A 49,872-nucleotide genomic window follows, 5' to 3' on the forward strand; every position below is an offset into this window, starting at 1 on the left:
AGCGTGCAGCGCGCCTTCGCCAGCAGCCTGTCCGGCGGCGTGCCCCCGGACCAGACGCTGCCGGAGTTGTGGGTCGATGACGAGGCCGACCATGCGCGCGCCGTCGTGCGGCTGCACGAGCTGCAACACCCGCGGCGCCAGCTGTGGGCCTGCCCGCAATGCCATGAAGTGATCGACGGGCCGTTCGAGCAGTGCTGGAACTGCGGCGCCGCGATGCCGACGGCATGACGGCGCTGCAACCGCGCATCGTCCTGATGCTCACGCTGCCGCCCCTGCTGTGGGCCGGCAACGCCGTCGTCGGCCGGCTGATGGTGGGCAGCGTGCCGCCGCTCGCGCTCAACGCCTTGCGCTGGGCGCTGGCCTTCGCACTGCTGTTGCCGCTGGGCTGGCGACTCTTCCGTCGGCCGGGCGACCTGGCCGAGCGCTGGCGCTACCTGGCGCCGCTCAGCCTGGTCGGCGTCGGCAGCTACAACGCGCTGCAGTACATGGCGGTGCGCACGTCGACGCCGATCAACGTGACGCTGATCGCGGCCAGCTCGCCGCTGTTCATGCTGGCCACCGGCGCGCTGTTCTACGGCGAGCCGCCGACACGGCGCCAGGGTGCCGGCGCGGTGCTGTCGCTGCTGGGCGTCGCGCTGGTGCTGTCGCACGGCCGGCCGTCCAGCCTGCTGCAATTGCACCTGGTGCCGGGCGACCTGCTGATGCTGCTGGCCACCGCGCTGTGGGCGGTCTACAGCTGGATGCTGGCGCGCCCGCCGGCCTCGATGCGCGACCCCGGGCGCCCGTCGTGGAGCGGCGCCGAGTTCCTGCTGGCGCAGGTGGGCTTCGGCGCGCTGTGGGCAGGGGCCGGCGCCGGCGCCGAGTTCGCGCTGACCGGCCAGCCGGTGCTGTGGTCGGGCGCGGTGTTCGCGGCGCTGGCCTACGTCGCCATCGGCCCGTCGATCGTCGCGTATTTCTGCTGGGGTGCGGGCGTCGCCGCGGTCGGGCCGGCCATCGCCGCCTTCTTCGCCAACCTGACGCCGGTGTTTGCCGCGCTGATGTCGGCGGCGATGCTGGGCGAAGGCCCGCAGTGGTACCACGTGGCCGCCTTCGCGCTGATCGCCGCGGGGATCGTCGTAACATCCCGCGCAGCGCCACGCCGGACACCATGACCCCAGCCGCCCCCGACGCAGTCCCCACCGCTCGCCGGAGCCCGTGGCAACTGCTGTACGGCGCGGCGGCGGTGCTGATCCTGCTGGTGGTCGGGCTCGACCAGTTCCTGGGCCTGCGGGTCAACGAGCGCTTTGCCGATTCGCTGGCCGCCGACCGCGGCTGGGCGGTGCGCTTCGACGCGCTGTCGGAACTGCGGCGCCTGGCCGGCGAGGTCGATGCGCCGGCGAACGACATCTTCGCGTCCGGCGACGTCGAGCGCGAACGCGTGCGGCTGCATGCGGCGCATGCCCGGTTCACCGAGGCGCTGGCCACCGCGCTGCAGCGCTTCCAGGGCCACCTGGAAGAGTCGGAGCGCGAGCTGATGCTGCAGGGCCTGCAGGGGGCCGGTGCGTCGGTGCAGCGCATGGTGGAGCAATCCGAGTTCACGCTGCAGCGCTATGCCGAGAAGCGCTTCGAGCCGGCGTCGCGCGCGATGGTCGAGGTGGACCGCAGCTATGCGCAGATGCAGGAAGAGCTGCGCGGCGTCGGCCGCGTGTCGCGCGCGGTGCAGAAGGCGCAGTTCGACGCGCTGGCGCGGTCGGTCACGCGCTACCGCTGGCTCGAGTTCGCCAGCGCCGTCGTCATCGCCGCCATCACGCTGGGCATGCTGGTGTACGGCTACCGCATCCGCCGGCGCATGGAGCATGCATCGGCCGACAAGGCGCAGCACCTGCGCGAGCTGCAGGCCGCGAAGGACGCGGCCGAGGCGGCCAGCCAGGCCAAGTCGCAGTTCCTGGCCAACATGAGCCACGAGATCCGCACGCCGATGAACGGCGTGCTGGGCATGACCGAGCTGCTGATGGGCACGACGCTGAACGACCAGCAGCGCCGCTTCGCCGACAGCGCGCACCGCTCGGGCCAGGCGCTGCTGGGCGTCATCAACGACATCCTCGATTTCTCGAAGATCGAGGCCGGCAAGTTCGAGGTCGAGTCGCTGCCGTTCAACCCTTGCGAGGTGGCCTACGACGTGGCCGAGCTGCTGGCGGTGCAGGCGCACGCGAAGGGGCTGGAGGTGATCTGCCAGATGGGTGCCGACCTGCCGCTGCGCGCGTACGGCGATGCGGCGCGGCTGCGCCAGGTGTTGATGAACCTGATGGGCAACGCGGTCAAGTTCACCGAGCGCGGCCACGTGATGATCTCGGTGACGCGGCTGCCGGCCAGCAGTGCGGCGCACAACCATGCGGCGCTGGTGGAGTTTGCGGTGTCGGATTCGGGGCCGGGCATCTCGACGGCCGACCAGGCGCGGGTGTTCGATGCCTTCACGCAGGCCGACAGCTCGCGCACGCGGCGCCACGGCGGAACCGGGCTGGGCCTCACGATCTCGAGCCAGCTGGTGGCGATGATGGGCGGCAAGCTGCAGCTGCACAGCGCGCCGGGCGAAGGCTCGCGCTTCTGGTTCTCGCTGCCGATGCGGCTGGTGCCCGACAACGCGGGCGCGCTGACCGACCGCGAGGCGGTGGCGCTGCACGGGCTGCAGGTGCTGATCGTCGACGACAACACGACCAACCTGGACATCCTGCGCCACCAGCTGAGCGCCTGGGGCCTGCGCGTGGACACCGCCGACAGCGGCGAGCAGGCGCTCGAAATGATGCGCAAGCGGCCGGTGGTGCACGACCTGGCGATCCTGGACGTGCACATGCCCGACATGGACGGGTTGTCGCTGACGCAGCGCATCCGGGCCAACCGGCAGCTCGACGGGCTGAAGATCGTGATGCTCAGCTCGCAGGGGCTGGACATGCCGGCGGTGAGCCTGACGCGGCTGGGCGTCGAGCGCTGGCTGTCGAAGCCGGTGCGCAAGCAGGAGCTGCGGCACGCGCTGATCGACCTGCTGGCGCACGAGCTGGTGCCCAGCGCCGCGGCGGTGACCGCGCCGGCCCCGGCGGCGGTGCCGATGCGCAGCGCGCGCATCCTGCTGGCCGAGGACCACCTGGTGAACCAGGAGGTGGCGGCGCAGATGCTGCGCATGGCCGGCTACGACGTGCAGGTGGTGGCCGACGGCCAGGCGGCGATCGACGCGGCGAGCAGCCACGCCTTCGACGTGGTGCTGATGGACTGCCTGATGCCGGTGATGGACGGCTTCGAGGCGACGGCGCGGCTGCGCGAGATCGAGCGGGTTGAAGGGGTCAGCGGCAGCGCGCGGTTGCCGATCGTCGCCCTCACCGCGAACGCGATGAAGGGCGACGTCGAGGCCTGCCTGGCGGCGGGGATGGATGACTACGTGGCCAAGCCGTTCACGAAGGAGCAGTTGGTGGCGGCGATCGAGCGGAGGTTGAAGGCGCGCTCGACCGCGCGCTCCAGCTGATGCCCGCGCATTTCGCGCATCACACCCGATGCCGCACCGGCGCCACGCTCCACGACACCGTCGGCTGGTCGATCATCGCGTGCACCCGCGAATGCCCCATCTCGTTCATCAGCCGCGCCATCGCGACGCGCCCGTGCGCGGCCGAATCCCAGATCAGCATGTCGACGACCGTGCCGTCGTTCCATTGGGCCAGCCGGCGCGAGCGGAACCCGGCCTGGCGCTTGAGCCACTCGTCGATCTCGACGTTGGCATCGATGAAGTCGTCGCAGGTGCAGTTGCTGAGCTTGAAGGTCGTGATCTCGATGGCTTCGGTCATGGGCTTCCTCCGGTGAACGGGTCGCATCATCCTGCAGCCCGGCGGGGGTGCGTTAGCCGAATCCTCCTGAGTTCATGCACGATCCTGCAAATCATGCACTCCCCCTGCAGGGCCTTGCAGCATCCTGGGGCAAGATCCAGGGCATGGTGTCACTCCCCGACCGCTACGCCGAGATCGCCTCGCTGATCGCCCGCCACGCCCCGGCCGACGGCCAGGCGAGCACCGCCATCGGCAACCTGTTCTTCGGCCGCTGCTCCACCCCCACGCAACCCCACCATGCCGCGCAATGGCCCTGCTTCGCGCTGCTGGCCCAGGGCGAGAAGATCCTGACGCTGGGCAGCGACGACTACACCTACGGCGTCGGCGACTACCTGGTGACCTCGGTGGACCTGCCGGTCGTCTCACGCGTCACCGTCGCGAGCGAGGCCGCGCCCAGCCTGGGCCTGGGCATGGCGATCGACGGCGTGCGGCTCACCGAGCTGCTGCGCCGCGTGCCCGCGCCGCCAGCCCAGGCCGCGGGCGACGGCCTGCGCGGCCTCACGGTGAACCGCGCCTCGGCGGAGCTGCTCGACGCGGTGATCCGCCTGCTGCGCCTGCTCGACCGCCCGCAGGACATCCCGGCCCTCGCCCCGCTGGTCGAGGAAGAGATCCTTTACCGCCTGCTCAGCGGCCCCGATGGCGGCCGCCTGCTGGCCATCGTGTCGGCCGACAGCCGCAGCCACCGCGTCGGCAAGGCGGTCGACTGGCTGCGCCACCACTTCGCCGAACCACTGCGCATCGAGGACCTGGCCTCGCACGTCGGCATGAGCGAATCCTCGCTGCACCACAACTTCAAGGCCGTCACCGCGCTGACGCCGATGCAGTACCAGAAGCAGTTGCGCCTGCACGAGGCGCGGCGGCTGATGATGGTCGAGCGCATCGGCGTCGCGACCGCCGGCCACCGCGTCGGCTACCAGAGCCCGTCGCAGTTCAGCCGCGAGTACGCGCGCTTGTACGGCCGGCCGCCGGCCCGCGACCTGGGCGCCCTGGCCGACCTGCAGCCTCAGGGCTTGTAGGGCAGCGACAGGTAGTAGCTGCCAAGCTCGGTGAGCCTGCCATCGGCCGCGAGCAGGCTGGTGAAGTGCACGTCATTGCTCCAGCGCCCGGTGAACCAGGCGTAGCGGAAGACGTCGGCCCGGTTCTCCAGCGTGGCCACCATGTCGGCCATCTGCGCCTTCTGCTTGGCCACCGTGTCGATCTGCGCGGAGCCGTCGCCGTTGTGCCAGTTGGCGAACTCGGTCACCCAGAACGGCTTGCCGTATTTCACCAGCCGATCGAGCTGGCCGGCCAGGCCGTAGTCGTACCAGTGGAAGGCGAGGTAGTCGATGCGCGGGTCGCGCTGGCCGTTGGCGGCACGGTAGGCGGTGTAGAACGCATCCATCCACACGACGGGATCGCCATAGTTGGGCATCGTGCCCCAGGTGATCGCGGGGCCGACGATCTTCACGCCGGTCTTGGCGGCCAGCGCCTCGATGCGGGGCCACAGCGCGGCGGCCGCGGATGGCGTCAGGTTGGACTGGTCGGTGAGGTTGGGCTCGTTGAGCACCAGCAGGTACCTGTACTGTGGGTTGGCCTTCAGCAGCGCCTCGATCTCGGCGTCGTTGAAGTTGCCGTTCCACAGCATCGGCACGAAATCCGTGCCGGCCGGCGGCGTCAGCTTCGGCCGCGGCGACCAGTTGTACCACCACGACACGCCGGGCGACAGCGCGTTCAGGTCGGCGGTCGTGGCCAAGTCGTACGCGATGCCGCGCTTGGCGCTCTTGCCACCGGGGTTGGCCGGCGGCGCATTGCCATCGGGCACCAGGCGCCATTGCTGGTTGTCGTTGCGCGTGCAATCCCACTGGTGCACGATGCCGCCGACCGCGGCGCTGAAGTCCGCGACGTCCAGGCACTTGCCGCTGTGGCGTGCCTTCAGTTCGAAGGCATCGCCGATGGCGCTCGCGGTGTAGCGCTGGTTCGCGCCGGCGTTGTCGGTGAACTGCTGCACGGCCGCGCCATTGGCGGTGGACGATGCGGCCACGCTGACCGACTTGCCGCTGCGCACGTTGGTCAGGCGCCAGGCACCGTCGCCCGAGGAGGCAACGTCGAAGCGCTGCGCATCGTCGGCCGCGCACACGGCCTGCAGCGGGCGCGCCCCGTCGGCGGTGCTCGCGCCTTCGATGCCCAGGCACAGCTGCGAACGCACCGAGCGTACGCTGTAGCGGCCCACCGCCGGGCCGGCCTTGCCGCCGCTTGCGACCGGATGCAACTGGAACAGCTGTGTCGCATCGTCCTTGCAGGTCAGTTGCTGCAGGCCGGTGCTGGCCGACGGCGTGATGCACTTGCCGCTGGCGGCGCTGACGAAGCTGAAGCGGTTGCCCTGCTGGCGCTTGATCGCGAAGCGCTGCGCGGGCGTGCCGTTGTCCTGCCATTGCTGAACCACCGCGCCATCGGCGCCCGAGGCGCCGGCCACGTCGACCGCACGGCCGCTGCTGGCCAGCAGCTTGTAACGACCGCTCGCATCCACGCTGACGCCGAAGGACTGTGCCGCGCCGGTGTTGCAATCGGCAAAGCGCAAGCGCGCGCCGTTCACGTTGTCGGCCGCGGCCTCGATGCACTGCCCGCTGGCCGCGTTGGCGATCACGTAGCGCTCGGCCGGCAGGGGCAGCGTGGTGTCGGACGACGGGGCGAAGGCCGCGGCATTCTCCGAAGGCATGCTCGCTGTCGGTGCTTCCGTCGTGCCGCCCTCCCCGCCGCCGCACGCCGCCAAGGTGCCGATCAGGCCGATCGCCGCGGCCACGCCGGCGGCTTTCCACGTCCAGTGAATCCCGCGCATCGTCCGTCCCCTTTTTCGCAGTTCGTCGCCTGCGTGGCGCAGTGTATGGAACTGGTTCCAGTTGGCAACGGCGGGGATGTGAGCAGGTGTGTAGCTGTCAGCCGCAGCGAAGATGCGATGATGGCCGGGATGTTTTCGAAAGGCAGTCGATGGAAACCTTGGACGACATGCGGCGCCGGCACCTGCTGACGATCGAGCAACATGCCGAGATCGGCGCCTGGGTCGCCAGCGCCAAGTCCCCGGAGGCCATCATGGCGATGCCGCCGCACCTGTGGCGGGCACTGTCGCTCGCCAGCGTGCTGATGAACGTCGATGCCGACCTGACGCAGGCGCCCACCCTGGGCGACGGCTGAGCCGCCGCGATCTCATTTACTTTGCCAGCGGCTCGCGCGCCTTGACGTCCCCCACCGCGTCGTAGACCAGGCGCGTGTCGAGCTTGCCGTCCATCTCCGAAAGCGAACCCGGCGGTGGCAAAAAACCGCTCGCCCTGAGCTTGTCGAAGGGTCGGACTGAGCTTGTCGAAGGCCCGTCGGGCGTGCGCAGGCACTCTCGGAGCGCTGCGGCCACAACCCTTCGACACGGGCCTTCGACAAGCTCAGTCCCTGCTCAGGGCGAACGGCTCGATCAGAACGTGCCGGGGTAGGCGCCGCCATCCAGCAGGATGTTCTGGCCCGTCAGGTAGCCGGCGTGCTGGCTGCACAGGAAGGCGCAGACCGCACCGAACTCCTCGGCGGTGCCGAAGCGCTGCGCCGGAATCGCCTTGCGGCGCAGATCCCAGGCGGCCTCCGCGTCCTGGCCGGCCTTCTGCGCGCCGGCGCGCACCGTGGTGCGCAAGCGGTCGGTGTCGAAGGCACCCGGCAGCAGGCCGTTGATCGTCACGTTCTTCGCCACCAGGTTGCTGCGCGCCAGCCCGGCAACGAAGCCGGTCAGGCCGCTGCGCGCGCCGTTCGACAGGCCCAGCACGTTGATCGGCGCCTTCACCGCGCCCGAGGTGATGTTGACCACGCGGCCGTAGCCGCGCCCGGCCATCGCGTCCACCGTCACCTTCATCAGCTCGATCGGCGTCAGCATGTTGGCGTCAAGCGCCTTGATCCACGCCTCGCGGTCCCAATCGCGAAAATCCCCCGGCGGCGGCCCGCCGGCGTTGTTGACCAGGATGTCGACCTGCGGGCACGCGGCCAGCGCGGCCTCGCGGCCGGACTGCGTCGTGATGTCGCCGGCCACGGTGCGCACCTGGCCGCGCTTGAGCGCGCGCAGCTCGGTGGCCGTCGCCTCCAGCGCCTCGGCGCCGCGCGCGGTGATCACCAGGTTCACGCCCTCGCGCGCCAGCGCCAGTGCGCAGCCCTTGCCCAGGCCCTTGCTGGCGGCACACACCAGCGCCCACTTGCCTTCGATTCCGAGATCCATCGCATTCCTTTCGAGGGTGACGACGGATTCTCGGCGAAGCCGCTATTTCAAGGCTTCGACCCGGTCATACAGCTCCTTCGGCCACGGCGCATCCGGCGCCGTCACGGCCTTCTGCACCGCTTGCATGAACGGCTTGCGGTCGACCTTCACGATGGTGCGCCCGGCCTTCTCGAAATCCGTCACCAGCCGGTTCTCGGATTCGAGGATGTCGCTGCTGGCGCGCGTCGACGCCTCCCACAGCACCTGCTCGAACAGCTTGCGGTCGTCCGCCGGCAGCTTGGCCCAGGTCGAGCCCGACACGATGGTCACCAGCGACTCTGTGATGTGCCCGGTCAGCATCGTGTACTTCTGCACTTCGTAGAACTTCTTCGCCTCGATGGTCGGCAGCGGGTTCTCCTGCGCGTCCACCGTGCCGTTCTGCAGCGCCAGGTACACCTCGGCAAAGGCGATCGGCGTCGGGTTCGCACCCACCGCGCGCGGGAACATCATGAACAGCGGCGCATCCGGCACGCGCAGCTTCATGCCCTTCATGTCCTCCGGCTTCAGCACCTGCTTGTTCGCGGTGAGGTGGCGCTGGCCATAGTAGGTGTAGCCGACGATGTGGTTGCCGCCGCTCTTGCTTTCGTAGCCGGCGGCCAGCTCCTTGAAGATCGCGCTGTTGCGGAAGCTCTGCCAGTGCGCGTAGTCGCGGAAGATGAACGGCCCCGACGCGATCGACAGCGGCGGATAGGCCCTTCCTGCGAACGCCATGCCGGTGTAGATGATGTCCACCGTGCCCAGCGTCAGCCCCTGGTTGATGTCGGTCTCCTTGCCCAGCGTCGAGGCCGGGAAGACGTCGATGGCGTACTTGCCGCCGCTGCGCTTCTTGATCTCGTCGGCCGCCCACAGCGCCTGCTTGTGGTACGGCTCGCTCGTCTCGTAGACATGGGCCCATTTCAACTGCGTCTGGGCCCAGGCCGCGCTGCCGCACAGCGAGGCCGCTGCCAGGGCTGCCAGGGCCGCCATCCGCTTCAGGGTGCTGCGCTTCATCGTCATCTCCTCATGGCTTGTTCAGGTTCAGCTTCGGGATCAGCGTCTTGAAGGTCTCGTGGTCGCGCGCGACCACGCTCTTGAATGCCGCCGCGTCGGCATAGGCATAGCCGAGGTTGAGCTTGTCCATCGCCTCGCGCAGCGCCGGCTCGGCCACCGTCTTCTGCGTCGCGGCGCGCAGCACGTCCACCACCTCGGGTGGCGTGCCCTTGGCCACGCCCAGGCCGCGCCAGGTGCCGATGCTCAGGTCGACGCCGCGCTCCTTCAGCGTCGGCACCTTCTCGAAGCCCTTCACGCGCTGGTCGGCCATCACCGCCAGCACCTTCAGCTTGCCGGCCTGCACATAGGTCGACACCTCGGCCGGGCTGACCGACACCGCGTCGATCTGCGAGCCCATCAGCGCCAGCACCGCCGGCCCCGCGCCCTGGTAGGGAACGTGCAGGAACTTCGCGCCGGTGCGGTCTTCGAGGGCGGCCGCCGCCAGGTGCCAGATCGAGCCGACGCCCGAGTTGCCGATGCGCAGGTCGCCCTTCTTCGCCGCGGCGATGAACTCCTCGTAGGTGTTCCACGGCGCATCGGCGCGCACCGTGATCGCGGCCGGGTCGGCATTGAGCTGCGCGATCGGGATGAAGTCCTCGTAGGTGAACTTGGCCAGGCCCAGGTGAGGCAGCGTCGCGATCTCCACCGTCATCACCGCAATGGTGTAGCCGTCGGGCTTGCCGTTGATCACGTAGCCCCAGCCGATGGCACCGCTCGCACCGGGCTTGTTGCTGACGTACATCGAGGCCGGCAGGTGCTTGCGCGAGGCTTCGGCGAAGGCACGCGCCAGCGCATCGGTGCCGCCGCCCGGCTGGTAGGGCACCAGCAGCTCGATCGGGTGGGTCGGGTAGTCGGCCGCACGCGCCGTCGAGGCGGTGAAGGCCGAGAAGCCGGCCAGCGGCAACAGGCAGGCGGCGGCCAGCATCAGCGCATGGCGCGCAGCATCGAAGCGAATCATCGTCGTTGTCTCCGTTGTAGAAATTCAGTCAGGACAGCAGCCGCGGCAGCCACAGCGAGATCGCCGGCACGAAGGTGACCAGCACCAGCGAGCCCAGCAAGGGCACCAGCCATGGCAGGATGGCCATCGTCGTGCGCTCGACCGACAGCTTGGCCACGCGCGCCAGCACGAACAGCACCAAGCCCATCGGCGGGTGCAGCAGGCCGATCATCAGGTTCAGCACCATCACCAGCCCGAAGTGCACCGGGTCGATGCCCAGGTGCTGCACGATGGGCAGCAGGATCGGCACGAGGATGGTGATGGCGGCCRTCGGCTCCAGGAAACAGCCGACGAACAGCATCAGCAGGTTGGCCAACAGCAGGAACTGCCACGGCTCGGTCGCGAAGGTCAGCACCCATTGCGCGATCAGCTCGGTGGTGCGCGTGGCGGTCAGCATCCAGCCGAAGATCGAGGCCGCGGCCACGATGAAGAGCACCGTCGACGAGGTCTCCACCGTGTCCATGCATGACTTGACCAGCGTCTTCAGGCTCAGCGTGCGGTACCACACCAGACCGAGGAACAACGCCCACACGCAGGCGGCGATGGCGCCCTCGGTGGCGGTGAACAGGCCCGTGGTCATGCCGCCGATCAGCAACACCGGCGTCATGATCGGCAGCACCGCATCGAAGCGGAAGACCTTGTCGGCCACCAGCAGCGCCGCCAGCGCCAGCACGGTGGCCAGCTGCATGTTCACGCCGGTGCCGGCCAGGCCCCACAGCACCAGCGGGAAGGCAATCACCACCGCCAGCTCGGCCAGCGCCTTCACGATGCGGCGCAGCTCGGGCTTCGTGTCGCGGCCCCAGCCGTTGCGGTGCGCGAACCAGGCCACCGTCAGCATCATCAGGAGCGCCATCACCGCGCCCGGCAGGATGCCGGCCAGGAACAGCTTGCCCACCGACACGTTGGCGAACATCGCGTAGATCACGAAGGGCAGCGACGGCGGGATGATCGGCCCGAGCGTGGCCGACGCCGCCGTCACGCCGACCGCGAACTCGGTGCTGTAGCCGTGGTCCTTCATGGCCTTGATCTCGATCGTGCCCAGCCCGGCCGCATCGGCGATGGCCGTGCCGCTCATGCCGGCGAAGATCACCGAACCGACGATGTTGACGTGCGCCAGCCCGCCCTTCAGCCAGCCCACCAGCGCCAGCGAGAAGTTGTAGATGCGCGTCGTGATGCCGCCCACGTTCATCAGGTTGCCGGCCAGGATGAAGAACGGCACGGCCAGCAGCGGGAAGCTGTCGATGCCGCCCACCATGCGGTGGATCACGACGAAGGGCGGCGGGTTGCCGCTGGCCAGCACGAACAGCAGCGCGGCGCCGGCCATCGCGATGGCGACCGGCACGCCGGCGCCCATGAAGAGCAGGAACACCAGCTTGAAGGCGGCCGTCATGGCGACGGGCCCTCGCCGGCCGCTTCGTCAGCGATCTCGGGCCTTTCGAGCACCGAGGCGCCGCGCTTCCAGTTGGCGCGGGCCACGCCGATCGCGCGCCAGGTCATCAAGGCGAAGCCCAGCAGCACCGCGCCGTAGACCAGTCCCATCGGCAAATCCACCACCGCCATGCGGCTGGCGCCGATGCGCCCGATCAGTTGCCAGGTCAGCACTGCGCAGCCGGCCAGGAAGACGATGCGCAGTGCATCGACGATCGTCGCCACCACCCGCATCGGCTTGTGCGGCAGCACGCGGTACAGGAAGTCGACCTGGATGTGGTTGTTCTTGCGCACGCCGATGGCCGCGCCGATGAAGACGGTGGCGACCAGGAAGTAGCGCGCGATCTCCTCGGTCCACGAGGCCGAGTCGTTCAGCGCGTAGCGCGTGAAGAACTGGTAGAAGACCGTCGCGCCCAGCAGCGCGAACAGCGTGAAGGCCAGCCAGTCCTCGACGCGGTAGGCGCGCAGGTCGACCTCGGCATCGTGCACCTCGAAGTGCGCGGCCTCGGCGGCCACGCTGGGCGGGTTGTCGGTGGCGGCAGGCAGCATCTAGTCCCCCGGCTTCCAGCCCGAGGCGAAGCGCACCTCGGCGTTCTTCATGTGCTTGCGCATCGCATCGCGCGCGGCGCGCGGGTCGCGCCCGGCCACGGCCTGCAGCAGCTCGCCGTGCTCCTCGACGGCCTGCTTCCACACCGCCTCGCCGGAGAAGTGCGACTCGAGCTGCGTGTACAGCGGCCCGGTGCGCGCCTCCCACAGCTGCTGCACCACCATCAGCAGCGCGCTGTTGCCGGACGCCTCGGCCAGGCACAGGTGGAAGCGCTCGTCGGCAGCCACGCCCTCGGGCGTGTGCGTGCTGTGGCGCTGCATGTCGTGCAGCGCGCTCTTCAGGCGCTGCAGGTGCTCGGGCGTCGCATGCGTCGCGGCCAGCGCCGCGGTCTCGGATTCGATGATCCAGCGCGCGCGGATCAGGTCGAACGGGCCCGGCGGCGTCGCATCGGCGCGATGCGGCACCGCGGCCGTCTTGCGCGCACAGACGAACACGCCGGCCCCGCCGCGCACCTCGACCAGGCCTTCGACCTCGAGCGCGATCAGCGCCTCGCGCACCGACGGCCGGCTCACGCCCAGCTGCTCCGACAGGTCGCGCTCCGACGGCAGCCGCGCGCCGACGCGGAACTCGCCCTTGTCGATCAGGCGGCTCAGCTGGTCGGCGATCTGCCGGTACAGCCGGCGGCTCTCGATGGTCTGGATGGGCATGAGGGTCGGCTGGCCGGAATTGGTCAGACCACTTGATCTTCTGTGAGCCCTCCCCGCGATCCAAGAGGGTTGGCCCTGTCAGGGAACTCCCTGACGCCAGTGCGGTTGTCAATTGGCCTGACCACTTGTCCAATGCAGCGATGGACTTGTTTCGGCTCGACGGCAAGGTGGCGCTGGTGACCGGCGCGAGCCGTGGCATCGGCCAGGCGATGGCCATCGCGCTGGCGCAGGCCGGGGCCGACGTGGCCGGTGCGGCGCAGGGCGACCAGGCCGACACGCAGGCCGCTGTCGAAGCCTGCGGGCGACGCTATCGCGCGCTGCGGGTCGACGTGTCGCAGCTCGCGGCACTGGCGCCGCTGGTCGGCGACGTGGTGCGCGAACTGGGCGCGCTGGACATCGTCGTCAACAACGCCGGCATCATCCGCCGCGGCCGCGCCATCGACTTCAGCGAGGCCGACTGGGACGCGGTGATGGACGTCAACCTGAAGGCCGCGTTCTTCCTCGCGCAGGCCGCGGCGCGGCAGTTCATCGCGCAGGGGCGCGGCGGCAAGGTGATCAACGTCGCGTCGATGCTGTCGTTCCAGGGCGGCGTGCGGGTCGCGTCGTACACGGCGGCCAAGAGCGGGTTGATGGGGCTGACGAAGCTGCTGGCCAACGAATGGGCGCCCCACGGCATCGGCGTGAACGCGATCGCGCCCGGCTACATCGCGACCGACAACACGCTGGTGCTGCGCCAGGACGCGCAGCGCAACGGCGAGATCCTGGCACGCATCCCGGCCGGGCGATGGGGACGGCCGGACGACCTGGCGGGTGCGACGGTGTTCCTCGCCGCGCCGGCGTCCGACTACATGCATGGCCACACGCTGGCGGTCGATGGCGGGTGGCTGGCACGCTGAAGAAGAAGCTCGACACGACGACGACAACAACGACGGAGACGACATGACACCGAGATCGATACTCGCGGCCGCCGCTTGCGCGCTGGCCGTGCACGGCGCTGCGCGCGCCGAGGATGCGCTGGACCTGAAGATCCGCAACGGCTGGGCCGTCGCGGTGCAGCAGGACGGCGTGGTCGCGCAGCGCAGCAACAAGAACTCGTTCCCCAAGGTGACCACCAGCGATGCGGCGCAGGCCTGGACCTATGCCGGCCCGGGCGAATGGACCAGCGGCTTCTTCGCGGCCAACCTGTGGCTGCTGCACGGCCAGTTCGCGGCCGACGGCTGGAACGGGCAGGCACAGGCCTGGCAGAACGGCATGGAGGGCCAGGACACCAACACCGGCACGCACGACGTCGGCTTCATGGTGTTCACGCCTTTCGGCAATGCGCACCGGCTGACCGGCGTCGACAGCTACCGGCAGGTGGCGCTGACCGCCGCCAACTCGCTGGGCCAGCGCTACAACGGCACGGTGGGCGCGGTGCGCTCGTGGGGCTCGATCGGCGACAACGCGAACTTCCAGGTGATCATGGACAACATGATGAACCTGGAGCTGCTGTTCTGGGCCAGCCAGCATGGCGGCTCGGCGGCGCAGTACGACCAGGCACGCAGCCATGCGCTGAAGACACGCGACAACCACGTGCGCGCCGACGGCAGCAGCTTCCACCTGGTCACCTACGACCCGGTGACGGGCGGCGTGAAGTCGCGCACCACGGTGCAGGGCTACAGCGACAGCTCCACCTGGGCGCGCGGCCAGGCCTGGGGCATCTACGGCTTCACGATGACGTACCGCTACACCGGCGAGACCACCTTCCGCGACACCGCGCGCAAGATGGCCGACTGGTACCTGGCGCACCTGCCGGCGGACAAGGTGCCTTACTGGGACTTCAACGACCCGGCGATCCCGAACGCGCCGCGCGACAGCTCGGCCGCAGCGATCGCGGCGGCGGGGCTGATCGAGCTGTCCCTGCTGGAGACCGACAGCGCGCGCGCCACGACCTACCGCAACGGGGCGCGCGCGGCGTTGAACGCGCTGCTGTCGGCGCCCTACCTCGCGACGCTGGCCTCGCCGTCGAACAGCCAGGCGGTGCTGCTGCAAAGCGCCTACAACCACCACAACGGCAACACGCTCTACAACCAGGGCACGGCCTGGGGCGACTACTACCTGCTCGAGGCGATGCAACGCTGGCGCCGCGCCGATCCGGGGCTTGCGGCGCTGCCGGTGGCGTCGGTCAGCGCGACCAGCGCGCAGGCGGGCAACCCGGCGACCAACGCGATCGACGGGAGCCTGGCGACGCGCTGGAGCGCCGAGGGGGATGGCCAGGCGATCACGCTGGACCTGGGGACGAGCAAGGCGATCCAGAAGGTGGGCGTGGCGTTCTACCTGGGCGACCAGCGCAGCGCGCGCTTCGACATTGCGACTTCGGACGGCAGTGCGTGGACGACACGCTGGCGCGGCATCTCCAGCGGGCAGACGGCGGCGAAGGAGTACTACGACATCGCCGACGTGACGGCGCGGTATGTGCGGATCACGGGCCATGGCAGCACGGCGAGCTTGTGGAACAGCGTCACGGAGCTGTCGGTGCATTGACACGATACCGTTCGCCCTGAGCAGGGACTGAGCGCGTCGAAGGCCCGTGTCGAAGGGTGCAGCCGAAGCGCGCCGGCGGTGCCTCGTGCATCCACCAGGGCTTCGACAGGCTCAGCCCGAACGGGGTGCTTGGCCCGGGTTACCGGCGTCGCGTCTTCGCGGCCGGCGCCTCGCTGCCGCCTTGCTGCAGCCCTTCGGCCATGCCGATCAGCACGCCGCTGACCAGCGCCGAATAGCTGTCGACCAGCGCCTGCGCCGTCTTCAGCCCGAGCGCCCGGCTGTCGCGCAGCGCGGTCTGGGCTTGCCCGACCAGTTGCTCGACGGCAGTCGACGCCTGCGCCCCGGTGTCGGTGCCCTTCAGCTTCATCGTCTCGAGCACCTGGCTCCAAGCGCCCTGCAGCGGCTCGGTCGCCGAGCCGGCCGCCTTGCTGACCGTCGCGAAGAAGACGTCCTCCATCTTCTCCAGGTCGCCCAAGGCGCCCTTCAGCTGCTTCTCCTGCAGGCCCACCCCCTGGTCGACGAACTGCTGCAAGGCCTTGCGGTGCGCCTCCACCGCCTGCAGCAGCGCCGCGTCCATGCCGGCGAAGGCCTTGCCGAGCAGCGCCTCGGGGTCGATCGACGGCGACACGTTCTCCGCCAGCCCGGTGGACGCCGCCTTGGTCACCGTCTTGACCACGCCGCGGATGTTCTGCAGCGTCAGCTCGCGCCCCTGCAGCGCCTTCAGGGTCGCGTCGCCGACCGCCTTGCGCAAGGCCTCGCCCTGCTTGGCGCTGGCCTGCGAGAACATGGTGATCAGTGCATCCTGGTCGATCCCTGACTTGCTCATTCGCTTCTCCTCGGGTGAATGCCGGAATCCGGCGCCCGGCAAGGGTATCCAACTGTTTTCATCCAGGGAACCCCGCCAGCCCTGATAATGTCGGACCGCCGCGGCCGCGGCCCTCCCCGGGAGGCACGGCCCGGTGTCCTTTCCCTCCTGGCGCGCAACCCGCGTCCGCAACCCCCTGATCCATGGCCAAAGACCAAGTCAAAAACTCGATCGATGCCGAAGGCCTGCGTTATCGCACCAAGGCCCCGGGCTCTCCGTTTGCGTCTGCCGGCGTGTTCAGCGCCGCCACCATGTCGTGCTTCCTGTGCGGCAAGCACCGTGCGCGCACTTCGCTGAAGTCGCGCAAGCTTCTCGGCAAGACCCAGTTCGTCTGCGCGCCTTCCTGCAAGGAAGCAGAAGAAGCCTGAGCCTCGTAGCCCGGATGCCAATCCGGGCTACCGTGCTCTCGCCAGCAACCAGATGCCGGCCAGCACCAGCACGGTGCCGGCGGCGACCCACCCGGTGAACGGCTCGCCGAGGATCACCACGCCCATCAGGATCGTGGACAAGGGCCCGACCATGCCGGTCTGGGCCGCCATCGTCGCGCCGATGCGCTCGATGGCCATCATCACCATCAGCACCGGCGCAAAGGTGCACAGTGTCGCGTTCAGCACCGACAGCCAGATCACCTCGGGTGCCACCAGCGCCGCCGACATCGGCCGCAGCAGCACGAACTGGCCGATGCAGAACACGCAGGCCACCGTGGTGGCCAGGCCGGTGAGCCGCAGCGCCCCCAGGCGCTTGACCTCTTCGCCGCTGTACGCCAGGTACAGCGCATAGCTCACTGCGCTGCCGAACACCAGCGCCGCACCCAGTGCCACGTGCGCGCCGGCAAGATTGATCTCGTGGCCGAACACCAGCAGCACGCCGGCATAGCTGACGCCCAGCGCCATCAGCTGGCGCCGGTTGACGGTCTTGCGGAACAGCACGACACCGAGGAACAGCACCAGCGTCGGGTTCAGGTACAGGATCAGCCGCTCCAGGCTCGCGCTGATGTACTGCAGGCCGGCGAAGTCGAGGAAGCTCGCCAGGTAGTAGCCGCTGAAGCCCAGGCCCAGCACGACGATCCAGTCGCGCCGCGTCAGTGCCGGCTTGCCGCGCCCCGCCCACCACGACAGCAGCAGGAACAGCGGCAGCGCGAACAGCATGCGGTACATGATGAGCGTCACCGCATCGATGTCGTGCCGGTAGGCCAGCTTGACGATGATGGCCTTGCCGGAGAACGCGATCGCGCCGAGCGTCGCGAGCAGCAGGCCGGGCCAGTGGCGTGGGGGTGTGGCGGCGTCTGCCGAGGGAACCACTGAAGGACTGCTCATCGCGGCGATTCTACGGAGCCGTCCCATCCCGGATTGGCATCCGGGCTACAACTTGAACGACCCCACCGCGCGCGACAACATCGTCGCCTGGTCCTTCAGGCTCTCGGTCGCCGCCGTCGATTCCTCGACCAGCGCCGCGTTCTGCTGCGTCATGTGGTCCAGCTGCGTGATCGCCTGGTTGACCTGGCCGATGCCCTCGCTCTGCTCGCCGGCGGCCGCGCTGATCTCGCCGATGATGTCCGTCACGCGGCGCACCGAGCTGACGATCTCCTGCATCGTCGAGCCGGCCTCCACCACCAGGCGCGTGCCCGACTCCACCTTGCCGACGCTGTCGCCGATCAGGCTCTTGATCTCGCGCGCCGCCTGCGCGCTGCGCTGCGCCAGGCTGCGCACTTCGCCGGCCACCACCGCGAAGCCGCGGCCCTGTTCGCCGGCGCGCGCCGCTTCGACCGCGGCATTCAGCGCCAGGATGTTGGTCTGGAACGCGATGCCGTCGATCACGCCGATGATGTCGGCGATCTTCTTCGACGAACCGGCGATCGCCTCCATCGTGCTGACCACGTCGGCCACCACCGCGCCACCGCGCGTCGCGACGCCCGAGGCCGACAGCGCCAGCTGGTTGGCCTGGCGCGCCGCGTCGGCGCTCTGGCGCACCGTCACCGTCAGCTGCTCGACGCTGGACGCCGTCTGCTGCAGGCTGGACGCCGTCTGCTCGGTGCGCGCCGACAGGTCGAGGTTGCCGGCCGCGATCTCGGTGCTGGCCGTCGTGATGGATTCGCTGACCGTCTGCACGCTCGCCACCAGCTCGGCCAGCTTGCCCTGCATCGCGCCCAGGTCGGCCACCAGCGCCTGCACCTCGTCCTCGCCCGCCGAGAGCGGGGGCGCCGTGCTCAGGTCGCCCGCCGCCACGCGTTCGGCCATGCGCGAGGCATCGCGTAGCGGGCTGACGATCGAGCGCGACAGCGCCCACGCGCAGCCGCCGCTCACCAGCAACCCGAGGCCGATGCCGATCGCCAGCATCGTGATGCCCTCGCGCTCGCTGCGCGCCGCGGCGGCACGCGCCTCCTCGACACGCTGCGCCTGGTAGGCCGCCAGGTCGTCGACGGCCTTCGCATAGGCATCGGCTGCCGGCCGCAGCCGGTTGCCGATGTCGTCGCCCGAGATCCTGTCGCCCGCCGCCTTGCGCTTGACCAGCTCGTCGCGCACGCCGCGGAACCGGCTGCCCGCCTCGTCGATCACGGCGAACAGCTCCTTGGTCCTGTCGGTGTCGGCCAGTTGCTCCAGCGCCTTGCGCACCACCTCGGAGCGCGCCGAGGTCAGCTTGCGGTCGGCCGTGATGCGCGCCGCGTAGTCGGCATCGTCGATCTGCAGCAGCGTCTCGGCGCGCGTCGAGCTCAGCACGACGATCGCGTGCAGCTCGCGCGCCAGCAAGGCGCGCTGCGACGAGGCACCGCCCAGGTCGTTGGCGATGTCCTGCAACCGGTCCAGGCGCCAGATGCCGATGCCGGCCGCCAGCGAGGTCACCAGCATCACCAGCCCAAAGGCCAGCGCCAGCCGCGGGGCCAGCCGCAGGCGTGCAAAGAGAGAAGTCATTTCGGGAGTCCTTGAGGCGTACCGCACGGGGAACTTGTCCAGCTATCGGACAAACCGCGGCGAACTTGAGGGTTTTCCCGAGGTTCTACGCCGGGTCGGGCGGCCGGCGCTCCAGGTGCCAGTTGCTGCCGGTGCGCTGAAAGCCCAGCGCCTCGTACAGGCCGATCGCGACGTAGTCCGGATCGGCCAGGATGACCAGCGAGGCCAGGCCCATGGCCTCGAAGCCGTGCCGGCAGACCGCATGGATCAGCGCCGAGCACAGCCCGCGCCGGCGCCATTCCGGGTGCGTCGAGACGTACTGGAAGCGCCCGAGCGCGCCCGGCCCGAAGCCGTCGCGGAACAGCCCGCAATCGGCCACCAGCCGCTCGCGGCGCGAGTCGTTGCCCTCGGTGCCCGGCTGTGCGAAGACGCCGAACCAGTGCCCCAGGCCCGCGCGCTCGAGCGTGCTGTAGCGCAGCATCTGCCGCTCGCGGAAGACGCGGTAGCCGACCGGCTCGTGGCCATCGATGTCGGCCGCCACCTGCAGCTCGGCCGCGATGCCGGCCTCGTCGGGCAGGCGCAGCGGGCGGATGCGGTAGCCGTCGCCGATGTCCCGTCGCGCCGAGCGCAGCCCGTCGCGCGTCATCGTCAACACGGTGCTGCTGTAGGCCCGCAGCCCGAGCGCCCCAAAATCCGGCGGCATCACCAAGGCATCCCGGGTGTCGACGCCGAACGCCAGGTGCCGCGACTCGGGCTGCCGCTGCGCGATCTCGGCGTCGAAGGCGGCCAGCCACGGGGCGGCGTCACCGTCGCGCGGCGCGTGATCGAACAGCAGGCAGTTGCCCCACCAGAAGGTCGGGTTGTGCGGCGTGCGCACCAGGATGTAGCCGGGCCGCTCGACGACCTCGGCATCGAAGCGCGGGAAGATCAGGTGGCTGCGCCAGCCGAGGGACAGGCGGTCGACGGACGGCATGGGCACAGTGTCGCATCGCCCGCTCCTTGCTAGCATGCGCCCCAGCGCCCGGACGAGGCGTGGCACGACAGCAGAAGGACACCGCATGGATCGGGAGAAGGGACGGCCGGCGCGCAGCACGCGATCCGGCCTGGGAGGATTCGCAGGATTCACGACCGGCCTGGCGCTGGCCGTGGCGGCACTGGCCGGCCACGCCGCCGACTACCGCCGCGGCCCGCCGCCGCCCTGGGTGATCGCGCAGCCGCTGGACGAGCAGGCCAAGGCGCCGCTCGGCAAGGGCAGCCAGGGCGTGCACTACCTGCTGGTCGACCAGCAGACCCGCATCGAAGGCCCCGGCAAGACCGCGTACCGGCGCGTCGCCAGCCGCACGATGGACCTGCGCGGCGTCGAATCCGAATCGCACCTCAGCCTCGAGTTCGATCCGTCGTACGAGACGCTGACGCTGCACACGCTCAAGGTGCACCGCGACGGCCGCGTACAGGATCGGCTGCCGGGGGCGCAGGTCAAGGTGCTGCAGCGCGAGTCCGAGCTCGAATCGCGCGTCTACGACGGCAGCAAGACGCTCGACGTGGTGCTGGACGACGTGCGCCCCGGCGACATCGTCGAATACGCCTACAGCCGCGCGGGCAACAACCCGGTGTTCGGCGGACGCACCTTCGGCCACCTGGACATGCAGTGGTCGGTGCCGGTGCATGCGCTGCACCAGCGGCTGCTCGTGCCGTCGAACCGGCCCCTGCAGCTGCGACCGTGGCTCATCGAGCAGCCGGCGCGCGTGGAACAGCGCGGCGACTGGACCGAGCACAGCTGGACCGCGGCCGACATCGCCCCGACGCCGCGCCAGGGCGACACGCCGCGCTGGTACGACCCGTATGCCGGCGTCAGCTGGAGCGAATACGCCGACTGGGCCGCAGTGGCGCGCTGGGCCGAGCCGCTGTACGACGCGCCGGCCCCGGCCGCCGGGCCGCTGCGCACCGAGATCGACCGCATCGCGGCGGCCGCAGCCACGCCGGATCAGCGCCTGCTGTCGGTGCTCGCCTTCGTGCAATCGCAGATCCGCTACCTGGGCATCGAGGTCGGCCCCGGCTCGCACGCGCCGCGCCCGCCCGAGGCGGTGCTGGCGCGGCGCTACGGCGACTGCAAGGACAAGGTGCTGCTGGCGGTTACGATGCTGCGCGCGCTCGGCGTGGCGGCGCATCCGGCCCTGGTCAGCACGCGGCTGCGCGACCACGTCGGCGACCGGCTGCCCTCGCCCGGCGTCTTCAACCACGTGATCCTGCGCGCGCAGGTGGATGGCCGCGACGTCTGGGTCGACCCGACGCGCTATCCGCAGGCCGGCCGGCTGGACGAGATCGCGCAGGCCGATTTCGGGCAGGCCCTGGTGCTGGACGGCCGCACGCAGTCGCTGGCGGCCATGCCGGCGGCGCGCGCGGCCACCGGGCAGCACGACGTGGTGGTGGCGATCGACGCGTCGCGCGGCTTCGACCAGCCGGCCACGCTGGACGTGACCGTCACCTACCGCGGCGAGAAGGCCGACGACATGCGCGAGACGCTGCGCAACGACAGCCTGGCCGACCTGCAGGCCAATTACCTGAACTTCTACCTGCGCTCGATCCCCGGCCTGACGGTCGCCGGGCCGTTCAGCTTCGACGACGACGAGAAGACCAACCGGCTGGTCACGCGCGAGCACTACCGCGTCGCATCGCTGGCGTCCAAGGACCCGGACGACAAGGGCAGGCCGATCGTCTACCTGCGCGTGCCCGACGTGGGTTCGCTGCTGGAGCGGCCCGACGACACGGTGCGCAGCGCGCCGCTGCACGTGCAGCATCCGAAGGACGTGACCGTGTCCGTCACCACCGTGCTGCCCGAGCCCTGGGACCTGCGCCCGTCGAGCCACCAGGTGTCCAACCCGGCCTTCGAGTTCACGGCCGACACCGGGCTCGACAAGGATCGGCGCACGCTGCAGATGAAGTACCGCTACCGCACGCTGTCGGACCACGTGATGCCGGACCAGCTGCCGGCCTACATCGCCGACCTGCGCCGCGCGCGCGACCGGGTCGGCTACACGCTGCACCCGAAGCGGCCGCACGACCACGCGCCCCGCGACGCCTGGCCGGACCTGCGCGCGGCGACGCTGCTGCTGTTGCTGCTGGTTGCCGCGGCGGCGTGGATCGTCGACACCGGCAACCGCCGGCCGGCGCCGCTGCTGCCGTGGGAAGACTGGCAGCTGCTGCTGACCGGTGCCGGGCTGCTCGGCCTGCCGGTGCTGATGGCGTTCGCCACGCTGGCGGTGATGCTGGTCAGCCCGCACTGGCCCTACGGCGGGGCCGGATGGCTGGCCGCGTCGCTGCTGGCGCTGCTGTGGAACCGCGCGTGGAGCGGGCCGTGGCTGCGCTGGGCCGACGCGCGCAGTGCCGACCCCCGGCGGCTGCTCGCCGCGGCGCGCAGCCTGGTCCTCATGGCGACCGGCCGGCCGCTGCCGGCCGCCTGAGCGCGACGCGTGAAGACCTCGCCGGGGAAGGCCTCCGACGGGCAGTTCGCAGGCTCGAAGACGGTTCAGGGATAGGGCGTGCCGCCGACGATGGCCGATGACAGGGTTTGCTGGTAGCTGGCGGCCTGGCCGTCGCCGCTGCTGGTCACGTGGCTTTGCACCGGGCCGATGCCGGGCGCAAGCCAGTCGTCGCTGACGGTGGTGATGTCGACCCGCTGCCCAGACGCGCTGAAGCGGATGCGCAGCACGCCGGTGCTGCGCAGGTGCACGACATTGGCCAGCGTGCCGATCGGCGTGGCGAGCGATTCCACGCCCAGCACCTCGGCGTCGCGGCGGAAGGCGGCCTCGTCTCCGAGCCCGTCGCCGTCGTAGTCGAGCGTCGCGCCGAAGGCCTTGTTGGCCACCGGGTAGACGGCGCCGACCTGCAAGGGATGGCGCAGGATCTCCAGCGGGCCGAGCGCGCGTGCGCCGGCATCGGCGCCCGTGCCCGGGAAGACCCGCAGGCCCTGGGCATCGTCCAGGTAGACGGAGTCGTCGCCGGGCTGGTCGCTCGATGCGAAGACGAAGCCGACACCGGCGCTGATCGCCCGCGTGCCGGTGATCTGCTGGACCAGCGGGGTGCTGCTGCCGGCGACGCTGTAGGTCCATTGGTTGCCGACCTGCAGCGGCAGCAGGTTCCCGGTCGACAGGTCGGGGCCGGAGCCGGCCCGTTCGGCCGGGCCGGGGATGGGGTCGATGCCGGTGGCGCCATCGTCGCCACCGCCGCCGCAGCCGGCCAGTGCGACCAGCAACGCGACGGCGGCCGCAGCCGCCACCAGGCCCTTGATCTCGCGCATGGGGAGGTCTCCTTCGCGATGTCGATTCTCGGCGGCGCCATTCGTCGTGCGGATGAGGCCCCGGCTTCACCCTTCACGCACCCAGGAGACACGCCATGCGATTCATGATGCTGATCATGCCCACCGGCGACGGCGACGCCGCCCTCGGCACGCTGCCGGACGCCCGGACGGTGGCGGAGATGACCAAGTACAACCAGTCGCTGCAGCAGGCCGGCGTGCTGCTGGCGCTGGACGGCCTGCACCCGCCGTCGATGGGCGTGCGCGTCCGCTTCGCCGGCGGCAAGCCGCGCGTGAGCGACGGCCCGTTCGCCGAGGCCAAGGAGGTGCTGGGCGGCTACTGGATGCTGCAGGTGCGCTCGCGCGACGAGGCGATCGAATGGGCCAAGCGCTGCCCGGTGTCGGACAACGCGCTCATCGAGATCCGGCAGGTGCAGGACACCAGCGACGTGTAGCCCGGATGCCAATCCGGGATGGGTCGGACAAACCCGGATTKGCATCCGGGCTACGGGAGCGCCACGTGTTTCGTCATCGAGATCGACGCCAGGCTCGCGCCGTCGATGCGGAACAGGTCGGCCGTCTCGCCGGTGCGCTGGAAGCCGCAGCGCTCGTAGAGCCGCACCGCCGGGCCGTTGCCGGACAGCACCTGCAGGTCGATCCAGTCGATCGCACCGGTCGCGCGCACCCAGTTCTCGGCATGCACGACCAGCCGGGCGCCGAGGCCGCGGCGGCGCTGCGCCCGCTCGACGCCCATGCCCAGCAGGCAGCGGTGGCCGCAGAAGCCGTGCGCGTGCGACCGCAGGTCGATGTGGCCGGCGATCGCCCCGTGCGGCGCCTCGCTGGCGATCCACAGGCGGCGCCAGCCGGGCGTGCCCACCGGGATGCCGAGCCCGGCGCGCCATGCCGCTTCGCGCTCGGGCGGCAGGCGGGAGTCGGCACGGGGCATCGGCTGGAAGTAGTCACCGTCGGTGCCGTTGTCGCGCAGGTGCCCGTTCAGGTACGCCACGAAGGCATCGAAGCCGTCCGGCTCGACGGCGAGGATCTGCAGGGGTGCGGCAGGCGGCATCGCTCGATCATGCCGCAGCAGGCCTGCACCGTGGGCTTGCCCGGCAGTTCCTCGCATTCTCTGCACAGTCCTCCTCCAGCATCGCACGCGCTGGTCCGGCAATGCGCGCGCAGGGGCGTGCGCGCCAGCATCGATGCGGGTGCACCCCATGGCGTCCTTCCACTTCCTCCGCGCGGCGAGACGTTGGCCGATCCTTGTCATCCTTTCGGGGCTGGCCCTGGGCCCGGCGCCCGCCGGCGCGCAGCCCGCGGCGACGGACCCCGAACTGGCGGCGATCCGGCAGATCCTGCAGCGGCCCGAGGCCGAGCTGGATTTCGCCGAGATCAAGGTGACCGTCGACCGGATCGTCGATCCCGGCATCGCCGCCCAGCCGCTGCTGAACCGCTTGAACGAGATGGCCGCCGACGTGCAAGACATGCTGCCGTCCACCGCCCGCCCGGACGAGCGCTTCGAGGCCCTGCGCGCCTACCTGTACCAGCCGGGCCGCTGGAACCGCCACCGGCCGTTCTCCGCCGTCGCCGGCGACCCGCAGTGCCGCAGCCTGGCCGACAAGCTGCTGTCCGGCACGCTCGCGACGCGACGCGGCAACTGCGTGTCGCTGTCGCTGCTGTTCCTGATCCTCGCGCAGAAGCTCGGGCTGGACGCCACCGCCTCGACGGCGCCGCAGCAGGTCTTCGTCAAGGTCCGCGACGAAGCGGGCCAGGTGAAGAACCTCGACGCGACGACCGGCACGCTGAAGTCGGACGAGAGCCTGCTGCGCGCCCATCCGGCGTCCCCGCAGGCCATCGCCAAGGGGGCCTACCTGCGCTGGCTGAGCCGCCACGAAACGGCGGCGCTGATCGCCGAGCTGCTGCTCGACGACTATGCCGGCCGCAGCGGCTTCGAGCAGCGCCGCATCGCGCTGTCGGCCCTGCTGCTGCAGCACAACCCGCGGCAGGTCGACGCCATGGTCCACCACGCCGCCGCCTGCCGCCAGCTCGGCGTGCGCCTGCAAGCCTCGGAGCGCGCCCGCGCCGCCGATGCGACCGCCGACCTGGCAGCGCGCCTGAAGCAGCTGGAAGCGCAGGCGCGCCAGTCGCTGCGCCAGGCCGAGGCGCTGGGCTGGAAGCCGCCCGAGCCCGACGCGGCAGGCCCGCTGAAGCAGGCCGCGCAGCGAAGCAGGAAGCCCTGAAGGTCCTAGCGCGATCGGCTCGCGATCCAGCGGTCGATCTGCGCATCCAGCACCGACAGCGGCAGGCCGCCCTCGGCCAGCACCGCGTCGTGGAAGGCCGGCATGCTGAAGCGGTCGCCCAGCTTCTGCTTCGCGCGCTCGCGCAGTTCCTGGATCTTCAGCGAACCCAGCTTGTAGCCGAGCGCCTGCGCCGGCCAGGCCATGTAGCGGTCGATCTGGTTGCGCGCCTGGGCCGGCGAGGCCCCGACGTTGTCGATCCAGTAGGCGATGGCCTGGTCGCGGCTCCAGCCCTTGGCATGCAGGCCGGTGTCGACCACCAGCCGCACCGCGCGCGCGATCTCGAGCCGCAGCTCGCCCACCCAGGCCGCCGGGTCCTGGTACAGGCCCATCTCGTGGCCCAGCGTCTCGGCATAGAGGGCCCAGCCTTCGCCGAAGGCGTTGATCCACATGCGCTTGCGGAATTCGGGCAGCGTCAGCTCCTGCAGCAGCCCGAGCTGGAAGTGGTGCCCGGGCTGGCCTTCGTGCAGGAACAGCGCGGTCATGCCGGTCGAGTCGTAGGCCGCCGGGTCGTTGATCACGGCCCAGAAGATGCCGGGGCGCGAACCGTCTTCGGCCGGCAGCGAATAGTGGTCCGAGGCCGCCGCCTTGGTCAGCTCGGGCTCGGGCCGGATGTCCAGCGGCGCCTTCGGCACGCGGCCGAACATCTGCGGCAGGCTGGCCTTCACGCGCTCGTTGATGCGGCGGTAGGCGTCGAGGATCTCGGCCTCGCTGCGGTACGGCAGGAACTTCGGATTCGTGCGCACCCAGGCCAGCAACTGCTTCGGATCGCCGTCGTAGCCGAGCTGCGGCGCGACCTTGGCGAGCTCGCCGTGGATGCGCGCCACCTCTTTCAGGCCGATGGCATGGATCTCGTCGGGGCTCAGCTCGGTGGTGGTCTGGTCGCGCACCCATTGGCGGTACCAGGCGGCACCGTCCGGCAGCCCGCCCCAGCCGTCGCTGTCGCGGGCCGCGGGCAGGTATTCGGTCTCGACGAAGGCGGTCAGCCGGCGCAGCGCCGGGGCCACGTGCTGTGCCACCGCGGTGCGGTAGGCGGCCGTCAAGCGGCGGCGGTCGGCCTCGCCGAAGGTGGCCGGCAGGTTGCGGATCGGCGCGTAGTAGGCGTTGGTCGCGAGCGTCGCATCGCCCAGCGGACGCAGCTGGCCGAGCGCGGCCGTGACCACGGCCTTCGGCTGCACGATGCCGCGCCGCATGCCCTCGCGCATGTTGACGATGGCCTGCGCTGTCCAGGCCGGCAGCTGCGAAATGCGCTTCAGGTAGGCGTCGTGTTGCGCGACGGTCTTCAGCGGCTGCTCGGCCTGGCCGCCGCCGAAGTTGGCCAGCAGCACCGGGATCGAATCCAGCTGCTGGATCGGCAGCAGGTGGTCGAAGAACGGCTCGAAGCCGATGCGGCTGCGCAGCTCGCGCGCCAGCAGGTCCCAGGTGAGCTGGTCTTCGGCGCCGAGGCGCGCGCGGTCGACGGCGGCCAGCTGCTTCTCGACCTGGTGGTACATCGCGAAGCGCCTGGCACGCTGCGCCGGCGCGATGGTGATGGGCAGCTGGTCGTCGAAGCGGTTGTCGCCGGCAAGCGTCGCGGTGTAGACCGCGTCCAGCTGCGCCTGCGCGTCGTAGTAGCGCTGGGCCAGCGCGGCCAGCGCCTTGGCCGGATCGGCCTGGGCGGGCGCCGCATCGACACGCGGCTGGAACATCGCGAGCAGACAGCTGAAGCTCGCGACCCACAAGGTTCGGGTCAGGGGAGTCAGTGACATGGCAGGGGTTTCCTCGATGGTGGCTCGACAGCGGCAGGATACGGGGTGCCCCTGCACGAAACTGTCAGCAGTGTTTGTCGAAACGTCAGGAGCCTGCTGCGGCCCAGTGCGCCCGCAGCTCGGCGTTGAAGGCCTGCCAGCGCTCCTCCGGGAAGAACAGCCGGCCGCCGTCGAACTGCACCCGCCGCCGCGTGCCGGGGATGGTCCTGGCGAGCCAGTGCGACCATGCCAGGTCGAAGTAGATGTCGTGCGTGCCCCAGGCCACCAGCGTCGGTGCCTGCAAGGCCTTCAGGCCACCCTCCACCGCCACCGTGTCGGCAGGATCGAAGGCCGCGATGAAGCGCGCCAGGTCGCGCGTGCGCTGCTCGCTCGCCAGGTGCGGCCGCAGCCAGGCCTCGATGGTCTCGTCGGCCACGGCCTCGGGGTCTTCGTAGGCCGGCCCCAGCGCAGCGGCCGAGCGGTAGAAGCCCTTGTCGGACAGCATCGTCTCCAGCGCGTTGCGCAACCCTCCGCCGGCGGACAGCGCCATGAACGGCTTGAAGGCCTCGGGCGGCCAGTTGTCGTGCGTGTCGCAGTCGGTCAGCGCGAGGCTGCGCACGCGCTGCGGGTGCGTCGCCGCAAAGATCTGCGCGATGCCGCCGCCGCCGTCGTTGCCGACCAGGTCGACGCGGTCGATGCCGAGCGCATCGAGGAACTGCAGCAGCATGCGCGCGTTGGCCGCCGACGACACCGGCTGGTCCGGGCTGATCTCGGTGGCGCCGTGGGCCAGCAGGTCGAGCGCGATGCAGCGGCGCACGCTGCCCAGCTCGCGCAGCTGGTGGCGCCACAGCCAGCCGTTGACGAGCACGCCGTGCACGAACAGCGCGACCGGGCCGCTGCCCTGTTCGACATAGGCGATGCGGCCGGACGGGGTGTCGACGAAGCGGCGGGCGGATTGGAATTCGGAAGGGGTCATGGCAGGAAGCCTCGGTGGGTTGTGAGGCTTCGCAGTCTGTCGATGCGTTCCCTTTCGGACTTGGAGAAAACTGACATCGGCCTCGCCTAGGATCGCCCTGCCATGACTGCCACCGCCCTGCCCCGCGCCTACCGTCCGCTGCAACGCAACAGCGGGCTGCGCCTCGCGTGCTGCCACTGCCGCGACGGGCGCGATGCGCCGCCGGTCGACGAGCAGCATGCCGCGTTCTCGGTCACCTGGGTGCAGCGCGGCGTCTTCGGCTATCGCAGCCCGGTCGGCCAGGCCGTGCTGGGCCCCGGCTGGCTGATGCTGGGCAATGAAGGCGAGGCCTACACCTGCTCGCACGAGCACAGCCTGGGCGACGGCGACGACTGCGTCGTGCTCGGCCTGTCGGGCGAAGCGATGCACGGCGTGCTCGCCGCGCTGGGCGACGCGGCCGGGCACAAGGTGTTCGGACGGGCCGCGCTGCCGCCGCTGCCGCGCGTGGCGGCGCTGATGCAGACGCTGCTGGTCGACGGCGACGAAGGCTTTGCGCTGGAAGAGGCGGCGCTGGCGGTGGTGAGCCAGGTGCGCCGCGCGCTGGACGACCGGCCCGCGGACGCACCGCCCGCGCCGCACAGCGCGCTGGCGCTGGCGGCAGCGCGCGACATCGAACACCGTGCGAGCGAGCCGCTGGCGCTGGACGAGGTGGCCGCACGTGTCGGCGTCGGTGCCTTCCACCTGATGCGCGTGTTCGGCAGCAGCCTGGGCGTGACGCCGCACCAGTACCTGATCCGCATGCGCCTGCTGCGCGCCGTGGCGCTGCTGCGCGACACCGCGCTGCCGGTCACGGAGGTGGCCTACGACGCCGGCTGGCAGGACCTGTCGAACTTCATCCGCACATTCCGGCGCGAGATCGGCTGCTCGCCCGGTGCGTTCCGGCGCCGCGACCGGCAACTGCTGGCGATCGACCCCTGACCGCTACGGCCCGACCCGGTCGAGCACCTGCGCCCAGCGCGTGATCTGCCGCGCCTGGCGCGCCGGCGCGCCGCGCGCGAGGCCCGGCCAGATGCCGTCGCTGTTGAAGCTGATCAGCACGTGCAGGTCCGGGCGCCGCGACAGCGGGCGAACCGCATCGAGCAGGTTGTCGAGGATCAGCTCGGCGCCGGGTTCGCCATCCGGCGGCAGCCAGGCCAGCACCATGTGGCGCGCGCGTGGCGCACCTTCGACCGGTTGCAGCTCGACATAGGCGATGCGCAGCTGCGCGGCAGGAATGCCTGCACGGCGCAGCCGGAAGTACTTGGCGATCGCGAAGTCCTCGCAGTCGCCGGCGCCGCGCGCGGCCAGTTCGTCGGGCGTGGCCCAGCGGTCGAGGGTGCCCCAGGTGCTGCGGTCGTCGACGTACGCGGCGCTGTGGTTGATCGACACGTTCATCGCCAACAGCGCGAGCGGCGCGCCCGGCGTGTCGCCGCCGGCCGCGCACGCACCCGCGCCCATTGCGCACATCCATCCGACCAGGATCCGGCGCACCCGGTGGCACGCCCCTGACGCGATCGACCTCCCCATGGCCTGCTCCCACGTCGTGCCCGAACGAACGGGCGAACCGAGAGCATGCACCTTCGCGGGCGCGCGCGGATCATCAATTTCGAGGATGCCGTCCGGACCCGTCCCGCCGGGTGCGGAAGGTGATCGACCAGCGCAGCGCCTCGACCGGCGGCACGCTGTGCTGCCAGCCCCAGCGCGCGGCGCCGCGCATCAGGTAGATCGAGCGCGGCTCGACCTGCAGGCGGACGATGTCGGCGCGTTTCGGCGCCACCGGCGGGTACGGGCGGAAGCGCAGTTCGACCGGATTGCCCAGCGAAACGCCGATCACGTCCTCGAAATCCGGCACGTCGCGGTGCCAGCCGAGCGGCGTGCCGGGCGCGTATTCGGCAACCAGCGCATGCACCAGCGCCGTGGGCGCGATGCCGGCCCAGTGCGCAGCACGGTCGCGCAGCGGGTGCAGCGCGTCGATCAGCGGCTGCGCGGGCAGCAGCCGGTTGGCGTCGTAGTCGAAGCTGCCGCCGTAGCTGACGACACGGCGACGCGCGGTGTAGCCCTTGTAGCGGGCCGCGGTGAACGGCAGGCTGCGCAGCAGGTCGACCAGGCCGGCTTCCTCGTCGCGCGACAGGAAGCCGGCTTCGTACACCAGCCCCGGCGGCAGGCCGCGCGGCGCGGGGGGCGGATCGTCGAACAGCGAAGCCTGGCTCATCCCCTGCGAGCTTAGGCGAGCTTGGCCGCCAGCACGTCGACGGGGTCGATCTGCGGCGGCTGGCTGAGCAGCTCGGGCGCCTTGGCCATCAGCGCCTGCGCGATCGCGCCGGACAGGTGGGCCTGGCGGCCGGCCTCGTCGGCGAAGGCGTCGAAGACGCCGAAGGTCGAGGGCCCCAGCTTCAGCGCGAACCACACCGTCGTCTGCCGTTCCTGGTTGGCCAGCGCCAGCGCGCTGACCAGCAGATCCTGCACCGCCGCTTCCTTGCCCGGCCTGGCTTCCAGTCGTGCGAGCAATGCCTTGTGAACCGTCATGATGTTTCTCCTGTGTCGTTGGCCCGGGATCGGGTGACGCGAAGTCTCGACGCCGGCGGCTCTCGTGACCATTGGCAGGATCGACATTCATGATACCGTTCTTGCCATCATGCGAATCGACATCCTGGCCCTCGACGGCGTGTTCGACACCGGCTTGTCGGCGCTGCTCGACGTGTTCGGCACGGCCAACGAGCTGATGCCCGGCCAGGTGCCATTGCAGGTGCGGCCGGTGGGCGTGCGGCGCATCGTCCACACCGACCGCGGCCTGCGCGTGCCGGTGCAGCGCGCCGACGACGGCCCGGCGCCCGACGTGCTGGTAGCACCGGCCCTGGGCAGCAAGACGCCCGAGGCGCTGGCAGCCGCGCTGCAGCGTGCCGACGTGCGCGATGCGGTGCAGTTGCTGCGCGAGCGCGGCGCCGGCGGCAGCCGGCTCGCGGCGGCCTGCACCGGCACCTTCATGCTGGCGGCTTCGGGTGCGCTGGATGGGCACCAGGCGACGACCACCTGGTGGCTGGCGCCGTTCTTCCGGCAGATGCATCCGCAGATCGACCTGGACGAATCGCGCATGCTGGTGCCGTCGGGCAGCCTGGTCACCGCGGGCGCGGCGGTGGCCCACCTCGACCTGGCGCTGTGGCTGCTGCGCCAGCTGAGCCCCGCCTCGGCCGGCATCGTCGCGCGCTACCTGATGATCGATGGGCGGCCGTCGCAGGCTGCGTATGCAATCACCGATCACCTGGCGCACGCCGACCCGCTGATCGAGCGCTTCGAGGCGTGGGCGCGTTCGCACCTGGCGCAGGGGTTCTCGCTGCAGGAAGCGGTGCGCGCCATCGGCAGCAGCGAACGCACGCTGGCGCGGCGCCTGCAGCGCGTGCTGGGCAAGACGCCGCTGTCGTACTTCCAGGACCTGCGCGTCGAGTACGCGCTGCACCGGCTGCAGACCAGCCGCGACAGCGTCGACGCGATCGCGGCCGAGGTCGGTTATGCGGACGGGGTCACGCTGCGCACGCTGCTGCGGCGCCGCCTGGGCCGCGGCGTGCGCGAGATCCGGGCGCATTCGTAGCCCGGATGCAAATCCGGGATGCCGTCACTGCGGTGCAAGCGTCTTCACCCAACGCTCGAACGCATGGTTCTCGAAGCGGAACACCCCCTGCGGCGAGCGCGTCACGACGTTCTTGAGCGCCAGGTCGTTCACTGCGTACTGCACGCTGGAGGCTTCGAGCACACCCACCCCCAGCGCCTTGCCGAGCGCGCTGCGCGTCGCCTGGCTGAACGGCTTCAGCAGCGGCTCGCGCACCACCAGCCGCAGCACCTGCTGCTGCATCGGATTCAGGGCGGCCCAGGTGCCGTCGTGGTTCTCCTCCTTGTCCTGCTCCGCCCGCTCCATCGCGTAGGCCTTCTCGTCCTTCAGGCGCGGGTCCATGAGCATCGCGATGACGGCGGACAGGAACGGCTCCGGATGGAAGCGAAAGTCCTGGAAGGCGACCCAGGCCTTGGCGACGTCGAGCTTGCGCCCACTGGCCTTCTCGAAGCGCCCCGCCACGTACTCGACCAGTTCGCGGCCGAGCAACGGAAAGTCCTGGATGCTGCCGCCGACCGAGTAGAGCGGCGCATCGGCGTTCTTGAACACGTGTGCGAGCTGCGTGCGCGACGAGCCGGTGAAGATCACCCGCATCGCGTCGCGGTGCTTCGTCATGGCGGTACGCAGCGCGGTCGCCATCAACTCGTTGTCCTTGCTGCGCGCCAACTCCTGGGCCTCGTCGACGAGCAGGAGCAGCGGCTTGCGAGCGACGATCTGCGAGACCAGTTCGTCGATCCGCAGCGCCATCTCGGTCGACGCCTTCCGGCCCTCGGCCAGTTCGACCTCGACTTCGCCCTTGAACTCGCCGAGACTGCCCTTCGCCTTCACCTTCTTCACCGGTTCCTTGAGCTTGCGCATCGCCCGTTCGCCCAGGGTGCGGGGCTCGAGCGCCTCTTCCAGCGCCTTGATGAGGGCGATGCCGGGATTCAGGCGGGTCTGCCACAGGTCGGCGTAAGCCACCGCGTAGCCCGCGGCCCGTGCGGCCGGCGCGAGATCCTGCAGCAGGAACACCGTCTTGCCGGTGCGCCGCGGCGCGAAGATGCTGGTGCTGACGGCCAGCCCGCTGCCCAGCACCTCCAGATAGGAAGCAGCCAGCCTGGGCCTGGCGCAGTGCCAGATCTTGGAGGGATTCATGTGGAAAATTATAGTTCGCCAGAATATTTATATTGACTAACTATAATTTTCACAGCGCCGACTAGAAGACGACCGCGTGGCCATCCCGCCGCGCATCGCTCGCGGCCACGTAGCCCTCGCTGCCCGGGTCCCCGAGCCGCCAGATGAACTGCCCGGCGCCGAAGTCCTGGTACGAGTCGTTGATGACTTCCATGCGGTGGCCGCGCTCGGCCAGCCCCTGCACCGTCGCCGCGTCCATCGAACGTTCGACGTTGATCTCCAGCCCCTGGTTGAAGCGCCAGCGCGGCGCATCGCAGGCGGCCTGCGGGTGCTGCCGGTAGTCGAGCATGCGCACCAGCGTCTGCAGGTGGCCTTGCGGCTGCATGTTCGCGCCCATCACGCCGAAGGACATCACGGGCTGCCCGTCGCGCGTCAGGAAGGCCGGGATGATCGTGTGGCGTGGCCGCTTGCCGGGTGCCACCGCGTTCGGTCCCGCCAGGCTGAAGCCGTGCCCGCGGTTCTGCATCGACAGCCCGTAGCCCGGCACCACCACGCCCGAGCCGAAGCCCATGAAGTTGCTCTGGATGAAGCTGACCATCATGCCGCTCTCGTCGGCCGCGCTCAGGTAGATCGTTCCGCCCTTGACCGGGTTGCCGGCGCCGAAATCCTGCGCCCGCTTCAGGTCGATCAGCTTCGCGCGCGACGCGAGGTAGGCATCGTCCAGCAGTTGCTCGGCGGTCACCTCCATGCTGGCCGGCTCGGCCACGTAGCGGTAGACGTCGGCGAAGGCGAGCTTCATGGCCTCGATCTGCAGGTGCTGCGAATCGACCCCGTCGACCGCCAGCCGCTCGACGTCGAAGTTCGACAGGATGCCCAGAGCGATCAGCGCCGCGATGCCCTGTCCGTTCGGCGGGATCTCGTGCAGCACATGGCCGCGGTAGGCCTTGCCGATGGGCCGCACCCACTGCGGCCGGTACGACGCGAAGTCCTCGACGGTGATCGCCCCGCCATGCGCCCTGGCGTGGCGTGCCGCCGCTTCGGCGACCTCGCCGCCGTAGTACGCGGCGCCGCGGCTCTCGGCGATCAGCCGCAGCGTCTTCGCGGCACCGGGCATGCGGAACAGCTCGCCGACGTTGGGTGCGCGGCCCTGCGGCATGAAGGTCTCGGCGAAGCCCGGCTGCTGCGCCAGCAGCGGCACCGCGGCCGACCACTTCTGCTGCACGACCACCGGCACCGCGTAGCCGCGCTCGGCGATCTCGATCGCCGGCGCCAGCAGGTCGGCGAACGGCAGCTTGCCGAACCGCTCGCTCAGGGCGACCCAGCCCGCCACCGCGCCCGGCACGGTGACGCTGTCCCAGCCGCGCACCGGCGGCGTCTGCGCGTCGGCGCCGTACTTGCGGCGGAAGTAGTCGGGCGTCCACGCCGCCGGCGCGCGGCCGCTGGCGTTCAGGCCGTGCAGTTCCTTGCCGTCCCACAGGATGCAGAAGGCATCCGAGCCGAGGCCGTTGCTGACCGGCTCGACCACCGTCATCGCGGCCGCCGCGGCAATCGCCGCATCCACCGCGTTGCCGCCCTTCAGCAGCATGCGCAGGCCGGCCTGCGCGCCCAGCGGATGCGAGGTCGACACCACGTTGCGCCCGAACACCGGCAGGCGCTGGCTGGCGTAACCGCTGCTCCAATCGAAATGCGTGCTCGCGTTCATTCCCACCCTTTCAGTGAAGCGACGATGATGCCTTCGCCCGCGCAAAAGAAACAGGCCGCGCAAGGCGGCCTGTGTTTTGACTGGAAGGAGGCTATTCCTCCTGGAAGGCTTCCTGGCGCTTGTTCTTGATCGAGGGCAGCAGCACGATCACGATCATCAGCGCCGCGGCGATCAGCAGCCCGGCCGACAGCGGACGCACGAGGAAGGTGCTCCAGTCGCCGCGCGACAGCAGCAGCGCACGCCGCAGGTTCTCTTCCATCATCGGCCCCAGGATGAAGCCCAGCAGCAAGGGCGCCGGCTCGCAGCTCAGCTTGTAGAACAGGTAGCCCACCACCGCGAACGCCGCCGTCATGTAGACGTCGAAGGTGTTGTTGTTCAGCGTGTAGACGCCGATGCAGCAGAACAGCGTGATGGCCGGGAACAGGAAGCGGTACGGCACCGTCAGCAGCTTGATCCAGATGCCGATCAGCGGCAGGTTCAGGATCACCAGCATCGCGTTGCCGACCCACATCGACGCGATCAGGCCCCAGAACAGCTGCGGGTTGCTGGTCATCACCTGCGGGCCGGGCTGGATGCCCTTGATCGTCATCGCGCCCACCATCAGCGCCATCACCGCGTTCGGCGGGATGCCCAGCGTCAGCATCGGGATGAACGAGGTCTGCGCGCCGGCATTGTTGGCCGACTCGGGGCCCGCAACGCCGCGGATGTCGCCCTTGCCGAAGCGGCCCGAGCTGCCCGCCACCTTCTTCTCGACCGTGTACGCAGCGAACGAGGCCAGCAACGCGCCGCCGCCCGGCAGCACGCCCAGCACCGAGCCGAGCGCGGTGCCGCGCAGCACCGCGGGCCAGGCCTGCTGGAAATCCTGCTTGGTCGGCCACAGTCCCTTCACGCTCTTGGTGAACACCTCGCGGTGCTCGGCCGGCATGCCCAGGTTGGCGATGATCTCGCCGAAGCCGAACACGCCCATCGCGATCACGACGAAGCCGATGCCGTCGGTCAGTTCAGGCACGTCGAAGCTGTAGCGCGCGGTGCCCGAGATCACGTCGGTGTTGATCTGCGCCAGCAGCAGCCCGAGGATGATCATCGAGATCGCCTTGATCAGCGAACCCGAGGCCAGCACCACGGCGCCGATCAGGCCCAGCACCATCAGCGAGAAGTACTCCTGCGGGCCGAACTTGAAGGCCAGCTCGGTCAGCGGCGGCGCGAAGGCCGCGATGATGATCGTGCCCACGCAGCCGGCGAAGAACGAGCCCAGACCCGCGGCCGCCAGCGCGGCACCGGCGCGGCCCTGGCGCGCCATCTGGTAGCCGTCGATCGCGGTGACCACCGAGCTCGATTCGCCCGGCACGTTGATCAGGATGGCGGTGGTCGAGCCACCGTACTGTGCGCCGTAGTAGATGCCGGCCAGCATGATCAGCGCCGGCGTCGCGTCGAGCGAGTAGATCGACGGCAGCAGCATCGCGATCGTCGCCACCGGGCCCAGGCCCGGCAGCACGCCGATCAGCGTGCCCAGCACGCAGCCGAAGAAGGCGTACAGCAGGTTGGTGAAGGTGAAGGCGACACCGAAGCCGAGCGCAAGATTTCCCAACAGGTCCATGCTGTTCTCCTCAGGCCACGAACCAGGGCCACATCGGGATGATCAGCTTCAACCCGAGCACGAAGATCGCCCACGAACCCACCGTGAGCACGACGGCGGTCGCGAGGACCCCCTTCCACTTGAATTCGTCGCCGGCCAGGCTGGTCATGACGATCAGGATCGGCACCGTGACCACCAGGCCCAGGCGCGGCAGCGCGGCACCGAACACCGCGATCGCCGCGACGATCACCAGCAGCGGGCGCCACGCGAAGTGCCCGATCGGGTCGCCGCCCTCGCTCTCGATGGTGAGGGCCTTGAACAGCACGATGCCGCCCAGGATCGCCATCAGCACGCTGAGGATCAGCGGAAAGTAGCCGGGCCCCGGCCGCGCCGAGCTGCCCATGCTGTAGTTGGTCGCGCCGACGGCGAAGACCACGCCGACGACGACAAACATCAAACCGGACCAGAAGTCCCGTTGGCTCTTGATCTTCACGATTGCTCCTCGCGTTATCTGTCTGTTACAGCTCGCGGCTGATTCTAGGCAGCACGCTCTAGGGGGCGTGTGTGGTTTACACGTAGCAGACCATGTCGTTACGTGTCCCAGGCCGGCGTGGAGCGAAGAACCTCGTCCATGGTCGTCAAGCCCTCGGCGACCTTCATCATCCCGGCCAGGCGCAACGGGCGCAAGCCATCGGCCAACGCGAGCTGGCGCAGCCTCGAGGCATCGGGAACCGGATGGATCGCCGGCTGCGCCGCTTCGTTCAGGCTCAGCAGCTCGTACAGGCCGGCGCGGCCGCGGAAGCCGGTCATGCGGCATTCGAGGCAGCCCACCGGCTTGTACGGCCGCGCCTTGCCGTTGATGCGCCACGGCTTGATGACCTCGTTCAGCGTCTCGGCGGTGACGGTTTCATCGGGCTGCTTGCAGCTCGCGCACAGCGAACGCACCAGGCGCTGCGCCAGCACGCCGATCACCGTCGCACCGATCAGGTACGGGGGCACGCCCAGGTCGACCAGCCGCGTCACGGCCGAGGCCGCGTCGTTGGTGTGCAGCGTGCTGAACACCAGGTGGCCGGTCAGCGCGGCCTGGATCGCCATCTCGGCGGTCTCCAGGTCGCGGATCTCGCCGACCATGATGATGTCCGGGTCCTGCCGCATCAGCGCCCGCACGCCCTCGGCGAAGCCCAGGTCGAGCGAGGCCTGCACCTGCGTCTGGTTGAAGCTGGGCTGGATCATCTCGATCGGGTCCTCGATCGTGCAGACGTTGACCTCGTCGGTGGCCAGGCGCCGCAGCGTCGAGTACAGCGTGGTCGTCTTGCCCGAGCCGGTCGGCCCGGTGACGAGGATGATGCCGTGCGGCCGCGCGACGAGGGCCTCCCAGCGCTGCGCATCGTGGCTGCCGAAGCCCAGCGCGTCGAGCTGCTTGACGGTGGTGTCGGGGTCGAAGATCCGCATCACCATCTTCTCGCCGAACGCGGTGGGCAGCGTCGACAGGCGCATCTCCACCTCGTCGCCGTTCGGGTTGCGGGTCTTGATGCGGCCGTCCAGCGGGCGGCGCTTCTCGACCACGTCCATGCGGCCGAGCAGCTTCACGCGCGCGATCATCGCGTTCATCACGCCCGGCGGCAGCTGGTAGACGGTGTGCATCACGCCGTCGATGCGGAAGCGGATCAGGCTCAGCTCGCGGCGCGGCTCGAGGTGGATGTCGCTCGCGCGCTGGTCGAAGGCGTACTGCCACAGCCAGTCGACCACCTGCACCACGCCCTGGTCGTTGGCATCGAGCTGCTTGTTGCTGCGCCCCAGCTCGACCAGCTGCTCGAAGCTCGCGGCGGCCGAGGTCTCGCCGTTCTTGGCGGCGGCGCGCACCGAGCGCGACAGCGTGTAGAACTCGGTGGTGTAGCGCGCCACCTCGATCGGGTTGACCAGCACCAGGCGCAGCGCCTTGCGCGTGTGGGCCTCGATCTCGGGCACCCAGCCGATGTCGAAGGGCTCGCTGGTGGCCACCGTCACGTCGTGCGCACCGAACAGCAGCGGCAGCGAGCGGCGCCGCTCGGCGTAGCTGATCGACATCACGTCGCCGACGCGGCCGACGTCGACCTTCAGCGGGTCGATGCGCATGTAGGGCATGCCGATGCGCGTGGCCAGCCACTCGGTCAGCAGCTCGGCATCGAGCGGCTTGCCCGACGGGTTCGACAGGCCGGCGCTGCCCAGCCGCACCAGCGGGTGCTGCACGCTGTCGCCGGCGGCGAAGCGCTTCTCGGTGCGGTCGTGGTCATCGCGGTTGATCAGCCCGTCTTCCAGCATCCAGTGCAGCAGGCGCCGCCACTCGAGGCGGCCGCGCGGGTGCTGGCCGGCGGACGGCTTGTCCTGCCTGGGGTGTCGGGTCGCGGCAGCAGTCATGGGGTCACCCCGTTGGAAGCGATGGAAGCCGGCAGGGTGCGCATCATGCGCAGCCACTTGCGCGCCGGCAGGTCGTGGCGATTTTCGATGTTGTCGGCACGCGCCGCCAGCACCTCGCGGGACGGAAGCGCCAATCCCTTCATGCCGACGACGATGGTATTGCCCTCGCGCGTGGGCCGCATGCTCCACACCGCGCCGGCGCCGAACACCGCCGCGATGCGCGCGGCGCTCTGCTCGAAGCTCGCGTCGCGGCCGAACAGGTTGACGCTCATCACGCCGCCGTCGGCCAGCACGCGGTGGCAGCCGCGGTAGAAGGCCTCGTCGTCCAGCACCGGGCTGGCGGCCTCGTGGTCGTAGAGGTCGACGCACAGCACCTGGGCCGTGCCGGCATGCGCCGGGTCGGCCACCCACAGGCCGGCATCCTCGTTCAACACGGCCAGGCGCTCGTCGTCGTCGGGCAGGCGAAACCACAGCCGGCACGCGGTGATGACGGTGGGGTTCAGCTCGACCGCCGTGGTCTGCATGCCCAGCCGGTAGGTGAAGCGCGTGATCGCCGCCGCGCCCAGGCCGAGCTGCACCGCGTGGCCACGGGCCAGGTCGTCGGGTTCGCGCAGCAGCATCCACACCATCATGCGCTGCACGTAGTCGAGCTCGATTGCGTTCGGCTTGCGCACGCGCATCGCGCCCTGCACCCAGGGCGTGCCGAGGTGCAGGTAGCGCACGCCGTCGGCTTCGGACAGCGTGGCGGGGAGGAAATCGGGTTCGGTCTGGGCGCGGGGCATGGGTGGGTCAGGCAATCCCGTGGGATTCGAAAACGGTGCGCCAGGCGGCGAGCTTGCGCTCGAAGCTCCAGGACGCATTGGCGGGGCTGGTGGACGGCAGGCGGGCGACCGGCACGCCGAGCGACGCGGTGTGGCGCATCGCCCGCGCCGATTCGCCGCCATTGTGGGCGATGCCGCGGAGCGCGGGCGCGCGGCGCTTCAGGCCGGCCAGGTCGTTGTACTCGGCATCCTCGATCGCGCTGTCGAGGCTGCCCTCGCGCCGGCAGTGGGCATAGACGTCCCAGATGCCCAGCCCGCGCTCGCGCACCGCGTCGATGCGCTGCGCATAGGGCAGCGCGCGCAGGTCCAGGCCCCACAGCGCCGACAGGATGGGCCAGAAGTGGTTGCGCGGGTGGGCGTAGTACTCGCCGGCCTGCAGCGAGGCCACGCCGGGAAAGCTGCCCAGCACCAGCAGCCGCGTGCGCGGGCCGATCACCGGCGGCAGGCCGCGCAGCAGGGCGGGGGGTTCGGTGGTTTCGGGGGCTGTCGGCATCGGGCGGATCAGTTTGCCAAGGCCGCCAGCCTGGGCAGCGCGGCGTGCGTGTTGTCGCGTGTCAGCCGCGACAGCTCGTGCGGCGTGCAGCCGCGCAGTTCGGCCAACACCTGCGCGATGCGCGGCAGCTCGGCCGGCTCGTTGCGCGACGGGGCGGCGCCGGCGGCGCGCTGTTCGGCCGTGCGGTACAGCCAGTGCGGCGGGATGTCGGGGGCGTCGGTCTCCAGCACCAGGCTGTCGGCCGGCACCGCCTGCGCGAGGCGCCGGATCTGCAGCGCCCGGTCGAAGGTCATCGCGCCGCCGAAGCCGAGCTTGAAACCGAGTTCGACGAACACCTGCGCCTGCTGTTCGCTGCCGTTGAAGGCGTGGGCGATGCCGCGCACCTCGATGCGGCGCAGGTATTTCAGCAGCGAATCGGCCGAGCGGCGCACGTGCACGATCACCGGCAGGCCGAACTCGCGCGCCAGCTTCAGCTGCTCCGAAAAGAAGTGCTCGCCGCGCGCCTGGTCCAGCCCCGGCACGAAATGGTCGAGCCCGATCTCGCCGATCGCCACCAGCCGCGGGTCGTCGCGGTGCTGCTGCAGCGCCGCGCGCAGGCGCGCCAGGTCGCCGTCGTCGGCCCCGTCCACGCACAGCGGGTGGATGCCCAGGCCGTAGGAAAGGGCATGCCGGTGCGCCAGCTCGCGCACCGTGTCGAAATTGCCGACCGACACCGCCGGCAAGACCAGCTGGGTGACGCCGGCCGCGATGGCGCGCTGCACCACGGCGTCGCGGTCGGCATCGAATTCAGGCGCGTCGAGGTGGCAATGCGAGTCGATCCAGGGCATCCCCGAATGATGCCTCGCCAAATGCCGGCCCCATACCTCAGGGCGTGCACGGCCGGCAACTCCGTGTTACGGTGAGGCCATCGTCAGCAATCGGCACAGTTTTGTAATTCACTGTGCCAACTGCTATCGCAGGAGGCAGGCATGAGACAGGCTCCGCTCTACAGCCGTTCTCGGCGGGCACCGCCCGAGCCGGCTCCACTGGCTGCTGCGGCTGCTGCCGCGGCAGACGCGACGAATGCGGCCGCACCCCAGCCTGCCAGGCCGCGCGGGCGCTGGCGCGGCCGGTTCGGACGCCATGAGCGTGTGATGTGGGCGCTGTGCGGCGCACTGCTGGTGCTGGGCGGCCTGGCCGGCTGGCAGGCGATGAACCCGGCGGCGCGCGTGCTGACACAGGCCGACATCGATGCCGCGGTGCGCCATTCGCTGGAGAAGGAACCCCTGCCCTCGGCCTATGCCAAGGCCTACGAGATCATCCGCCCGTCGGTGGTGCGGGTGGTCGGCACCGATGGTGACGATGCCGACGAGGCCAAGGCGCCGGGCCAGTCCCCGGCCCCGGCCGACCCGAAGGCAGGCAAGCCGGTGCCGATCCCGAAGGCCGCGCGGCCCGGTCCGGGGGATCGCAAGAAGCAGGCCGTGGCCGAGACGCCGGAACCCGGCGAGCCGCACCTGTCCACCTCCACCGGCTCCGGCGTCGTGATCATCGACAACGGCACCATCCTGACCAACCTGCACGTGGTGCAGGGCTCGAAGAAGCTGCGCGTGACCTTTGCCGACGGGCACGAGTCGGACGCCATCGTGGTGGGCGTGGAGCCGCAGCACGACCTGGCGGTGCTGCGCGCCAAGAGCATCCCCGACGACCTGCAGGCCGCGACCATGCGCTCGGCCAGCGACCTGGCGCCCGGCGACGAGGTGATCGCCGTCGGCTACCCGTTCGGCATCGGCCCGTCGGTGTCGGGCGGCGTGGTCTCGGGGCTCAAGCGCGACTTCCGCTCGCCGCAGGGCCAGCGCCTGCTGAACAACCTGATCCAGTTCGATGCGGCCGCCAACCCCGGCAACTCGGGCGGCCCGCTGGTGACGATGGACGGCGCCGTGGTCGGCATCGTCACCGCGATCCTGAACCCGACCGAGCACCGCACCTTCATCGGCATCGGCTTCGCGGTGCCGATCGACAGCGCGGCCAATGCGGCCGGCATGCCGCCGTTCTGATTTCCATCCCTTTCCGGAGCCCCCATGGACCCGTCCGACAGCCCGAACACCGCGACGCTGATGGAGCGGTTGCTGTACGAAGTCAAGCGCGTCGTCGTCGGGCAGGACAAGTTCCTCGAACGCGTGATGGTGGCCATCCTCGCGCAGGGCCACCTGCTGGTCGAAGGCGTGCCGGGCCTGGCCAAGACCATCACCGTCAAGACGCTGGCCACCACGCTGCGCGGCAGCTTCAAGCGCATCCAGTTCACGCCCGACCTGGTGCCCGCCGACCTGGTGGGCACGCGCATCTACAACCAGAAGACCGGCGAGTTCACCACCTCGCTGGGCCCGGTGTTCGCCAACCTGCTGCTGGCCGACGAGATCAACCGCGCGCCGGCCAAGGTGCAGAGCGCGCTGCTGGAGGTGATGCAGGAACGCCAGGTGACGATCGCCGGCGAGACGCACAAGGTACCGTCGCCCTTCCTGGTGATGGCGACGCAGAACCCGATCGAGACCGAGGGCACCTACCCGCTGCCCGAGGCCCAGGTCGACCGCTTCATGATGAAGGTGCTGGTCGGCTACCCGAGCGAGGAAGAAGAGTTCGTGATCGTCGAGCGCGTCACGGGCGATCCGGTGCAGGTGTCGCCGGTGGCCAGCACCGAGCAGCTGGCCGAGCTGCAGCACCGCTGCCGCAGCGTCTACGTCGACCCGGCGCTGATGCAGTACGCGGTGCGGCTGGTCAGCGCGACGCGCAACCCGGCGCGCTACGGCATGGCCGACCAGGCGAAGTTCATCAACTTCGGCGCCAGCCCGCGCGCCACCATCGGGCTGATCGAGGGCGCGCGTGCGATGGCGCTGCTGCGCGGGCGCAGCTATGCGCTGCCGGAGGACGTGCAGGACCTGGTGCCCGACGTGCTGCGCCACCGCCTGGTGCTGAGCTACGAGGCGCTGGCCGAGGGCCTGACCCCCGACCAGGTGGTGCACCGCATCGTCCAGAAGGTGCCCAAGCCGGACAAGCCGATGGCGCACCGGCCCGGGGAGGCCGCCGCGGGGCCGGGGCGGTCATGAACGACAGCGCCGATGCGGTGCTGCGCCGGCTGGAATGGACCGTGATCCGCCGGCTCGACGGCCTGCTGCAGGGCGACTACCGCACGCTGTGGCGCGGCACCGGGCTGGACCTGGCCGACCTGCGCGAATACCAGCACCACGACGACGTGCGCCACATCGACTGGAACGTCACCGCGCGGCTGCAGGTGCCGCACGTGCGCGAGTTCACCGAAGACCGCGAGATGAGCGCCTGGTTCCTGCTCGACCTGAGCGGCAGCGTCGATTTCGGCGGCCAGCGCAGCAAGCGCAGCGTGTCGGCCGAGTTCGTCACCGTGCTGGCGCGGCTGCTGACGCGGCACGGCAACCGGGTCGGCGCGGTGCTGTACGGCCGCGAGGTGGATGCGGTGCTGCCGCCGCGCACCGGGCGCACCCACGTGCTGAACCTGCTGCAGCGCATGCGCGCGCATGCCGCCCCCACCACGTCGGCCACCGACGGCACGCAGCTGGGCGACCTGCTGCAGCGCGCGGCGGCGATGATCCCGCGGCGCTCGATGGTCTTCGTCGTCTCCGACTTCATCAGCGGGCCCGGCTGGGCCGACCCGCTGGCGCGCCTGGCGCAGCGCCACGAGGTGCTGGCGGTGCGGCTGTACGACGAGATGGAACTCGACCTGCCGGACATCGGCCTGGTGACGCTGCAGGATGCCGAGACCGGCGAGCAGATGCTGGTGGACACGCACGACCCGGCTTTCCGCGAGCGCTTCGCGCGCATCGCCGACCTGCGCGAGGACGAGCTGCATGCCGCCTTCGCGCGCGCCGGCGTCGACACGCTGGAGCTGACCACCGACGATGACCTGGGCGAGGCGCTGCTGCGCTTCGTCGAGTTGCGCCGGCAACGCGCCCGCGCTTCGCACGGCGGCGGGATGGCCGCCCACCTGAGACCGCTTCGCCCGGGAGTTGCGGCATGAACTTCGTGTGGCCCCACCTGCTCTGGCTGCTGCTGCTCGTGCCGCTTCTGGTGCTGCTGTACCTGTGGCTGCTGCGCAAGCGCAAGAAGTCGACGCTGCGCTTCGCGAGCCTGGCCATCGTCAAGCAGGCCCAGGGCGGCGGCCCGGGCTGGCGCCGCCACGTGCCGCCGGCACTGCTGCTGCTGGCGCTGTCGGCGCTGATCGTCGCGACCGCGCGGCCGCTGGCGGTGGTGACGCTGCCGCTGCAGCAGGAGACCATCATCCTGGCGATGGACGTGTCCGGCAGCATGCGCGCCACCGACGTGCAGCCGGATCGCCTCACCGCCGCGCAGGAGGCGGCCAAGTCCTTCCTGGTCGAGCTGCCGCGCAGCGTGCGGGTGGGCGTGGTGTCGTTCGCCGGCACCGCCGCGGTGGTGCAGCCGCCGACGCAGAGCCGCGAGGACGTGGTGGCCGCCATCGACCGCTTCCAGCTGCAGCGCGGCACCGCGATCGGCAGCGGCATCGTGCTGTCGCTGGCCACCATCTTCCCCGACGCCGGCATCGACCTGTCGCAGATCACCGGCCAGCGCAACATGCCGCTCGGCCCGAACGACAAGCCGAAGCAGGATTTCGTGCCGGTGGCGCCGGGCTCGTATGCATCGGCGGCGGTGATCCTGCTGACCGACGGCCAGCGCACCACCGGGCCCGACCCGATCGATGCCGCGAAGATGGCGGCCGACCGCGGCGTCAAGGTCTATTCGGTGGGCATCGGCACCAAGGAAGGCGAGACCATCGGCTTCGAGGGCTGGTCGATGCGCGTGCGGCTGGACGAGGACACGCTGAAGAACATCGCCAACCTGACGCGCGGCGAGTACTTCTACGCCGGCACCGCCACCGACCTGAAGAAGGTCTACCAGAGCCTGAGCTCGCGGCTGATGGTCGAGAAGAAGGAGACCGAGGTCAGCAGCCTGCTGGCGGCGCTGGGCGCGGTGCTGGTGCTGCTGGCCGCCACGCTGTCGGTGTGGTGGTTCGGACGCGTCATGTAGCGGCATCGAACGGGCGCTGCGCGTACTCGATGCGGTCGCGTCCGCCGCGCTTGGCCCGGTACAGCGCCGCGTCGGCGGCCGCGATCATCGCCGCCACGCCGAGTTCGGCGGCAGGCTCCAGGCCGATGGCGCCGAACGAGCAGGTGACGGCGATGGGGGTGTCGCCGGCGTGCATCGGCGATGCGGCGATGACGGCGTGGATGCGGGCCAGGCGCTCGCGGTCTTCCGCCAGGTCGCCGCCCAGGCCGGGCATGACCAGCACGAACTCCTCGCCACCGTAGCGGCCGACGGCGTCGTACGGCCGGATGGCCCCCGACAAGCGGCCGACGAACTCGCGCAGCACGGCATCGCCCGCCGGGTGGCCATGGGTGTCATTGATGCGCTTGAAGTGATCGATGTCGGCCAGCACCAGCGTCATGGACTTGCGCTCGCGCCGCGTGCGGCCGACTTCGCGCTCGAGGATCTCCAGGATGGCGCGCCGGTTCCAGGCGCCGGTCAGCGCGTCCTTCGTGGCCTGCTCGCGCAACTGCTCCTGCGAGGCCTCGAGTTCGCGCGTGCGTTCGCGCACCAGGGCTTGCAGCCGCTGCTCGGCACGCACCAGCGCGCGCGTGCGCCACCACGACCAGGCCCAGGCCAGGCCGAGCGCCAGCACCGCGCAGGCGGCTTGGACAGTACGCGTGGCCCACCAGGGCGGTTCGATCTCGAAGTCGAGGGTCACGCGGGTCGACCGCGACCCGCGCTCCAGGTCGGCGGCCCGGGCCTCGAAGCGGTAGGTGCCGGCCGGCAGTCCGGTCAGGCGCACGTCGGGGTGCGCAGCCACGCTCCAGTGGTCGTCGAAGCCGGCGAGGCGGTATTCCAGCGCGACGGCGTTGCGGTCGCGGTACGAGGGGATGCCCAGCGCGATCTCCAGCGCCTCGTGCGACCAGGGCAGCGCGAGGCGGCGATCGACCGGCAGCGAGGTGCCGCCCCGGTTCACCGACAGGATGCTGACGGCGAGCGGCGCCGGCTTGAACAGCGACTGCGGGTCGAGCATGTGGGAAGCGCCGCGGCTGGTGCCGATCCAGATCGTGCCGTCGGTGTCCTCGTACAGGGCGCCGCCCGAGGTGTCGTTCCAGACCAGCCCGTTGCGCTGGTCGAGCAGGCGCCACAGCGTGCCGTTCCACACCGCCACGCCACCGTCGGTGTTGGCCCACAGCCAGCCGCGGCGATCTTCCAGCAGGGCCACGACGATGCGCCCGCGCAGCAGCGACGGTGTGATGTCGCTGGCCGCCAAGGCCTCGCCCTGCGGCACCAGGCGGCGCAGGCGCTGGTCGGCGCTGGCCGTGACGGCGCTGCCGTCGTGCAGGCAGGCGATGGCCGATTCGCGGCCGCCGCGTCCCGCCTCGATCCGGTGCGGCGCGCTCCAGCGCCCGTTCGCCATGCGCGCGACACCCAGGTCGCCGGCGAACCACAGCGTGCCGTCCGGCCCCTGGCACAGGTCCGTGAAGCTGCCCTTGGCCGCCGTGTCGACGCGGCGCGGCAGCGCGCCGGCGACCTCGGGCTGCCAGCGGTGCACGCCGTCGTTGGAGGCGATCCACAGCTCGCCGTCGCGCGCGCGCAGCACGCGGTAGAGGGAGGGCGCTTCGGGCACGCCCAGCACGGTGGCCGGCTGCGGCTGGGCCCCGGCGCTGAAGTGCAGCAGGTTCCCGGCGGCAGTGCCGGCCCACAGCCCGCCGGTGCCGTCCTGCTCGATGCTGGTCACCTCGCGTGCGGCCGGCGTATCGCGGCCCGCGGCGACGAAGCGGCGTGCCGCGGCGTCGAAGACGGCCAGGCCGCCGCCGGTCCCGACGTGCAGGCGCTGCGGCCCGGGCGGCCCGGCGCGGCGAGCCGCCCACACGGTGGATCGGGGCAGGCCGTCGGCGACCGACCAGTTCTCCCACAGGCCGTAGCCGCGCCATTGCAGCACGCCGGCGCCCAGCTGTGCCAGCCAGACCTCGCCGTCGCGATCGGCCAGCATGGCACGCAACCGGCCGCCCAGCGGCAACCCGGCGTCGGCGCCGAAGCGCTGCCACGAGCGGCCGTCCCAGCGCAGCAAGGCCTGCGGCACGGCGGTCAGGATGCGGCGCTGCGCGTCTTCGATCAACGGATAAAGACCGACCGGATCGTCGACGATCTGTGCGTCGCCGCGATCGATGAAGCGCGCGGCGCCGGGCGGCAGCTGCACCACGCCGCGCATGCCGCGCGCCCACAGTGACCCGTCGCGGCTGCGCAGCAGGCGGAACCAGCGCTGGCGCGGCACGCCGCGTTCGGCGCCCCAGACCTCCAGCTGGCCCGCCTGCAGGCGGCACAAGGCCTCGCCGCAGCCGAGCCACAGCTCGCCCTCACCCGTCGCCAGCACGCTCGACAGACCGGGCACCGGCAGCTGCACCGCGCCGGCACTCACCTGCCAGTGGACCCCGCCGTCGCTGCTGGCCACGGCCAGCAGCCGGCGGTCCCCGTCGACCACCCACAGCCGGCCCGCGGCGTCGAGCGACAAGGCCTGCGGAGAGAAGACGGCGATCGGCTTGCCGTCGTGGTCGATGCGGCTCAGCGCCCCGTTCTGCAGCACGAACAAGCCGTCGTGGGTGCCGATCCAGACCCGGCCGGCCGCGTCGGCAGCGAGCGCGATCACGTCGATCAGGCCCTGGTCGCCGCCGATGCGCTCGAAGCGCACCCCGTCGAAACGGTAGAGCCCGTTCTCGGTGCCGGCCCAGAGGAAGCCGGCATGGTCCTGCACGAGCGCCTTGGCGGCCAGGTTGTTCAGCCCGTCGGCCGGGCCGTACTCGCGCAGCGACATCTGCTCGGCGTGCGCGGCGAAGGCCTGGCCGGCCAGGCACACCCACCACCAGGTCCGCCAGGCTCGCCGGCCGCGCGTCACGCCGGCGCCTCGAAACGCACCGTGGCACGCAGCCCACCCAGCGGCGACTCGCCCAGCACCACCGTCGCGCCGTGCTGCCGCGCGACGCCGCGCACGATGGCCAGGCCCAGGCCCGTGCCGGGCTCGTCCTGCGCGGCGCGGCGGTAGAAGCGGTCGAACACGCGTTCGCGCTCCTGCGGGGGAACGCCGGGCCCGGCATCGTCGACCTGCAGCAGCGCGGCGCCCTCTTCCTGCGTGACGCGCAACTCCACGCGCGAACCCGGCGGCGCATGGCGCACCGCGTTGTCGGCCAGGTTGCGCACCAGCACCGACAGCGCGGTGCGGTCGCCGCGCACCGGCACCGGCACATCGGCGAACAGCGCGAACTCGGTGTGGCGCGACAGCGCGAACGCGGCCGAATCGGCCAGCACCTGGCGCACCACCTCGGCCAGGTCGACCGGCTCCATCGGCTGCGGCGGCGCGCCCGGCTCGGTGCGGGCCAGCGTCAGCAGCTGCTCGACCAGGCGCGCCGCGCGGTCGATGCCGGCGCTGAGCGCCGCGACCGCGTCGTCGCGCACCGCGGCGTCCGGTGCGCGCTTGAGCATCTGCAACTGCAGCTTCAGCGCGGTGAGCGGAGAGCGCAGTTCGTGCGCCGCGTCGGACACGAAGGCGCGCTGCGTCTCCAGCGACTCGCCCAGCCGCTGCAGCAGGCCGTTCAGCGCACCGACCAGCGGCGCCACCTCGTCGGGCAGGCCCTGCTCGGGCAGCGGCTCCAGCTGCTGCTCGCCGCGCTCGCGCAGCTGGGCGGCCACGCGGCGCAGCGGGCGCAGCGTCAGCGCCGCGATCCAACCCATCGCCAGTGCCATCACCGGGGCCAGCACCAGCAGCGGCGCCACGCTGCGCAGCGCCGCGCCGGCCGCCAGGCGCCGGCGGATCTGCACCGGCTGGGCCACCTGGATCACGCGATCGCCGGTGGCGACGCTGAAGGTGCGCCAGGTCTGCCCGCCGTTGTCCACGCCGGCCTGCACGTCGGCCAGGCCCAGCAGCACCCGGTTCGGCAGGTCGGCGTGGTCGCGCGTGGCGTAGATGCGGCGGCCGTCGACGCTCCAGATCTGCACGATGAAATCGAACTGCTCGTCGGCCAGCGCGTTCATCTGCTCGGGCGCGATCTCGCCCTGGTCGCGCAGCGACAGCGCCATCTGGCGCAGCTGGTAGTCGAACAGCGCCTCGGTCTCCATCAGCACGCCGCGGTACGTGATGGCGCCCATGATGGCGGCGGCCACCACCAGCATCGCGAGCAGCGCCAGCAGCAGGCGCAGGCGGATCGATTTCATCAAGGCGGCGTACCGGCCGAGCCGACGTAGTAGCCGACGCCGCGCATGTTCTGGATGAAGTCGGCGCCGAGCTTGCGGCGCAGCTGGTGGATGTAGACCGAGACGGCATTGCTCTCGATCTCTTCGCCCCAGCCGTAGAGGCGGTCTTCGAGCTGGGCGCGCGACAGCAGCGCGCCGGGGCGCACCATCAGCGCCTCGAGCACCGCGAACTCGCGCGCCGACAGCAGCACCGGCTTGCCGTCGCGCGTGACCTGGCGGGTGGCCGGGTCGAGCGTGACGCCGCCATGCGACAGCAGCGGCTGGGCGCGGCCGCTGTGGCGGCGCAGCACGGCGCGCATGCGGGCGCTGAGTTCGTCGAGCTCGAAGGGCTTGACCAGGTAGTCGTCGGCACCGGCATCCAGCCCGGCGACGCGGTCGACGACGCCGTCGCGCGCGGTCAGCACGATGACCGGCGTGGTGTCGTGGCGGGCGCGCAAGGCCCGCAGCACGCCCAGGCCGCCCTGCTC

General features: G+C 70.7%; 47 protein-coding genes. 17 read left to right on the forward strand and 30 right to left on the reverse strand.

What is annotated here, in order from left to right; all coding sequences use genetic code 11:
• The 3 genes from AC1DYN_RS15200 to AC1DYN_RS15210 form a co-directional block, all read left to right on the forward strand.
• On the forward strand, positions 1-228 hold a 228-nt coding region (locus tag AC1DYN_RS15200; RefSeq protein ID WP_477960905.1), incomplete at its 5' end, for a DUF2007 domain-containing protein.
• Positions 225-1,151: a DMT family transporter gene (locus AC1DYN_RS15205; protein WP_477960907.1), complete on the forward strand. Its 927-nt coding sequence runs from the start codon at positions 225-227 to the stop codon at positions 1,149-1,151. The genes AC1DYN_RS15200 and AC1DYN_RS15205, both read left to right, overlap by 4 nt.
• Positions 1,148-3,493: a hybrid sensor histidine kinase/response regulator gene (locus tag AC1DYN_RS15210; RefSeq protein WP_477960909.1), complete on the forward strand. Its 2,346-nt coding sequence runs from the start codon at positions 1,148-1,150 to the stop codon at positions 3,491-3,493. The genes AC1DYN_RS15205 and AC1DYN_RS15210 overlap by 4 nt, the downstream gene beginning before the upstream one ends.
• A gap of 19 nt (positions 3,494-3,512) precedes the next feature.
• On the opposite strand, the gene AC1DYN_RS15215 is transcribed toward AC1DYN_RS15210, so the two are convergent.
• Positions 3,513-3,809 carry a hypothetical protein gene (locus AC1DYN_RS15215; RefSeq protein ID WP_477960911.1) on the reverse strand — a complete coding sequence of 99 codons (297 nt, stop codon included), beginning with the start codon at positions 3,807-3,809 and terminating at the stop codon, positions 3,513-3,515.
• 143 nt (positions 3,810-3,952) lie between these two features.
• Between AC1DYN_RS15215 and AC1DYN_RS15220 the strand changes: the two genes are divergently transcribed.
• Positions 3,953-4,864: an AraC family transcriptional regulator gene (locus AC1DYN_RS15220; protein ID WP_477960913.1), complete on the forward strand. Its 912-nt coding sequence runs from the start codon at positions 3,953-3,955 to the stop codon at positions 4,862-4,864.
• On the opposite strand, the gene AC1DYN_RS15225 is transcribed toward AC1DYN_RS15220, so the two are convergent.
• Positions 4,852-6,663: a glycosyl hydrolase gene (locus tag AC1DYN_RS15225; RefSeq protein WP_477960915.1), complete on the reverse strand. Its 1,812-nt coding sequence runs from the start codon at positions 6,661-6,663 to the stop codon at positions 4,852-4,854. The genes AC1DYN_RS15220 and AC1DYN_RS15225 overlap by 13 nt on opposite strands.
• Positions 6,664-6,812: 149 nt before the next feature.
• On the opposite strand from AC1DYN_RS15225, the gene AC1DYN_RS15230 reads away from it, so the two are divergent.
• The gene (locus AC1DYN_RS15230) at positions 6,813-7,016 is read left to right on the forward strand and encodes a hypothetical protein (RefSeq protein ID WP_477960917.1); all 204 of its coding nucleotides are present in this window, start codon (positions 6,813-6,815) and stop codon (positions 7,014-7,016) included.
• Positions 7,017-7,287: 271 nt separating this feature from the next.
• Here AC1DYN_RS15230 and AC1DYN_RS15235 read toward each other — a convergent pair whose 3' ends face one another.
• From AC1DYN_RS15235 to AC1DYN_RS15260, 6 genes are read right to left on the reverse strand one after another with little or no spacing between them, the layout of a single operon-like run.
• Positions 7,288-8,070, reverse strand: coding sequence for an SDR family oxidoreductase (locus AC1DYN_RS15235; RefSeq protein ID WP_477960919.1), 783 nt, complete (start codon positions 8,068-8,070; stop codon positions 7,288-7,290).
• A 42-nt stretch (positions 8,071-8,112) separates the two neighbouring features.
• Complete coding sequence (locus AC1DYN_RS15240; protein WP_477960921.1) at positions 8,113-9,099, reverse strand: sialic acid TRAP transporter substrate-binding protein SiaP; 987 nt, start codon at positions 9,097-9,099, stop codon at positions 8,113-8,115.
• 10 nt (positions 9,100-9,109) lie between these two features.
• The gene (locus tag AC1DYN_RS15245; RefSeq protein ID WP_477960923.1) at positions 9,110-10,096 is read right to left on the reverse strand and encodes a tripartite tricarboxylate transporter substrate binding protein; all 987 of its coding nucleotides are present in this window, start codon (positions 10,094-10,096) and stop codon (positions 9,110-9,112) included.
• Positions 10,097-10,124: 28 nt separating this feature from the next.
• Positions 10,125-11,525, reverse strand: coding sequence for a TRAP transporter large permease (locus AC1DYN_RS15250; protein WP_477960926.1), 1,401 nt, complete (start codon positions 11,523-11,525; stop codon positions 10,125-10,127).
• Complete coding sequence (locus AC1DYN_RS15255) at positions 11,522-12,112, reverse strand: TRAP transporter small permease (protein WP_477960928.1); 591 nt, start codon at positions 12,110-12,112, stop codon at positions 11,522-11,524. The genes AC1DYN_RS15250 and AC1DYN_RS15255 overlap by 4 nt, the downstream gene beginning before the upstream one ends.
• Entirely contained in the window at positions 12,113-12,817 is a 705-nt protein-coding gene (locus tag AC1DYN_RS15260; RefSeq protein ID WP_477960930.1) for a FadR/GntR family transcriptional regulator, read from the reverse strand. It abuts the gene before it with no gap.
• Between the two features lie 140 nt (positions 12,818-12,957).
• On the opposite strand from AC1DYN_RS15260, the gene kduD reads away from it, so the two are divergent.
• Together kduD and AC1DYN_RS15270 are read left to right on the forward strand one after the other, a co-directional pair.
• Entirely contained in the window at positions 12,958-13,713 is a 756-nt protein-coding gene (kduD, locus tag AC1DYN_RS15265; protein WP_477960932.1) for a 2-dehydro-3-deoxy-D-gluconate 5-dehydrogenase KduD, read from the forward strand.
• 43 nt (positions 13,714-13,756) lie between these two features.
• Positions 13,757-15,340 (forward strand): discoidin domain-containing protein, encoded by a 1,584-nt coding sequence (locus AC1DYN_RS15270; protein ID WP_477960934.1) that lies wholly within the window; start codon positions 13,757-13,759, stop codon positions 15,338-15,340.
• 139 nt (positions 15,341-15,479) lie between these two features.
• On the opposite strand, the gene AC1DYN_RS15275 is transcribed toward AC1DYN_RS15270, so the two are convergent.
• Positions 15,480-16,166 carry a DUF6781 family protein gene (locus AC1DYN_RS15275; protein ID WP_477960936.1) on the reverse strand — a complete coding sequence of 229 codons (687 nt, stop codon included), beginning with the start codon at positions 16,164-16,166 and terminating at the stop codon, positions 15,480-15,482.
• A gap of 182 nt (positions 16,167-16,348) precedes the next feature.
• On the opposite strand from AC1DYN_RS15275, the gene AC1DYN_RS15280 reads away from it, so the two are divergent.
• Positions 16,349-16,573, forward strand: coding sequence for a hypothetical protein (locus AC1DYN_RS15280; RefSeq protein ID WP_477960938.1), 225 nt, complete (start codon positions 16,349-16,351; stop codon positions 16,571-16,573).
• 27 nt (positions 16,574-16,600) lie between these two features.
• On the opposite strand, the gene AC1DYN_RS15285 is transcribed toward AC1DYN_RS15280, so the two are convergent.
• The 3 genes from AC1DYN_RS15285 to AC1DYN_RS15295 form a co-directional block, all read right to left on the reverse strand.
• Entirely contained in the window at positions 16,601-17,521 is a 921-nt protein-coding gene (locus AC1DYN_RS15285) for a DMT family transporter (protein WP_477960940.1), read from the reverse strand.
• Positions 17,522-17,566: 45 nt separating this feature from the next.
• On the reverse strand, positions 17,567-19,114 hold the full coding sequence (locus AC1DYN_RS15290; RefSeq protein ID WP_477960942.1) for a methyl-accepting chemotaxis protein: 1,548 nt from the start codon (positions 19,112-19,114) through the stop codon (positions 17,567-17,569).
• Positions 19,115-19,199: 85 nt separating this feature from the next.
• The gene (locus tag AC1DYN_RS15295; RefSeq protein WP_477960944.1) at positions 19,200-20,066 is read right to left on the reverse strand and encodes a GNAT family N-acetyltransferase; all 867 of its coding nucleotides are present in this window, start codon (positions 20,064-20,066) and stop codon (positions 19,200-19,202) included.
• An 85-nt stretch (positions 20,067-20,151) separates the two neighbouring features.
• On the opposite strand from AC1DYN_RS15295, the gene AC1DYN_RS15300 reads away from it, so the two are divergent.
• Positions 20,152-22,554 carry a DUF3857 domain-containing transglutaminase family protein gene (locus AC1DYN_RS15300; RefSeq protein ID WP_477960946.1) on the forward strand — a complete coding sequence of 801 codons (2,403 nt, stop codon included), beginning with the start codon at positions 20,152-20,154 and terminating at the stop codon, positions 22,552-22,554.
• A gap of 65 nt (positions 22,555-22,619) precedes the next feature.
• Here the strand turns inward: AC1DYN_RS15300 and AC1DYN_RS15305 are convergent, their stop codons facing one another.
• Positions 22,620-23,390 carry a hypothetical protein gene (locus tag AC1DYN_RS15305; RefSeq protein ID WP_477960948.1) on the reverse strand — a complete coding sequence of 257 codons (771 nt, stop codon included), beginning with the start codon at positions 23,388-23,390 and terminating at the stop codon, positions 22,620-22,622.
• A gap of 95 nt (positions 23,391-23,485) precedes the next feature.
• On the opposite strand from AC1DYN_RS15305, the gene AC1DYN_RS15310 reads away from it, so the two are divergent.
• Complete coding sequence (locus AC1DYN_RS15310; RefSeq protein ID WP_477960951.1) at positions 23,486-23,842, forward strand: YciI family protein; 357 nt, start codon at positions 23,486-23,488, stop codon at positions 23,840-23,842.
• Positions 23,843-23,892: 50 nt separating this feature from the next.
• Here AC1DYN_RS15310 and AC1DYN_RS15315 read toward each other — a convergent pair whose 3' ends face one another.
• Positions 23,893-24,453 carry a GNAT family N-acetyltransferase gene (locus AC1DYN_RS15315; RefSeq protein WP_477960953.1) on the reverse strand — a complete coding sequence of 187 codons (561 nt, stop codon included), beginning with the start codon at positions 24,451-24,453 and terminating at the stop codon, positions 23,893-23,895.
• Between the two features lie 148 nt (positions 24,454-24,601).
• On the opposite strand from AC1DYN_RS15315, the gene AC1DYN_RS15320 reads away from it, so the two are divergent.
• Positions 24,602-25,624: a transglutaminase family protein gene (locus AC1DYN_RS15320; RefSeq protein ID WP_477960955.1), complete on the forward strand. Its 1,023-nt coding sequence runs from the start codon at positions 24,602-24,604 to the stop codon at positions 25,622-25,624.
• Positions 25,625-25,629: 5 nt separating this feature from the next.
• Here the strand turns inward: AC1DYN_RS15320 and AC1DYN_RS15325 are convergent, their stop codons facing one another.
• Together AC1DYN_RS15325 and AC1DYN_RS15330 are read right to left on the reverse strand one after the other, a co-directional pair.
• The gene (locus tag AC1DYN_RS15325; RefSeq protein ID WP_477960956.1) at positions 25,630-27,429 is read right to left on the reverse strand and encodes a DUF885 domain-containing protein; all 1,800 of its coding nucleotides are present in this window, start codon (positions 27,427-27,429) and stop codon (positions 25,630-25,632) included.
• A gap of 85 nt (positions 27,430-27,514) precedes the next feature.
• Positions 27,515-28,384 (reverse strand): alpha/beta fold hydrolase, encoded by an 870-nt coding sequence (locus tag AC1DYN_RS15330; RefSeq protein ID WP_477960958.1) that lies wholly within the window; start codon positions 28,382-28,384, stop codon positions 27,515-27,517.
• Positions 28,385-28,486: 102 nt separating this feature from the next.
• On the opposite strand from AC1DYN_RS15330, the gene AC1DYN_RS15335 reads away from it, so the two are divergent.
• Positions 28,487-29,341, forward strand: a complete 855-nt coding sequence (locus AC1DYN_RS15335; protein ID WP_477960960.1) for a helix-turn-helix transcriptional regulator — start codon at positions 28,487-28,489, stop codon at positions 29,339-29,341.
• A gap of 3 nt (positions 29,342-29,344) precedes the next feature.
• Here AC1DYN_RS15335 and AC1DYN_RS15340 read toward each other — a convergent pair whose 3' ends face one another.
• The 3 genes from AC1DYN_RS15340 to AC1DYN_RS15350 form a co-directional block, all read right to left on the reverse strand.
• Entirely contained in the window at positions 29,345-29,860 is a 516-nt protein-coding gene (locus AC1DYN_RS15340; protein WP_477960962.1) for a transglutaminase-like cysteine peptidase, read from the reverse strand.
• A gap of 142 nt (positions 29,861-30,002) precedes the next feature.
• Entirely contained in the window at positions 30,003-30,614 is a 612-nt protein-coding gene (locus AC1DYN_RS15345) for an alpha-ketoglutarate-dependent dioxygenase AlkB (protein WP_477960964.1), read from the reverse strand.
• Positions 30,615-30,625: 11 nt separating this feature from the next.
• Positions 30,626-30,928 (reverse strand): putative quinol monooxygenase, encoded by a 303-nt coding sequence (locus tag AC1DYN_RS15350; RefSeq protein ID WP_477960966.1) that lies wholly within the window; start codon positions 30,926-30,928, stop codon positions 30,626-30,628.
• Between the two features lie 109 nt (positions 30,929-31,037).
• Between AC1DYN_RS15350 and AC1DYN_RS15355 the strand changes: the two genes are divergently transcribed.
• Positions 31,038-31,988 (forward strand): GlxA family transcriptional regulator, encoded by a 951-nt coding sequence (locus AC1DYN_RS15355; RefSeq protein WP_477960968.1) that lies wholly within the window; start codon positions 31,038-31,040, stop codon positions 31,986-31,988.
• Positions 31,989-32,012: 24 nt separating this feature from the next.
• Here the strand turns inward: AC1DYN_RS15355 and AC1DYN_RS15360 are convergent, their stop codons facing one another.
• The 8 genes from AC1DYN_RS15360 to AC1DYN_RS15395 form a co-directional block, all read right to left on the reverse strand.
• The gene (locus AC1DYN_RS15360; protein WP_477960970.1) at positions 32,013-33,140 is read right to left on the reverse strand and encodes an ATP-binding protein; all 1,128 of its coding nucleotides are present in this window, start codon (positions 33,138-33,140) and stop codon (positions 32,013-32,015) included.
• Positions 33,141-33,201: 61 nt separating this feature from the next.
• Entirely contained in the window at positions 33,202-34,821 is a 1,620-nt protein-coding gene (locus AC1DYN_RS15365; protein WP_477960972.1) for a gamma-glutamyltransferase family protein, read from the reverse strand.
• Positions 34,822-34,912: 91 nt separating this feature from the next.
• A complete protein-coding gene (locus tag AC1DYN_RS15370) occupies positions 34,913-36,418 on the reverse strand; it encodes a tripartite tricarboxylate transporter permease (RefSeq protein ID WP_477960974.1) in 1,506 nt (501 codons plus the stop codon).
• A 10-nt stretch (positions 36,419-36,428) separates the two neighbouring features.
• A complete protein-coding gene (locus AC1DYN_RS15375) occupies positions 36,429-36,890 on the reverse strand; it encodes a tripartite tricarboxylate transporter TctB family protein (RefSeq protein ID WP_477960976.1) in 462 nt (153 codons plus the stop codon).
• Positions 36,891-36,988: 98 nt separating this feature from the next.
• Positions 36,989-38,794 carry a GspE/PulE family protein gene (locus AC1DYN_RS15380; RefSeq protein WP_477960978.1) on the reverse strand — a complete coding sequence of 602 codons (1,806 nt, stop codon included), beginning with the start codon at positions 38,792-38,794 and terminating at the stop codon, positions 36,989-36,991.
• Positions 38,791-39,576 (reverse strand): class I SAM-dependent methyltransferase, encoded by a 786-nt coding sequence (locus AC1DYN_RS15385; protein ID WP_477960980.1) that lies wholly within the window; start codon positions 39,574-39,576, stop codon positions 38,791-38,793. The genes AC1DYN_RS15380 and AC1DYN_RS15385 overlap by 4 nt, the downstream gene beginning before the upstream one ends.
• Positions 39,577-39,583: 7 nt before the next feature.
• Complete coding sequence (locus AC1DYN_RS15390; protein ID WP_477960982.1) at positions 39,584-40,108, reverse strand: DNA-deoxyinosine glycosylase; 525 nt, start codon at positions 40,106-40,108, stop codon at positions 39,584-39,586.
• An 8-nt stretch (positions 40,109-40,116) separates the two neighbouring features.
• Positions 40,117-40,935 (reverse strand): TatD family hydrolase, encoded by an 819-nt coding sequence (locus AC1DYN_RS15395; protein WP_477960984.1) that lies wholly within the window; start codon positions 40,933-40,935, stop codon positions 40,117-40,119.
• Between the two features lie 141 nt (positions 40,936-41,076).
• Here AC1DYN_RS15395 and AC1DYN_RS15400 point away from each other — a divergent pair, with 141 nt between their 5' ends.
• Genes AC1DYN_RS15400 through AC1DYN_RS15415 form a run of 4 tightly spaced genes read left to right on the forward strand, consistent with a single transcriptional unit; the run spans position 41,077 to position 45,157 of the window.
• Entirely contained in the window at positions 41,077-42,141 is a 1,065-nt protein-coding gene (locus tag AC1DYN_RS15400) for a S1C family serine protease (RefSeq protein ID WP_477960985.1), read from the forward strand.
• Between the two features lie 24 nt (positions 42,142-42,165).
• Complete coding sequence (locus AC1DYN_RS15405) at positions 42,166-43,188, forward strand: AAA family ATPase (RefSeq protein ID WP_477960987.1); 1,023 nt, start codon at positions 42,166-42,168, stop codon at positions 43,186-43,188.
• The gene (locus AC1DYN_RS15410; RefSeq protein ID WP_477960989.1) at positions 43,185-44,132 is read left to right on the forward strand and encodes a DUF58 domain-containing protein; all 948 of its coding nucleotides are present in this window, start codon (positions 43,185-43,187) and stop codon (positions 44,130-44,132) included. The genes AC1DYN_RS15405 and AC1DYN_RS15410 overlap by 4 nt, the downstream gene beginning before the upstream one ends.
• A complete protein-coding gene (locus AC1DYN_RS15415; RefSeq protein ID WP_477960991.1) occupies positions 44,129-45,157 on the forward strand; it encodes a VWA domain-containing protein in 1,029 nt (342 codons plus the stop codon). The genes AC1DYN_RS15410 and AC1DYN_RS15415 overlap by 4 nt, the downstream gene beginning before the upstream one ends.
• Here the strand turns inward: AC1DYN_RS15415 and AC1DYN_RS15420 are convergent.
• The 3 genes from AC1DYN_RS15420 to AC1DYN_RS15430 form a co-directional block, all read right to left on the reverse strand.
• On the reverse strand, positions 45,150-48,053 hold the full coding sequence (locus AC1DYN_RS15420; protein WP_477960993.1) for a ligand-binding sensor domain-containing diguanylate cyclase: 2,904 nt from the start codon (positions 48,051-48,053) through the stop codon (positions 45,150-45,152). The genes AC1DYN_RS15415 and AC1DYN_RS15420 overlap by 8 nt on opposite strands.
• Positions 48,050-49,366, reverse strand: coding sequence for an ATP-binding protein (locus tag AC1DYN_RS15425; RefSeq protein ID WP_477960995.1), 1,317 nt, complete (start codon positions 49,364-49,366; stop codon positions 48,050-48,052). Before AC1DYN_RS15425 ends, AC1DYN_RS15420 begins: the two co-directional genes overlap by 4 nt.
• Positions 49,366-49,872 (reverse strand): winged helix-turn-helix domain-containing protein (locus tag AC1DYN_RS15430; protein WP_477960997.1); only part of this gene is annotated, 507 nt, incomplete at its 5' end. The genes AC1DYN_RS15425 and AC1DYN_RS15430, both read right to left, overlap by 1 nt.

The organism is Rhizobacter sp. P2_D12 (genome assembly GCF_056404395.1).

Bases quoted from the DNA above. Each gene is read 5' to 3' on its own strand.
- AC1DYN_RS15205 (WP_477960907.1), top strand. From the start codon at position 225: ATGACGGCGCTGCAACCGCGCATCGTCCTGATGCTCACGCTGCCGCCC.
- AC1DYN_RS15210 (WP_477960909.1), top strand. From the start codon at position 1,148: ATGACCCCAGCCGCCCCCGACGCAGTCCCCACCGCTCGCCGGAGCCCG.
- AC1DYN_RS15215 (WP_477960911.1), bottom strand. From the start codon at position 3,809: ATGACCGAAGCCATCGAGATCACGACCTTCAAGCTCAGCAACTGCACC.
- AC1DYN_RS15220 (WP_477960913.1), top strand. From the start codon at position 3,953: ATGGTGTCACTCCCCGACCGCTACGCCGAGATCGCCTCGCTGATCGCC.
- AC1DYN_RS15225 (WP_477960915.1), bottom strand. From the start codon at position 6,663: ATGCGCGGGATTCACTGGACGTGGAAAGCCGCCGGCGTGGCCGCGGCG.
- AC1DYN_RS15230 (WP_477960917.1), top strand. From the start codon at position 6,813: ATGGAAACCTTGGACGACATGCGGCGCCGGCACCTGCTGACGATCGAG.
- AC1DYN_RS15235 (WP_477960919.1), bottom strand. From the start codon at position 8,070: ATGGATCTCGGAATCGAAGGCAAGTGGGCGCTGGTGTGTGCCGCCAGC.
- AC1DYN_RS15240 (WP_477960921.1), bottom strand. From the start codon at position 9,099: ATGAAGCGCAGCACCCTGAAGCGGATGGCGGCCCTGGCAGCCCTGGCA.
- AC1DYN_RS15245 (WP_477960923.1), bottom strand. From the start codon at position 10,096: ATGATTCGCTTCGATGCTGCGCGCCATGCGCTGATGCTGGCCGCCGCC.
- AC1DYN_RS15255 (WP_477960928.1), bottom strand. From the start codon at position 12,112: ATGCTGCCTGCCGCCACCGACAACCCGCCCAGCGTGGCCGCCGAGGCC.
- AC1DYN_RS15260 (WP_477960930.1), bottom strand. From the start codon at position 12,817: ATGCCCATCCAGACCATCGAGAGCCGCCGGCTGTACCGGCAGATCGCC.
- kduD (WP_477960932.1), top strand. From the start codon at position 12,958: ATGGACTTGTTTCGGCTCGACGGCAAGGTGGCGCTGGTGACCGGCGCG.
- AC1DYN_RS15270 (WP_477960934.1), top strand. From the start codon at position 13,757: ATGACACCGAGATCGATACTCGCGGCCGCCGCTTGCGCGCTGGCCGTG.
- AC1DYN_RS15275 (WP_477960936.1), bottom strand. From the start codon at position 16,166: ATGAGCAAGTCAGGGATCGACCAGGATGCACTGATCACCATGTTCTCG.
- AC1DYN_RS15280 (WP_477960938.1), top strand. From the start codon at position 16,349: ATGGCCAAAGACCAAGTCAAAAACTCGATCGATGCCGAAGGCCTGCGT.
- AC1DYN_RS15285 (WP_477960940.1), bottom strand. From the start codon at position 17,521: ATGAGCAGTCCTTCAGTGGTTCCCTCGGCAGACGCCGCCACACCCCCA.
- AC1DYN_RS15290 (WP_477960942.1), bottom strand. From the start codon at position 19,114: ATGACTTCTCTCTTTGCACGCCTGCGGCTGGCCCCGCGGCTGGCGCTG.
- AC1DYN_RS15295 (WP_477960944.1), bottom strand. From the start codon at position 20,066: ATGCCGTCCGTCGACCGCCTGTCCCTCGGCTGGCGCAGCCACCTGATC.
- AC1DYN_RS15300 (WP_477960946.1), top strand. From the start codon at position 20,152: ATGGATCGGGAGAAGGGACGGCCGGCGCGCAGCACGCGATCCGGCCTG.
- AC1DYN_RS15305 (WP_477960948.1), bottom strand. From the start codon at position 23,390: ATGCGCGAGATCAAGGGCCTGGTGGCGGCTGCGGCCGCCGTCGCGTTG.
- AC1DYN_RS15310 (WP_477960951.1), top strand. From the start codon at position 23,486: ATGCGATTCATGATGCTGATCATGCCCACCGGCGACGGCGACGCCGCC.
- AC1DYN_RS15315 (WP_477960953.1), bottom strand. From the start codon at position 24,453: ATGCCGCCTGCCGCACCCCTGCAGATCCTCGCCGTCGAGCCGGACGGC.
- AC1DYN_RS15320 (WP_477960955.1), top strand. From the start codon at position 24,602: ATGGCGTCCTTCCACTTCCTCCGCGCGGCGAGACGTTGGCCGATCCTT.
- AC1DYN_RS15325 (WP_477960956.1), bottom strand. From the start codon at position 27,429: ATGTCACTGACTCCCCTGACCCGAACCTTGTGGGTCGCGAGCTTCAGC.
- AC1DYN_RS15330 (WP_477960958.1), bottom strand. From the start codon at position 28,384: ATGACCCCTTCCGAATTCCAATCCGCCCGCCGCTTCGTCGACACCCCG.
- AC1DYN_RS15335 (WP_477960960.1), top strand. From the start codon at position 28,487: ATGACTGCCACCGCCCTGCCCCGCGCCTACCGTCCGCTGCAACGCAAC.
- AC1DYN_RS15340 (WP_477960962.1), bottom strand. From the start codon at position 29,860: ATGGGCGCGGGTGCGTGCGCGGCCGGCGGCGACACGCCGGGCGCGCCG.
- AC1DYN_RS15345 (WP_477960964.1), bottom strand. From the start codon at position 30,614: ATGAGCCAGGCTTCGCTGTTCGACGATCCGCCCCCCGCGCCGCGCGGC.
- AC1DYN_RS15350 (WP_477960966.1), bottom strand. From the start codon at position 30,928: ATGACGGTTCACAAGGCATTGCTCGCACGACTGGAAGCCAGGCCGGGC.
- AC1DYN_RS15355 (WP_477960968.1), top strand. From the start codon at position 31,038: ATGCGAATCGACATCCTGGCCCTCGACGGCGTGTTCGACACCGGCTTG.
- AC1DYN_RS15360 (WP_477960970.1), bottom strand. From the start codon at position 33,140: ATGAATCCCTCCAAGATCTGGCACTGCGCCAGGCCCAGGCTGGCTGCT.
- AC1DYN_RS15365 (WP_477960972.1), bottom strand. From the start codon at position 34,821: ATGAACGCGAGCACGCATTTCGATTGGAGCAGCGGTTACGCCAGCCAG.
- AC1DYN_RS15370 (WP_477960974.1), bottom strand. From the start codon at position 36,418: ATGGACCTGTTGGGAAATCTTGCGCTCGGCTTCGGTGTCGCCTTCACC.
- AC1DYN_RS15380 (WP_477960978.1), bottom strand. From the start codon at position 38,794: ATGACTGCTGCCGCGACCCGACACCCCAGGCAGGACAAGCCGTCCGCC.
- AC1DYN_RS15385 (WP_477960980.1), bottom strand. From the start codon at position 39,576: ATGCCCCGCGCCCAGACCGAACCCGATTTCCTCCCCGCCACGCTGTCC.
- AC1DYN_RS15390 (WP_477960982.1), bottom strand. From the start codon at position 40,108: ATGCCGACAGCCCCCGAAACCACCGAACCCCCCGCCCTGCTGCGCGGC.
- AC1DYN_RS15395 (WP_477960984.1), bottom strand. From the start codon at position 40,935: ATGCCCTGGATCGACTCGCATTGCCACCTCGACGCGCCTGAATTCGAT.
- AC1DYN_RS15400 (WP_477960985.1), top strand. From the start codon at position 41,077: ATGAGACAGGCTCCGCTCTACAGCCGTTCTCGGCGGGCACCGCCCGAG.
- AC1DYN_RS15405 (WP_477960987.1), top strand. From the start codon at position 42,166: ATGGACCCGTCCGACAGCCCGAACACCGCGACGCTGATGGAGCGGTTG.
- AC1DYN_RS15410 (WP_477960989.1), top strand. From the start codon at position 43,185: ATGAACGACAGCGCCGATGCGGTGCTGCGCCGGCTGGAATGGACCGTG.
- AC1DYN_RS15415 (WP_477960991.1), top strand. From the start codon at position 44,129: ATGAACTTCGTGTGGCCCCACCTGCTCTGGCTGCTGCTGCTCGTGCCG.
- AC1DYN_RS15425 (WP_477960995.1), bottom strand. From the start codon at position 49,366: ATGAAATCGATCCGCCTGCGCCTGCTGCTGGCGCTGCTCGCGATGCTG.